60 protein-coding genes, 4 tRNA genes and 1 other annotated feature (2 of these 65 cut by a window edge) are annotated in these 56907 nt (G+C 55.4%); of the genes, 15 read left to right on the forward strand and 49 right to left on the reverse strand.

What is annotated here, in order from left to right:
- The 44 genes from BB497_02805 to BB497_03020 form a co-directional block, all read right to left on the reverse strand.
- Positions 1–100, reverse strand: partial view of a 30S ribosomal protein S4 gene (locus BB497_02805; protein AVI61705.1) — the beginning only. 521 nt of this gene lie to the left of the window's left edge; only the first 100 of its 621 coding nucleotides appear in the window; the start codon lies at positions 98–100; its stop codon lies beyond the left edge, outside the window.
- Between the two features lie 12 nt (positions 101–112).
- The gene (locus BB497_02810; GenBank protein ID AVI61706.1) at positions 113–499 is read right to left on the reverse strand and encodes a 30S ribosomal protein S11; all 387 of its coding nucleotides are present in this window, start codon (positions 497–499) and stop codon (positions 113–115) included.
- A 52-nt stretch (positions 500–551) separates the two neighbouring features.
- On the reverse strand, positions 552–908 hold the full coding sequence (locus BB497_02815; protein AVI61707.1) for a 30S ribosomal protein S13: 357 nt from the start codon (positions 906–908) through the stop codon (positions 552–554).
- Between the two features lie 286 nt (positions 909–1194).
- A complete protein-coding gene (locus tag BB497_02820; protein ID AVI61708.1) occupies positions 1195–2526 on the reverse strand; it encodes a preprotein translocase subunit SecY in 1332 nt (443 codons plus the stop codon).
- A complete protein-coding gene (locus BB497_02825; protein ID AVI61709.1) occupies positions 2527–2961 on the reverse strand; it encodes a 50S ribosomal protein L15 in 435 nt (144 codons plus the stop codon).
- Between the two features lie 3 nt (positions 2962–2964).
- Entirely contained in the window at positions 2965–3147 is a 183-nt protein-coding gene (locus BB497_02830; GenBank protein AVI61710.1) for a 50S ribosomal protein L30, read from the reverse strand.
- A gap of 6 nt (positions 3148–3153) precedes the next feature.
- Positions 3154–3654, reverse strand: coding sequence for a 30S ribosomal protein S5 (locus BB497_02835; GenBank protein ID AVI61711.1), 501 nt, complete (start codon positions 3652–3654; stop codon positions 3154–3156).
- Positions 3655–3665: 11 nt separating this feature from the next.
- Positions 3666–4016: a 50S ribosomal protein L18 gene (locus tag BB497_02840; GenBank protein ID AVI61712.1), complete on the reverse strand. Its 351-nt coding sequence runs from the start codon at positions 4014–4016 to the stop codon at positions 3666–3668.
- Between the two features lie 9 nt (positions 4017–4025).
- Positions 4026–4556 (reverse strand): 50S ribosomal protein L6, encoded by a 531-nt coding sequence (locus tag BB497_02845; GenBank protein AVI61713.1) that lies wholly within the window; start codon positions 4554–4556, stop codon positions 4026–4028.
- Between the two features lie 9 nt (positions 4557–4565).
- Positions 4566–4958: a 30S ribosomal protein S8 gene (locus BB497_02850; protein AVI61714.1), complete on the reverse strand. Its 393-nt coding sequence runs from the start codon at positions 4956–4958 to the stop codon at positions 4566–4568.
- Positions 4959–4990: 32 nt separating this feature from the next.
- Positions 4991–5296 carry a 30S ribosomal protein S14 gene (locus tag BB497_02855; protein AVI61715.1) on the reverse strand — a complete coding sequence of 102 codons (306 nt, stop codon included), beginning with the start codon at positions 5294–5296 and terminating at the stop codon, positions 4991–4993.
- A gap of 10 nt (positions 5297–5306) precedes the next feature.
- The gene (locus BB497_02860) at positions 5307–5846 is read right to left on the reverse strand and encodes a 50S ribosomal protein L5 (GenBank protein AVI61716.1); all 540 of its coding nucleotides are present in this window, start codon (positions 5844–5846) and stop codon (positions 5307–5309) included.
- Positions 5847–5864: 18 nt separating this feature from the next.
- Positions 5865–6179: a 50S ribosomal protein L24 gene (locus BB497_02865; GenBank protein ID AVI61717.1), complete on the reverse strand. Its 315-nt coding sequence runs from the start codon at positions 6177–6179 to the stop codon at positions 5865–5867.
- Positions 6180–6193: 14 nt separating this feature from the next.
- The gene (locus BB497_02870) at positions 6194–6565 is read right to left on the reverse strand and encodes a 50S ribosomal protein L14 (protein AVI61718.1); all 372 of its coding nucleotides are present in this window, start codon (positions 6563–6565) and stop codon (positions 6194–6196) included.
- Positions 6566–6615: 50 nt separating this feature from the next.
- Entirely contained in the window at positions 6616–6876 is a 261-nt protein-coding gene (locus tag BB497_02875) for a 30S ribosomal protein S17 (GenBank protein ID AVI61719.1), read from the reverse strand.
- 1 nt (position 6877) lies between these two features.
- Entirely contained in the window at positions 6878–7069 is a 192-nt protein-coding gene (locus BB497_02880) for a 50S ribosomal protein L29 (protein AVI61720.1), read from the reverse strand.
- Positions 7069–7482: a 50S ribosomal protein L16 gene (locus tag BB497_02885; protein AVI61721.1), complete on the reverse strand. Its 414-nt coding sequence runs from the start codon at positions 7480–7482 to the stop codon at positions 7069–7071. The genes BB497_02880 and BB497_02885 overlap by 1 nt, the downstream gene beginning before the upstream one ends.
- A 15-nt stretch (positions 7483–7497) precedes the next feature.
- Entirely contained in the window at positions 7498–8202 is a 705-nt protein-coding gene (locus BB497_02890) for a 30S ribosomal protein S3 (protein ID AVI61722.1), read from the reverse strand.
- 11 nt (positions 8203–8213) lie between these two features.
- Positions 8214–8546, reverse strand: coding sequence for a 50S ribosomal protein L22 (locus BB497_02895; protein AVI61723.1), 333 nt, complete (start codon positions 8544–8546; stop codon positions 8214–8216).
- A gap of 18 nt (positions 8547–8564) precedes the next feature.
- Complete coding sequence (locus BB497_02900) at positions 8565–8840, reverse strand: 30S ribosomal protein S19 (GenBank protein AVI61724.1); 276 nt, start codon at positions 8838–8840, stop codon at positions 8565–8567.
- 33 nt (positions 8841–8873) lie between these two features.
- On the reverse strand, positions 8874–9704 hold the full coding sequence (locus tag BB497_02905) for a 50S ribosomal protein L2 (protein AVI61725.1): 831 nt from the start codon (positions 9702–9704) through the stop codon (positions 8874–8876).
- A gap of 17 nt (positions 9705–9721) precedes the next feature.
- A complete protein-coding gene (locus tag BB497_02910) occupies positions 9722–10018 on the reverse strand; it encodes a 50S ribosomal protein L23 (protein ID AVI61726.1) in 297 nt (98 codons plus the stop codon).
- Positions 10015–10620: a 50S ribosomal protein L4 gene (locus tag BB497_02915; GenBank protein AVI61727.1), complete on the reverse strand. Its 606-nt coding sequence runs from the start codon at positions 10618–10620 to the stop codon at positions 10015–10017. The genes BB497_02910 and BB497_02915 overlap by 4 nt, the downstream gene beginning before the upstream one ends.
- Positions 10621–10635: 15 nt before the next feature.
- Entirely contained in the window at positions 10636–11274 is a 639-nt protein-coding gene (locus tag BB497_02920; GenBank protein ID AVI61728.1) for a 50S ribosomal protein L3, read from the reverse strand.
- A gap of 4 nt (positions 11275–11278) precedes the next feature.
- Positions 11279–11347 (reverse strand) — a sequence feature (possible 23S ribosomal RNA but 16S or 23S rRNA prediction is too short).
- A gap of 77 nt (positions 11348–11424) precedes the next feature.
- Positions 11425–11736, reverse strand: a complete 312-nt coding sequence (locus tag BB497_02925) for a 30S ribosomal protein S10 (protein AVI61729.1) — start codon at positions 11734–11736, stop codon at positions 11425–11427.
- A gap of 159 nt (positions 11737–11895) precedes the next feature.
- Positions 11896–13089, reverse strand: a complete 1194-nt coding sequence (locus BB497_02930; GenBank protein ID AVI61730.1) for a translation elongation factor Tu — start codon at positions 13087–13089, stop codon at positions 11896–11898.
- A 29-nt stretch (positions 13090–13118) separates the two neighbouring features.
- Positions 13119–15242: a translation elongation factor G gene (locus BB497_02935; protein AVI61731.1), complete on the reverse strand. Its 2124-nt coding sequence runs from the start codon at positions 15240–15242 to the stop codon at positions 13119–13121.
- A 167-nt stretch (positions 15243–15409) separates the two neighbouring features.
- Entirely contained in the window at positions 15410–15880 is a 471-nt protein-coding gene (locus BB497_02940; GenBank protein AVI61732.1) for a 30S ribosomal protein S7, read from the reverse strand.
- A 144-nt stretch (positions 15881–16024) separates the two neighbouring features.
- Positions 16025–16399, reverse strand: coding sequence for a 30S ribosomal protein S12 (locus BB497_02945; protein AVI64241.1), 375 nt, complete (start codon positions 16397–16399; stop codon positions 16025–16027).
- A gap of 214 nt (positions 16400–16613) precedes the next feature.
- On the reverse strand, positions 16614–20828 hold the full coding sequence (locus BB497_02950; GenBank protein AVI61733.1) for a DNA-directed RNA polymerase subunit beta': 4215 nt from the start codon (positions 20826–20828) through the stop codon (positions 16614–16616).
- Between the two features lie 10 nt (positions 20829–20838).
- The gene (locus BB497_02955; GenBank protein AVI61734.1) at positions 20839–24915 is read right to left on the reverse strand and encodes a DNA-directed RNA polymerase subunit beta; all 4077 of its coding nucleotides are present in this window, start codon (positions 24913–24915) and stop codon (positions 20839–20841) included.
- Between the two features lie 355 nt (positions 24916–25270).
- A complete protein-coding gene (locus BB497_02960) occupies positions 25271–25639 on the reverse strand; it encodes a 50S ribosomal protein L7/L12 (GenBank protein AVI61735.1) in 369 nt (122 codons plus the stop codon).
- Positions 25640–25739: 100 nt separating this feature from the next.
- Entirely contained in the window at positions 25740–26243 is a 504-nt protein-coding gene (locus tag BB497_02965) for a 50S ribosomal protein L10 (GenBank protein ID AVI61736.1), read from the reverse strand.
- Positions 26244–26542: 299 nt separating this feature from the next.
- On the reverse strand, positions 26543–27235 hold the full coding sequence (locus tag BB497_02970) for a 50S ribosomal protein L1 (protein ID AVI61737.1): 693 nt from the start codon (positions 27233–27235) through the stop codon (positions 26543–26545).
- Between the two features lie 2 nt (positions 27236–27237).
- On the reverse strand, positions 27238–27669 hold the full coding sequence (locus tag BB497_02975) for a 50S ribosomal protein L11 (GenBank protein AVI61738.1): 432 nt from the start codon (positions 27667–27669) through the stop codon (positions 27238–27240).
- Positions 27670–27792: 123 nt separating this feature from the next.
- A complete protein-coding gene (locus BB497_02980) occupies positions 27793–28326 on the reverse strand; it encodes a transcription termination/antitermination protein NusG (protein AVI61739.1) in 534 nt (177 codons plus the stop codon).
- 8 nt (positions 28327–28334) lie between these two features.
- Positions 28335–28718 carry a preprotein translocase subunit SecE gene (locus BB497_02985; GenBank protein ID AVI61740.1) on the reverse strand — a complete coding sequence of 128 codons (384 nt, stop codon included), beginning with the start codon at positions 28716–28718 and terminating at the stop codon, positions 28335–28337.
- Positions 28719–28790: 72 nt separating this feature from the next.
- Positions 28791–28866: transfer RNA gene (locus BB497_02990), tRNA-Trp, on the reverse strand.
- A 152-nt stretch (positions 28867–29018) separates the two neighbouring features.
- Positions 29019–29093, reverse strand: a tRNA-Thr gene (locus BB497_02995).
- Between the two features lie 20 nt (positions 29094–29113).
- A tRNA-Gly gene (locus tag BB497_03000) sits at positions 29114–29187 on the reverse strand.
- 108 nt (positions 29188–29295) lie between these two features.
- Positions 29296–29379: transfer RNA gene (locus BB497_03005), tRNA-Tyr, on the reverse strand.
- A gap of 143 nt (positions 29380–29522) precedes the next feature.
- Positions 29523–30362 (reverse strand): type III pantothenate kinase, encoded by an 840-nt coding sequence (locus BB497_03010; GenBank protein ID AVI61741.1) that lies wholly within the window; start codon positions 30360–30362, stop codon positions 29523–29525.
- Positions 30359–31342, reverse strand: a complete 984-nt coding sequence (locus BB497_03015) for a biotin--[acetyl-CoA-carboxylase] ligase (protein AVI61742.1) — start codon at positions 31340–31342, stop codon at positions 30359–30361. Before BB497_03015 ends, BB497_03010 begins: the two co-directional genes overlap by 4 nt.
- Positions 31329–31520, reverse strand: coding sequence for a hypothetical protein (locus BB497_03020; protein AVI61743.1), 192 nt, complete (start codon positions 31518–31520; stop codon positions 31329–31331). Before BB497_03020 ends, BB497_03015 begins: the two co-directional genes overlap by 14 nt.
- A gap of 49 nt (positions 31521–31569) precedes the next feature.
- Here BB497_03020 and BB497_03025 point away from each other — a divergent pair, with 49 nt between their 5' ends.
- The 7 genes from BB497_03025 to BB497_03055 all read left to right on the forward strand — a co-directional run bounded on the left by BB497_03025 (position 31570) and on the right by BB497_03055 (position 40322).
- On the forward strand, positions 31570–32535 hold the full coding sequence (locus tag BB497_03025) for a recombinase RecA (protein ID AVI61744.1): 966 nt from the start codon (positions 31570–31572) through the stop codon (positions 32533–32535).
- A gap of 238 nt (positions 32536–32773) precedes the next feature.
- Positions 32774–34615, forward strand: coding sequence for a GTP-binding protein TypA (locus BB497_03030; protein AVI61745.1), 1842 nt, complete (start codon positions 32774–32776; stop codon positions 34613–34615).
- A 274-nt stretch (positions 34616–34889) separates the two neighbouring features.
- Positions 34890–36326, forward strand: coding sequence for a transporter (locus tag BB497_03035; protein ID AVI61746.1), 1437 nt, complete (start codon positions 34890–34892; stop codon positions 36324–36326).
- Positions 36327–36379: 53 nt separating this feature from the next.
- Positions 36380–37150: an ABC transporter ATP-binding protein gene (locus tag BB497_03040; GenBank protein ID AVI61747.1), complete on the forward strand. Its 771-nt coding sequence runs from the start codon at positions 36380–36382 to the stop codon at positions 37148–37150.
- A gap of 103 nt (positions 37151–37253) precedes the next feature.
- The gene (locus tag BB497_03045; protein AVI61748.1) at positions 37254–37976 is read left to right on the forward strand and encodes an ABC transporter ATP-binding protein; all 723 of its coding nucleotides are present in this window, start codon (positions 37254–37256) and stop codon (positions 37974–37976) included.
- A 16-nt stretch (positions 37977–37992) separates the two neighbouring features.
- On the forward strand, positions 37993–38997 hold the full coding sequence (locus tag BB497_03050) for a branched-chain amino acid ABC transporter permease (GenBank protein ID AVI64242.1): 1005 nt from the start codon (positions 37993–37995) through the stop codon (positions 38995–38997).
- The gene (locus BB497_03055) at positions 38997–40322 is read left to right on the forward strand and encodes a branched-chain amino acid ABC transporter permease (GenBank protein ID AVI61749.1); all 1326 of its coding nucleotides are present in this window, start codon (positions 38997–38999) and stop codon (positions 40320–40322) included. Before BB497_03050 ends, BB497_03055 begins: the two co-directional genes overlap by 1 nt.
- An 87-nt stretch (positions 40323–40409) precedes the next feature.
- On the opposite strand, the gene BB497_03060 is transcribed toward BB497_03055, so the two are convergent.
- The 4 genes from BB497_03060 to BB497_03075 form a co-directional block, all read right to left on the reverse strand.
- Complete coding sequence (locus BB497_03060; GenBank protein ID AVI61750.1) at positions 40410–42167, reverse strand: chemotaxis protein; 1758 nt, start codon at positions 42165–42167, stop codon at positions 40410–40412.
- 235 nt (positions 42168–42402) lie between these two features.
- A complete protein-coding gene (locus BB497_03065; protein AVI61751.1) occupies positions 42403–43611 on the reverse strand; it encodes an amino acid ABC transporter substrate-binding protein in 1209 nt (402 codons plus the stop codon).
- 270 nt (positions 43612–43881) lie between these two features.
- Complete coding sequence (locus tag BB497_03070; GenBank protein AVI61752.1) at positions 43882–44118, reverse strand: hypothetical protein; 237 nt, start codon at positions 44116–44118, stop codon at positions 43882–43884.
- An 83-nt stretch (positions 44119–44201) separates the two neighbouring features.
- Complete coding sequence (locus tag BB497_03075) at positions 44202–45677, reverse strand: anion transporter (protein ID AVI61753.1); 1476 nt, start codon at positions 45675–45677, stop codon at positions 44202–44204.
- Between the two features lie 292 nt (positions 45678–45969).
- Between BB497_03075 and BB497_03080 the strand changes: the two genes are divergently transcribed.
- Together BB497_03080 and BB497_03085 are read left to right on the forward strand one after the other, a co-directional pair.
- Positions 45970–46773 carry a redoxin gene (locus tag BB497_03080; GenBank protein AVI61754.1) on the forward strand — a complete coding sequence of 268 codons (804 nt, stop codon included), beginning with the start codon at positions 45970–45972 and terminating at the stop codon, positions 46771–46773.
- A gap of 116 nt (positions 46774–46889) precedes the next feature.
- Positions 46890–49835 carry an RNA polymerase-binding ATPase gene (locus BB497_03085; GenBank protein ID AVI61755.1) on the forward strand — a complete coding sequence of 982 codons (2946 nt, stop codon included), beginning with the start codon at positions 46890–46892 and terminating at the stop codon, positions 49833–49835.
- Positions 49836–49857: 22 nt separating this feature from the next.
- On the opposite strand, the gene BB497_03090 is transcribed toward BB497_03085, so the two are convergent.
- Positions 49858–50760 carry a TIGR01777 family protein gene (locus tag BB497_03090; protein AVI61756.1) on the reverse strand — a complete coding sequence of 301 codons (903 nt, stop codon included), beginning with the start codon at positions 50758–50760 and terminating at the stop codon, positions 49858–49860.
- Between the two features lie 186 nt (positions 50761–50946).
- Between BB497_03090 and BB497_03095 the strand changes: the two genes are divergently transcribed.
- The 6 genes from BB497_03095 to BB497_03120 form a co-directional block, all read left to right on the forward strand.
- Complete coding sequence (locus tag BB497_03095) at positions 50947–52011, forward strand: amine oxidase (GenBank protein AVI61757.1); 1065 nt, start codon at positions 50947–50949, stop codon at positions 52009–52011.
- A gap of 207 nt (positions 52012–52218) precedes the next feature.
- Entirely contained in the window at positions 52219–53148 is a 930-nt protein-coding gene (locus tag BB497_03100; protein AVI61758.1) for a helix-turn-helix-type transcriptional regulator, read from the forward strand.
- Positions 53149–53264: 116 nt separating this feature from the next.
- Positions 53265–54677 (forward strand): deoxyribodipyrimidine photolyase, encoded by a 1413-nt coding sequence (locus BB497_03105; protein AVI61759.1) that lies wholly within the window; start codon positions 53265–53267, stop codon positions 54675–54677.
- Between the two features lie 36 nt (positions 54678–54713).
- The gene (locus BB497_03110; GenBank protein AVI61760.1) at positions 54714–55145 is read left to right on the forward strand and encodes a transcriptional regulator; all 432 of its coding nucleotides are present in this window, start codon (positions 54714–54716) and stop codon (positions 55143–55145) included.
- A gap of 59 nt (positions 55146–55204) precedes the next feature.
- Entirely contained in the window at positions 55205–55990 is a 786-nt protein-coding gene (locus tag BB497_03115; protein ID AVI61761.1) for a short-chain dehydrogenase, read from the forward strand.
- A protein-coding gene (locus BB497_03120; GenBank protein ID AVI61762.1) for an FAD-dependent oxidoreductase crosses the window boundary here: on the forward strand, positions 55987–56907 show its 5' portion. Its footprint extends 432 nt past the window's final position; the window shows 921 of its 1353 coding nt (coding positions 1–921); its start codon is at positions 55987–55989; the stop codon falls past the right edge of the window. The genes BB497_03115 and BB497_03120 overlap by 4 nt, the downstream gene beginning before the upstream one ends.

Here is a 56907-nt window from a genome sequence, read left to right on the forward strand (position 1 = left end):
ATTTACACTTTTTCTCGAAGGGAGTCACACCACTCTTTAAAAAGAGGTCTGTACCTTCACGACGAGAAAGTTTGCACTTCGGTCCAATATAACGAGCCATGAATCTGTCTCCTTAAACGCGGCGTTTCTTAGGCGGACGGCAGCCATTATGGGGAATGGGCGTCGCGTCTACGATGCTTTGCACGCGGAAGCCGGCGGCATTCAGTGCGCGCACGGCGGATTCACGACCGGGACCTGGGCCTTTAACCAGTACGTCTACGTTTTTCACACCATACTCGGCTGCAGCAGTTGCTGCACGTTCGCTTGCCACTTGAGCAGCGAACGGGGTGCTCTTGCGAGAACCACGAAAACCCGAACCACCGGCTGTCGCCCACGAAAGAGCGTTGCCCTGGCGGTCTGTGATCGTCACGATCGTGTTGTTAAAAGAGGCATGGATGTGCGCTACGGCGTCCACTACCTGCTTTTTAACCTTTTTACGGTTACTACGCGGGTTAGCCATGTTGATGTCTATTCCTGTCTTAACGTCAGCTCTCTACTAAAGAGCCTGCGTGTTATTTGCGGATCGGCTTACGCGGGCCCTTACGGGTACGCGCGTTAGTCTTAGTCCGCTGACCACGCAGCGGAAGACTACGACGATGACGCAGACCACGGTAGCAGCCTAAGTCCATGAGACGCTTAATGTTAAGCGTAACATCACGACGAAGGTCGCCTTCTACGGTGTACTTACCAACTTCAGAACGCAGGGTATCCAGCTCTTCGCTAGACAGCTCCTGGATCTTGGTAGTCGGCGCAATACCGGCAGCAGCACAAAGGTGCTGTGCACGAGTACGGCCAATCCCGAAGATATAGGTCAGCGAGATCGCCGCATGCTTGTTGTCCGGGATATTGACGCCTGCAATACGGGCCATCAGCTTACTCCGAAATTTGAGCGGCTTGCTCGTTTATTCATCTACAAAAGGCGCAACAGCATACCCCTTTAAGAGCCCTAAGGCAAGGGGTATGCCGGCACCCGCTTAAAACAACTCAGGATTAGCCCTGACGCTGTTTGTGCCGCGGTTCGATGCAAATAACGCGGACAGCGCCATTGCGACGAATGATCTTACAGTTACGGCACATCTTCTTTACGGAAGCTCGAACTTTCATCGTTCTTTCTCCAAAAACGGCTCGCGACACGCCAATAAGTAAGGCGGCGCCTCAGCGCATGATGCCGCCGCTACCGTAGCCTTTCAGGTTGGACTTCTTCATCACTGAGTCATATTGATGCGACATGAGATGCGACTGCACCTGGGCCATGAAGTCCATGATGACCACAACTACGATCAGTAGCGACGTCCCGCCGAAGAAGAACGGTACGTTCCACGCTACGATCAAGAACTGGGGCATCAAGGAAACCGCAGTGATATACAAGGCACCGAACAAAGTAAGACGTGTCATCACTTTGTCGATATAGCGAGCGGTCTGCTCGCCGGGGCGAATGCCCGGCAGGAAAGCGCCTGACTTTTTAAGATTGTCAGCCACATCCTTGGGGTTGAAGACCAGCGCTGTGTAAAAGAAGCAGAAGAATACCACCGCCGCGCCAAAAAGCAAGATGTAAAGCGGTTGGCCAGGGCCCAACGCTTGTGATGCACGCTGCAACCACTCCATCCCTTCACCAGCGCCTACCCACTGACCAATTGAGGCCGGGAAAAGTAGAATACTGGAAGCAAAAATTGCTGGTATAACGCCAGCCATATTCACTTTCAAGGGCAGGTAGCTGCTTTGGCCTGCATACATCTTATTGCCCACCTGACGTCGCGGGTAATTCACCTTGAGTCGGCGTTGACCGCGCTCAATGAACACCACGAAGGCAACAGTGGCAATACCTAGCACTGACAGCGCTAACAGCGGAAGAACATTCCAGGCCCCTTCGTTACGAGCAAGCTCAAACGCTTGCCCCACGGCACTGGGCAGCCCGGCGACAATACCCGCGAAGATCAGCAACGAAATACCGTTGCCAATGCCCTTCTCGGTGATCTGCTCACCTAGCCACATCATAAACACCGCACCCGACACAAACGTGATGATGGCAGTGAAATAGAAGCTGAAGTCAGCGCTGTACGCGATGCCTTGGCTAGCCAGACCGACGGACATACCGGTGGCCTGGACAAATGCCAGCAACACCGTGCCGTAGCGGGTGTACTGGCTAATCTTGCGGCGGCCGGCCTCACCCTCTTTCTTGAGCTGTTCAAGATGAGGGGAGACCGCAGTCATGAGCTGCATGATAATCGACGCCGAGATGTAAGGCATAATGCCCAAGGCGAGGACACTCATACGCTCCAGGGCGCCACCCGAGAACATGTTAAACATGCCCAGGATGGTGCCCTGTTGCTCCCTAAACAAGGCAGCAAGCTGGTCAGGATTGATACCGGGAACGGGAATGTGGGCACCGATACGGTACACCACGATGGCGAGGAGCACGAAGCGCAAACGCGCCCACAGTTCACTCAGACCGCTGCCCATCGCCGGCATATTTCCTGACTTGGCCATTTAGTCCTCTACCTTGCCGCCAGCGGCTTCGATCGCTTCACGGGCACCTTTGGTGACCTTGATTCCACGAACGGTAACCGCTGTTTTCAGTTCGCCAGAAAGGATGATCTTCGCGTGTAGCGTAGCATCCTTCAGCACGTTGGCTTCTTTCAAAGATGCCATGGTGACTTCGCCACCGGCAACTTTAGCAAGCTCAGCCAGGCGCACTTCTTCAGATACCAGTGACTTAGCGGACGTAAAGCCAAACTTCGGCAAACGGCGCTGCAACGGCATCTGACCGCCTTCGAAACCAGGCTTGACGCTACCGCCACTGCGTGATTTCTGACCTTTGTGACCACGGCCACCGGTCTTACCAAGACCGGAGCCGATACCACGGCCAACGCGCTTTTCAGCGTGTTTGGAGCCCGGTGCCGGACTCAGGGTATTGAGTTTCATGGATTACTCTCCCTCAACGCGCACAAGGTAATTAACCTTGTGAATCATGCCGCGTACGGCAGGGGTGTCTTCCAGTTCAACCGAGTGACCGATGCGACGTAGACCCAGGCCCTTCATAGTAGCCTTGTGCTTGGGCAAAACGCCGATGGTGCTGCGGATCTGGGTAACCTTGATCGTTGCTGCCATGGTGTCTTACCCCGTGATCGCGTCGACAGACAGACCGCGTTTAGCGGCGATGTCTTCCGGTGCTTGCATGGCGGAGAGACCTTTAACAGTCGCTCGAACCACGTTAACCGGGTTGGTGGAACCGTAGCACTTGGCCAGTACATCGTGGACACCAGCAAGCTCTAGTACAGAGCGCATAGCACCACCAGCGATGATTCCGGTACCTTCAGAAGCCGGCTGCATGTAGACCTTAGAAGCACCGTGACGGGCTTTCACCGGATACTGCAGCGTATGGCCAGCAAGGTTAACCTTGACCATGTTGCGACGAGCTTGGTCCATCGCTTTCTGGATCGCGACCGGCACTTCACGCGCCTTGCCACGACCAAAACCGACACGACCTTTACCATCACCAACGACGGTCAGCGCGGTGAAGCCGAAAATACGACCACCTTTGACCACCTTGGCGACGCGGTTGACCTGCACTAACTTCTCTTGCAGATCACCGCTTTGCTGTTCGTTCTTCGCCATCGTAAAACCCTTTAGAATTCCAGGCCGCCTTCACGAGCGGCGTCGGCCAGAGCCTTAACGCGACCGTGATACTTAAAGCCAGCACGGTCGAAGGCCACCTGGGTGATGCCTGCTTCTTTAGCGCGTTCAGCAATCAGGGCGCCGACCTTAGAGGCCGCGTCTGAATTACCGGTCGCACCCTCGCGCAGTGCCTTGTCCAGCGTAGATGCACTGGCCAACACTTTGCCACCATCCGGCGAGATAATCTGCGCGTAGATGTGTCGCGGGGTACGGTTGACGCACAGGCGATACACGCCCAGCTCGCGGATCTTGGCGCGAGCGCGGCGGGCACGACGGAGACGAGATTCTTTCTTCGCGTTCATAACCCTGCCTTACTTCTTCTTGGCTTCTTTGCGACGCACCTGCTCGTCGGCGTACCGTACACCTTTGCCTTTATACGGCTCTGGCGGACGGAAGGCGCGGATTTCCGCGGCGCACTGGCCGAGCATCTGCTTGTCCGCGCTTTTCAGCACGATCACGGTGTTTTTCGGCGTTTCCGCTGATACACCCTTAGGCAGTTCATAGTCGACCGGGTGCGAGAAGCCCAGTGAAAGATTGAGCGTCTGGCCCTTTGCTTGGGCACGATAACCGACGCCAACAATTTCGAGAGTTCTTGTAAAACCCTCGGATACGCCCGTGACCAGGTTCTGAACCAAGGCGCGGGTTGTACCGGCCATTGCCCAGCTCTTGGCAGACTCACTCGGGGCGAAGGTCAGCTGGCCATCTTCTTGGCCAATCACCACGTCTTGGTGAATGGCGAGAGACAGCGTGCCTTGGCCGCCTTTGGCGGTCAGCTGACCAGCGTCGATTTTGATCTCGACACCGGCAGGCACTTTAACCGGATATTTCGCTATGCGGGACATTCCAGCCTCCTAGAATACGGTGCAGATGACTTCGCCACCGACGCCTGCTTGGCGCGCGGCACGATCGGTCATGACACCATTAGAGGTGGTGACAATCGCGATACCCAGACCATCGGCGACCTTAGGCAGGTTGTCCTTGCCCATGTAGCGGCGCAGAGACGGCTTGGAAACCCGCTGAATGTGCTCAATGACCGGCTTACCCTCAAAGTACTTGAGAGTGATGGTTAGCTCGGGCTTAACGCCTTCAGCCACCGTAAAGTCGGCAATGTAGCCTTCTTGCTTTAGCACTCGGGCCACTTCAACTTTCAGCTTGGAGGACGGCATGGTAGCCGTCTCCTTGGTGGCCATCTGCGCATTGCGGATACGGGTAAACATATCCGCCAGAGTGTCTTGCATGCTCATTTAATGTGCGCTCCTGATGATTCTACGTGGCGTTACCAGCTGGACTTTTTCAGGCCAGGAACGTCGCCACGCATGGCGGCTTCACGCAGCTTGTTACGGCCGAGGCCGAACTTGTTGTAAAAACCGTGCGGACGGCCAGTGACGCGGCAGCGGTTACGCTGACGCACCGGGCTTGAGTCGCGCGGCAGTTGCTGCAGCTTCAGCGTCGCCTCGAAACGATCTTCTTCAGAAGCGTTCACGTCCGAGATGATTTTCTTGAGCTCTGCGCGCTTAGCCGCATACTTCTCGACTAGCTGAGTACGCTTGAGCTCACGCTCTATCATACTTTTCTTAGCCATGATCCAACCCTTATTTCTTGAACGGGAAGTTCAGCGCTGCAAGCAGTGCACGACCTTCCTCGTCGGTGTTGGCGGTAGTAGTGATAGTGACGTCCAGCCCCCGAACGCGATCGATCTTATCATACTCGATCTCCGGGAAGATGATCTGCTCACGCACACCCATAGAATAATTGCCGCGACCGTCAAAGGACTTCGGGTTGAGACCACGGAAGTCACGCACGCGGGGAATTGCGATGTAAACCAAGCGGTCTAGGAAGTCCCACATACGCTCTGCGCGCAGTGTTACTTTAATACCGATCGGCCAACCTTCGCGCACCTTGAAGCCCGCGATGGACTTACGTGCCTTGGTCACCAACGGCTTTTGACCGGAGAGCTTCTCCATGTCGCCGATGGCATTGTCGATCAGTTTTTTATCGCTGACCGCTTCGCCGATACCCATGTTCAGCGTCACTTTCGTGATCCGGGGTACCTGCATTACGTTGGCGTAGCTAAACTGCTCTTTGAGCTGAGCCACGACCTCGTTTTGATAACGTTCTTTCAAGTTCGCCATTGTGCTACCCGACTCGCGTTAGGCGTCGATCTGCGTCTGCGTCGACTTGTAGATACGTACCTTGGTACCGTCTTCCTTAACTTGGAAGCCGACGCGATCCGCCTTACCGGTCTCCGAATTGAAGATCGCTACGTTGGACGCGTGAATCGGAGCCTCACGCTCGACGATACCGCCCTGATTACCCGCCATGGGATTTGGCTTGGTGTGACGTTTAATCATATTCACACCGGACACCAAGAAACGGTTTTCTAATACCCGCTTAACGGTGCCGCGCTTGCCTTTATCCTTCCCGGCGATGACGATGACTTCATCGTCACGTTTGATCTTTTGCATATCCGCCTCGCTCCTTACAGCACTTCAGGCGCTAGGGAAATGATCTTCATAAACTTCTCGTTACGAAGTTCACGAGTGACCGGCCCGAAGATACGCGTGCCGATCGGCTGTTCGTTGGTGTTATTCAACAAAACCGCCGCATTTCCATCGAAACGGATCAGCGAACCGTCACCACGACGGACGCCACTACGGGTCCGAACGACTACCGCTTTCAGCACTTGGCCTTTTTTGACCTTGCCGCGCGGAATCGCCTCTTTCACCGTTACCTTAATGACATCACCAATACGAGCGTAGCGACGGTGTGAACCACCTAACACCTTGATGCATTGCACCCGGCGCGCTCCGCTGTTGTCGGCGACATCCAGCATTGTCTGAGTCTGAATCATCGGTTTTCTCCAAACCTAATCTGACTGCACTGGTTGGACAGACCTGGGAATTAACCCTTGGCCTGCTCGACCACCTCGACCAGCGTCCAGGCTTTCTTCTTGGAAAGCGGACGGCACTCCTGAATGGAAACCGTGTCGCCTGCCTTAGCCTGGTTCGCCTCATCATGGGCGTGCAGCTTGGTGGAGCGCTTAACGTATTTTCCGTAGATCGGGTGACGCTCACGGCGCTCGATCATAACGACGATGGATTTATCCATCTTGTCGCTCACCACCTTGCCGGTGAGCGTACGTGCTTTCTTTTCTTCGGCCATCTCAATCACCTGCCTTCTCGTTGAGCATAGTCTTCACGCGGGCGATATCCCGACGGACCTGCTTGAGCAGATGAGTCTGGCTCAGTTGGCCAGTGGCCTTCTGCATGCGCAGGTTGAACTGCTCGCGGAGGAGCTCGAGGAGTTGCTCTTGGAGCTCTCCTACGGACTTTTCACGAATTTCCTGGGCTTTCATCACATCACCGTCCGTTTTGCAAAGGTGGTGGACAGGGGCATCTTCTGTGCGGCCAGCTCAAATGCTTCACGGGCCAGCTCTTCGGATACACCTTCAATTTCATACAGGACCCGACCCGGTTGGATCTGGGCTACCCAGTACTCAACAGAACCTTTACCTTTACCCATACGAACTTCGAGCGGTTTTTTGGAAATCGGCTTATCAGGGAAGACGCGGATCCAAATCTTACCGCCACGTTTTACGTGACGTGTGATCGCACGACGGCCAGCTTCGATCTGACGCGCAGTGATGCGGCCACGACCGGTTGCTTTGAGACCGTACTCCCCGAAGCTGATCTTGCTTCCGCGATGCGCAAGGCCACGGTTGCGGCCTTTCATCATCTTGCGGAATTTCATACGCTTGGGCTGTAACATCGACTCGCTCTCCCCTTACCTGGAACCTTTCTTCTTGGGCGCGTTGCCGGCAGGCTGCTGTTGCTTAGCCTTGGCACGTACTTCCTCGATACCACCGAGGATTTCGCCCTTGAAGATCCACACTTTGACGCCGATAACGCCGTAGGTGGTGTGAGCTTCGTAAGTGGCGTAGTCGATATCCGCACGCAGCGTGTGCAACGGAACGCGACCTTCGCGGTACCATTCGGTACGTGCGATTTCAGCGCCACCAAGACGACCTGACAGCTGAATCTTGATGCCGCCAGCGCCAAGACGCATTGCGTTCTGTACCGCGCGCTTCATAGCACGACGGAACATGACGCGACGCTCAAGCTGACCCGCTACGTTAGCAGCGACTAGCTTGGCATCCAGCTCCGGCTTGCGAACTTCTTCGATGTTCACATGAACCGGAACACCCATCATCTCGGTGAGATCGCGACGTAAACGGTCGACATCTTCACCTTTTTTGCCAATCACGATACCCGGACGGGCAGTGTGAATGGTGATGCGGGCATTGTTAGCCGGACGCTCGATGTGAATGCGGCTTAAGGAAGCGTTTTTTAAACGCTCTTCCAGGAAGCTGCGCACTTCGAGATCATTATTGAGCTTATCGGCATATGCGCCGCGCTCGGCATACCAGACAGAAGCATGGTCTTTGACGATGCCCAGTCGAATGCCTGTTGGATTGACTTTCTGACCCATCTGGTCGACTCCTACTTCTCGGCTACCTTGACGGTGATGTGGCAGGTGCGCTTCAAGATACGATCCGCACGCCCTTTGGCACGCGGCTTGATACGCTTAAGCGTCATGCCCTCATCGACGCAGATGGTCGAGACACGCAGCTCGTCGATATCCATGCCGTTATTTTCTTCCGCGTTTGCAATGGCGGACTGCAGCACTTTCTTGACCAATTGAGCAGCCTTCTTCGGTGAGAAGGTCAGCAGGTCGAGCGCCTCGGCTACCGGTTTACCGCGCACCTGGTCAGCCACCAAACGGGCCTTCTGGGCGGATAAACGAGCGCCACGCAGCTTAGCTGTGACTTCCATCTCTCAATCCTCTCTGGCTTACCGTTTGGCTTTTTTGTCCGCCGCATGCCCGCGATAAGTGCGAGTAGCAGCGAATTCGCCCAGCTTGTGACCAACCATTTCCTCGGAGACATGCACCGGGACGTGTTGGCGACCGTTATGGACAGCGATTGTGAGGCCTACCATGTTTGGCAGGATCATCGAACGACGCGACCAAGTCTTGATCGGTTTGCGATCGTTCTTCTCCACTGCAGCCTCTACCTTCTTCAAAAGATGAAGGTCAATGAAGGGACCTTTCTTTAGTGAACGTGGCACAGCCGTTACCTCTTAATGTCTTGGCAATTTAGATCAACGCGTCTTATTACGACGACGGATGATCAGCTTGTCGGTGCGCTTGTTCTTACGCGTCTTGTGACCCTTAGTCGGCACGCCCCATGGGGATACCGGGTGACGACCACCACTGGTGCGGCCTTCGCCACCACCGTGCGGGTGATCGACTGGGTTCATCGCGACACCGCGAACAGTCGGACGCACGCCTCTCCAGCGCTTCGCACCGGCCTTGCCAAGTTGACGCAGGCTGTGCTCAGAGTTGCTCACCTCACCCAGAGTCGCGCGGCATTCCGCTAACACTTTACGCATTTCGCCAGAGCGAAGACGCAAGGTAGCGTAATTACCTTCACGAGCGACCAACTGGGCGCTAGTACCGGCACTGCGAGCAATCTGCGCGCCTTTACCCGGCTTCAGTTCGATGCCGTGAACGGTAGAACCAAGCGGGATGTTGCGCAGTGGCAAAGCATTGCCTTTCTTGATGGGCGCATTAACACCAGATTCCAGCACGTCACCCGCGCTGACACCTTTCGGTGCAATGATGTAACGACGCTCGCCATCAGCGTACTTAAGCAGTGCAATGTGCGCACTGCGGTTCGGGTCGTGCTCCAGACGCTCAACAGTGGCCGGAATGCCATCTTTGGTGCGTTTGAAGTCGATCAACCGATAGTGATGACGGTGACCACCGCCCACGTGGCGGGTAGTGATGCGACCGTTATTATTACGGCCACCGGACTTGGACTGTTTTTCCAAAAGCGGTGCATACGCACGGCCTTTGAACAGTTCCTCACCAACGATCTTAACGACGTGGCGACGACCGGCGGATGTGGGTTTGGTCTTGACGATTGCCATTATCCGTACTCCTGCCCTTATTCGGCGCCAGAGAAGTCTTCGAGCGTTTCACCCGCAGCCAGGGTCACATACGCTTTGCGGTAACCCTTACGCAGGCCAACGCCGTGAGCAGTACGCTTAGTTTTACCCTTGACGTTCAATACTTGAACGCCACCGACCTTCTTGCCGAAAAGTGCTTCAACGGCCTTCTTGATCTCGGGCTTGGTAGCATCGCTTGCCACCTTGAAAACGTACTGGTTGCGCTCTGCTGCCATCGCGGCCTTTTCGGTCACGTGCGGTCCGAGCAGAACCTTGAATACGCGTTCCTGGTTCATGCCAGCTTCTCCTCGAATTTACGCAGGGCGGAGACGGTAACCAGGACCTTATCAAAGGCAACCAGGCTCACCGGATCAGCTGCAGCGACATCCACCACGTCAACATGGGGAAGGTTGCGTGCGGCCAGATAGAGCTTTTCGTCCATGTCTTCAGTGACGATCAACACTTTCTCAAGGTTGAGCTCTTTCAGCTTGGCAGCTACCTGCTTGGTCTTCGGCGCTTCTACGCTGAACTCTTCAATCGCGATAAGACGCTCTTGACGTACCAGTTCAGACAGGATCGAACGCATCGCCGCGCGGTACATTTTGCGGTTAACCTTCTGCGAGTGATCCTGAGGACGCGCCGCGAAAGTTACGCCGCCGCTGCGCCATAGCGGAGAGCGGATGGTACCGGCACGTGCACGGCCGGTGCCCTTCTGACGCCATGGCTTCTTACCACCACCACGCACGTCGGAACGGTTCTTTTGAGCGCGAGTACCTTGACGGCCACCAGCCAAATAGGCGGTTACCACCTGGTGAACCAGCGCTTCGTTGAATTCTTTGCCAAAAGTGGCGTCGGCTACTTCAACGGTACCCGTGCCTGCAGCAAGATTCAGATTCATTGGTAATTATCCCCTTCAGCCAGCTTTCACGGCGCTGCGAACGATAACATCGCTACCGGTCGCGCCCGGAACAGCACCTTTGATCAGCAGCAGGTTACGCTCGGCGTCGACACGGACGATCTCAAGGCTCTGCACGGTGCAACGGGCATTACCCATTTGACCGGCCATTTTTTTGCCTTTAAAAACACGACCCGGGGTCTGACACATGCCGATAGAACCCGGCGCGCGGTGCGACAGGGAGTTACCATGCGTGTTGTCTTGGGTACGGAAGTTCCAGCGCTTAACAGCACCCTGGAAGCCTTTACCCTTAGAGGTGCCAGTCACGTCGATCATTTGACCAGCTTCGAAGAGGGATACGGTGAGAGAGCCACCCACCTCTGGAGCTTCTTCGCCTTCTGCAAGACGAAATTCCATCAGTGAACGACCAGCCTCAACACCCGCCTTGGCAAACTGTCCAGCTTGCGCTTTGGTGAGGTGCTTGGCTTTACGAGAACCTGTAGTCACCTGAACCGCTGCATAACCGTCAGACTCAAGGGTCTTAACGCGCGTTACACGGTTAGGGTCAACTTCAATAACGGTCACGGGCACGGAAGCGCCATCTTCGGTAAAGACACGGGTCATCCCGGCCTTTTTACCGACTAAACCGATAGTCATACTCAGTCTCCTATAGTGTACGGGGCTATCACCCGCTATGGCTGCCCTTTCCAGAGCATTCCACTAGCACATTGTGTGGCGCCTCACGGCGCGGCGGCTGCTGCTTACCCTAAAAATTAGTAAGCGCTGGGCCGCAAGTGACTAGTGTAATTAGTCGAGCTTGATTTGCACGTCTACGCCAGCGGCGAGATCGAGCTTCATCAGCGCATCAACAGTTTTCTCAGTCGGCTCAACAATGTCGAGCACACGCTTGTGAGTACGAATCTCATACTGATCACGCGCATCTTTGTTAACGTGCGGTGAAATCAGGATGGTATAGCGCTCGCGGTTGGTCGGCAGCGGGATCGGCCCACGAACCTGAGCACCAGTACGCTTAGCGGTTTCAACGATCTCCGCTGTGGACTGATCGATCAGGCGATGGTCGAACGCTTTCAACCGAATGCGAATCTTTTGGTTCTGCATTTGCCCTAAACTCCAATGGATGTCGACGGCGCGAGCCGTCTACCCACGCATTCAAAGGATGCGCATTATAGGCACGCCAACAGCCCATGTCAAACATTTGCTATTGGTGCGCAGAAAAGGGGGCTCACAAGAGCCCCCTTGATCAGTCAAGTAAGCAGCTTACTTAACGATCTTAGCCACAACGCCAGCACCAACGGTACGACCACCTTCGCGAATTGCGAAGCGCAGACCGTCGTCCATAGCGATCGGAGCAATCAGGGTAACAACCATCTTAACGTTGTCGCCCGGCATAACCATTTCAACGCCTTCCGGCAGTTCACAGGTACCGGTTACGTCTGTGGTACGGAAGTAGAACTGGGGACGGTAGCCCTTGAAGAAAGGCGTGTGACGACCACCTTCTTCTTTGGACAGTACGTAAACTTCTGCTTCGAACGTGGTGTGCGGGTTGATGGTGCCCGGCTTAGCCAGTACCTGACCACGCTCGACGTCATCACGCTTAGTACCACGCAGCAGGGCGCCAACGTTCTCACCTGCACGACCTTCGTCGAGCAGCTTACGGAACATTTCAACACCGGTAACGATGGTCTTAGTGGTGTCGCGGATACCCACGATTTCCACTTCTTCGCCCGCTTTTACGATACCGCGCTCTACACGACCGGTAACAACAGTACCGCGGCCAGAGATAGAGAACACGTCTTCGATCGGCATCAGGAACGGCTGGTCGATAGCACGCTCCGGCTCAGGAATGTACTCATCCAGAGCTTTGATCAGATTCGCAACAGCAGTAGTACCCATGCCGTTCTCATCTTCACCGTTCAGAGCCATCAGCGCAGAACCAGTGATGATCGGCGTGTCATCGCCCGGGAAGTCGTACTCGTCGAGGAGTTCGCGAACTTCCATCTCAACCAGCTCAAGCAGCTCTTCGTCATCGACCATGTCCGCTTTATTCAGGAACACAACGATATACGGAACGCCAACCTGACGAGACAGCAGGATGTGCTCACGCGTCTGCGGCATCGGGCCGTCAGCAGCAGAACATACCAGGATTGCGCCATCCATCTGCGCAGCACCGGTGATCATGTTCTTGACGTAGTCAGCGTGTCCTGGGCAGTCAACGTGCGCGTAGTGGCGCTCTTCAGACTGATACTCAACGTGAGACGTAGCGATGGTGATACCGCGCTCGCGCTCTTCAGGAGCGTTATCGATGGTATCAAACTCACGCCAGTCGCCGCCGAAAACCTCAGCAGACACACGAGTCAGAGCCGCTGTCAGAGTCGTTTTACCGTGGTCGACGTGACCGATGGTGCCGACGTTGACGTGCGGTTTGGAACGTTCAAATTTTTCCTTAGCCACTGCTATAACCTCTTTACGTTAGCTAACGGTTAACCGTTTTGGTTGATGACGGCTTCTACGACGCTGGAGGGCGCCTCGTCGTACTTCGCGAACTCCATAGAGTAGCTCGCACGGCCCTGGGTCTGAGAGCGCAGATCGGTTGCGTAACCGAACATCTCACCCAGCGGCACCGTTGCGCGGATGACTTTTCCGGAGCTGGAGTCATCCATGCCCTGCACCAGACCGCGACGACGGTTCAGGTCACCCATGACGTCACCCATGAAATCTTCGGGGGTCACGACCTCGACCTTCATCACCGGTTCCAGCAGCACGGCCTTGGCCTTCCTGGCACCTTCTTTAACCGCCATGGAAGAAGCAATCTTAAACGCAGTCTCGTTAGAGTCCACGTCATGGTAAGAGCCATCGTACAGCGTGACTTTAACGTCGATCATCGGGTAACCGGCGATGACACCGTTCTTCAGCTGTTCGTAGGCACCTTTTTCTACTGCTGGGATGTATTCCTTGGGAACCACACCACCAACAATTTCGTTGACGAACTTGAAGAAGATTTCTTCATCGCCTTCGCCCTTCTCTTCAGCAGCAAGCGGCTCAATGCGCAGATGCACGTGACCGTACTGCCCACGACCACCTGACTGGCGCACAAACTTGCCTTCTTGCTCAATACTGCCACGGATGGTTTCGCGGTAAGCAACCTGCGGCTTACCGATATTGGCCTCAACCTTAAACTCGCGACGCATACGGTCGACAAGAATATCCAGGTGCAGCTCACCCATACCAGAAATAATCGTCTGGCCGGTCTCTTCGTCAGTCTTCACCTGGAAGGAAGGATCTTCCTGGGCGAGCTTGCCCAGTGCAACACCCATCTTTTCCTGATCCGCCTTGGACTTCGGCTCAACGGCAACCGAGATTACCGGATCCGGGAACTCCATACGCTCAAGGACGATTTTGTCGTCAATATCGCACAGAGTGTCACCGGTGGTGACGTCCTTCAGACCGATACAGGCCGCAATGTCGCCCGCCAGTACTTCTTTGATCTCTTCACGAGAGTTGGCGTGCATCTGAACGATACGGCCAACGCGCTCTTTCTTCTGCTTAACGGAGTTATATACACCGTCACCAGATTTCAGAACACCCGAGTAAACGCGGATGAACGTCAGGGTACCAACAAAGGGATCGGTGGCGATTTTAAACGCCAGCGCCGCAAACGGAGCACTGTCGTCTGCCTCACGCGTTGCAACCGTACCGTCTTTGTCGTCCAGCTCACCCTCAATCGCTTTAACTTCCGTCGGCGAAGGCAGGTATTCAACCACTGCATCCAGAACCGCCTGAACACCCTTGTTCTTAAAGGCAGAACCACAGGTCACCAGCACGATCTCGCTAGCTAATGTGCGCGCACGAAGTCCCGCCTTAATTTCCTCAATGGTCAGTTCCCCACCTTCGAGGTACTTATCCATCAATTCATCAGAGCCTTCAGCTGCGGCTTCGACCATTTGCTCGCGATATTTTTCAGCAGTTTCTTGTAGCTCAGCAGGAATATCGACAAGCTCATACGAGGTGCCTAAGTCTTCCTCACTCCAGAGGATAGCCTTCATCTCGATCAGATCGATAACACCTTTAAAGTCTTCCTCTGTACCCCAGTTAATCTGGATTGGCACAGCGTTAGCACCTAAGCGCTCCTTCAACTGGTCAACAACCATGAAGAAGTCTGCACCGGTACGGTCCATCTTATTGACGAAAACCATACGCGGGACTTCATACTTATTGGCCTGGCGCCATACTGTTTCGGTCTGCGGCTGAACGCCGGAAGAGCCGCACAGTACAACAACAGCACCATCAAGAACACGCAAAGAACGCTCAACTTCGATAGTGAAGTCAACGTGCCCCGGAGTGTCGATGATATTAATGCGGTGCTCATCAAACTGGTGATTCATACCTTTCCAGAAGGTAGTAACAGCAGCCGAGGTGATAGTAATACCACGCTCCTGCTCTTGCTCCATCCAGTCAGTAGTCGAAGCACCTTCATGGGTTTCGCCCAGCTTGTGGTTTACGCCAGTGTAAAACAAAACACGTTCTGTCGTGGTTGTCTTACCTGCATCAACGTGGGCAACAATACCCAAGTTGCGATAGCGATTAAGCGGTGTTTTGCGTGCCACGGTGAAGCTCCCGTTAGTTGGCAATGCTCGTTAATTCAGCAGTGTTCATTTTGCGTATCCCACCGCCGCCACCTATAAAGATAGCGGCAGTGTGTTGCAGCATGGCGAAAAAACTCTTTAGCGCAGCACAACCAGCAAAATCAAACACAAACTCAGAAACGCCGAGTTTAGAAACGATAGTGAGAGAAGGCCTTGTTGGCTTCTGCCATACGGTGCACATCTTCACGCTTCTTAACAGCCGAGCCTTTGCCTTCAGCGGCATCCAGCATTTCACCTGCCAGGCGCTGAACCATCGTTTTCTCACCGCGGCGACGCGCAGCGTCCACCAACCAGCGCATTGCTAGGGCTTGGCGACGCGAAGGACGAACTTCGACCGGCACCTGATAGGTCGCACCACCAACACGGCGCGACTTTACTTCGACCATCGGCTGGATAGTTTCCAGCGCCTTGTCGAAGATTTCCAGCGGCTCTTCATTACTACGCTCGGCAACCTTGTCCAACGCACCATAAACGATGCGCTCAGCTATGGACTTCTTGCCGCTGACCATCAGGTGGTTCATGAACTTCGCCAGACGCTCACTTCCGAACTTGGGATCCGGCAGGATTTCGCGTTTAGCTACAACTCTTCTTCTAGGCATGATAAGCCCTCAATTAAGGATCCTTCAGGTAAACCCGGAACTCAAACGTTTAAAAGCGCTGCCCGACCTTACTCTTATCAGACCGTCATATTCGTATAAAAGGTAACAACACAAACGCACAGGTGCGCTACGAACTAAGACGCCTTAGGACTTCGGACGCTTGGTACCGTACTTAGAACGACCCTGCTTACGGTTCTGAACACCGGAGGTGTCAAGGGCGCCACGAACGGTGTGATAACGCACACCTGGCAAATCCTTTACACGGCCGCCGCGAATCAGAACAACAGAGTGCTCCTGAAGGTTGTGACCTTCACCACCAATATAAGACGAAACTTCAAAACCGTTGGTAAGGCGCACACGGCAAACCTTACGCAGGGCCGAGTTCGGCTTCTTCGGGGTGGTGGTGTAAACGCGCGTACAAACGCCGCGCTTTTGCGGGCACGCTTGAAGCGCAGGCACGTCACTCTTAGTGACGGGGCGCTTGCGCGGCTTGCGCACTAGCTGATTAATCGTTGCCATGGTGTTTAGCTGACTCCAATGGTTGCCCTGCTTTTCAACAAGTAGCCTTTTAACAAGTACTGGCAGCGGATGCGGGCGCACCCACCCCACTGTTAAAGGCTGCGCATTCTAATAGCTGACCCTAGGTGACGTCAAGTCTTGCCGGCGGTTTAACCGACAAGATGGCGTCATTAAGGGCCAGAGTCTCGTTTTTGCTCGTTGTTACTACCGCTACTTACAGCTCGTCGTCTGAATCAAGAGCGGTCAACTGAGCACCAAGCTCTTGCTCTACCTCGGTCGCCGAGGGGTTGAACAAACGCTCAACGTCTTCGCGCTTGCGACGACGCTCGGCGTGGTGAGTCAGACCGGTACCTGCCGGAATCAGACGTCCAACTACCACGTTTTCTTTCAGGCCACGCAAGTAATCGCGCTTGCCGGTTACCGCTGCCTCGGTCAGTACGCGGGTCGTTTCCTGGAACGATGCCGCGGAAATGAACGATTCAGTGGCCAAGCTGGCCTTGGTAATACCCAGCAGCATACGTTGATACTTGGCTGGGAATTTCTTCTCTTTTTCAAGACGTTCGTTCTGCTCCAGCACACGAACCAGCTCTGCCTGATCGCCCGTGATGAAGTCAGAGTCGCCGGAGTCGGTGATCTCTACCTTACGCAGCATCTGACGCACAATCACTTCGATGTGCTTATCGTTGATGCCTACACCTTGCAGACGGTAGACGTCCTGTACTTCGGCCGTAATGTACTTCGCAAGCTCCGCGACGCCGAGTAGACGCAGAATGTCGTGAGGGTTACTTGGACCATCAGAGATGACCTCACCCTTCTCAACAGCCTCGCCCTCGAAGACGGCAATTTGGCGCCACTTCGGAATTAGCGCTTCAAACGGGTCGCCAGACTCCGGGGTAATCGTCAAACGACGCTTGCCCTTGGTCTCTTTACCAAAGCTTACTACACCGCTGATTTCGGCCAGGATCGAGGACTCTTTCGGCTTACGCGCCTCAAACAAGTCAGCAACCCGTGGCAGACCACCGGTAATATCTTTGTTCGCCGACGCCTCTACCGGAATACGCGCGACCACTTCACCAACGCCGATGGTCGCACCATCGTCGACAGAGATAATCGAGTTACCCGGCAACAGGTACTGTACTGGCGTATTGGACCCGGACACGGCTACATACTCGCCCGACGCGTCCTGCAGCATTACCATTGGGCGCTTATCGCGACCCGCCATCGGACGTGCTGCCGACTCGATAACTTCGATAGACGAAAGACCGGTCATCTCATCGACGGTACGGTGCATGGTGACACCTTCGTCAAGATCAATGAACTGCGCTTTACCCTCTACTTCGGCGATAACCGGGTGAGTATGCGGGTCCCATTTTGCGACGACAGCGCCGGCATCAACGACTTCACCATCACGTACGGAAAGCTCAGCGCCGTAGGGCAGTTTGTAATACTCACGCTCACGACCGTGGTCGTCGGCAACGGCCAGGGCGCTGGAGCGAGAAACCACCACCAGCTTACCGTCGGCACGCTCAACGTGCTTGATGTTGTGCAGACGCACCTTACCGCCGTGCTTAACTTGAACGCTGTCAACAGCTGAAGAGCGCGACGCCGCACCACCAATGTGGAACGTACGCATGGTCAGCTGGGTACCTGGCTCACCGATGGACTGGGCAGCGATAACACCGACCGACTCACCGATATTCACCTGATGACCACGGGCCAGATCACGTCCATAACAGGAGGAGCACACGCCATGGGCGGTTTCACAGGTGATGGTCGAGCGAACGATAATCTCGTCGACACCCATGGTGTCAAGTTCAGCGCACCACTTCTCATCCAGCAGTGTGCCGCGCGGAATCAAAATATCATCATTGCGGGGGTCCACAACGTCGATAGCTACCACACGGCCCAGTACGCGCTGAGACAGCGGCACGATGATATCGCCACCCTCGATAATCGGGTGCAGCGTCAAGCCTCTTTCGGTACCACAGTCGGTCTCGGTGATGACCAGATCCTGGGCTACGTCCACCAGACGACGGGTCAAGTAACCGGAGTTGGCCGTTTTCAGGGCCGTATCCGCAAGACCCTTACGTGCACCGTGAGTTGAGATAAAGTACTGAAGTACGTTCAGACCTTCACGGAAGTTAGCGACGATCGGCGTTTCGATGATCGAACCATCCGGCTTAGCCATCAGACCACGCATACCTGCCAACTGGCGGATCTGGGCAGCAGAGCCACGAGCACCTGAGTCAGCCATGATAAAGACGCTGTTGAACGAGTCTTGCTCAACTTCGTTGCCTTCACGATCGATGACGGTCTCTTTAGAGATACCCACCATCATCGCTTTGGCGACTTTATCGTTAGCCTTGGACCAGATATCGATAACCTTGTTGTACTTCTCACCCGCCGTTACTAGGCCAGAAGAGAACTGGTCTTCGATCTCTTTAACTTCCGCTTCTGCAGCATCAACAATCTCAGTTTTCGCCTCGGGAATAACGAAATCGTTAACACCGATAGAGGCACCCGACCACGTTGCTAAACGGAAGCCGGTATACATCAACTGATCAGCGAAGATAACGGTCGGCTTCAGGCCGGCGCGACGATAAACCTCGTTGATCAGGCTGGAGATCGCCTTCTTCTTCATCGGCTGATCGATCAGCGCAAACGGCACACCTTCCGGCAAAATGCGGAACAGCAGCGCACGACCTACCGTGGTGTCGTAAATACGGCGATGGAAGCTGCGCGCACCGGTTTCTTCTTCGATATCAATTTCGTCCAGACGCACTTTGACGCGAGCGTGCAGCGATACAGATTGCGTACCAAACGCGCGCTCTACCTCATTGAGGTCAGAGAACACCATGCCTTCGCCTTTGGCGTTGATCTTTTCGCGGGTCATGTAGTAAAGACCCAGAACAACGTCTTGAGACGGCACAATGATCGGCTCGCCGTTAGCAGGCGACAGCACGTTGTTGGTGGCCATCATCAGCGCACGCGCTTCAAGCTGGGCTTCCAGGGTCAGCGGTACGTGTACCGCCATCTGGTCACCGTCGAAGTCGGCGTTGTAAGCGGCACATACCAGCGGGTGCAGCTGGATCGCCTTACCTTCGATCAACAGCGGCTCAAACGCCTGGATGCCCAAACGGTGCAGCGTCGGCGCACGGTTAAGCAGTACCGGGTGTTCGCGGATAACGTCAGCGAGGATGTCCCACACCTCCGGCAGTTCGCGCTCGACCATCTTCTTCGCGGCTTTAATCGTGGACGCATGGCCCAGCGACTGCAGCTTGGAGTAGATAAACGGCTTGAACAGCTCCAGAGCCATTTTCTTCGGCAGACCACACTGGTGCAGACGCAGCGTCGGGCCTACGGTAATAACCGAACGGCCTGAGTAGTCTACGCGCTTACCCAACAAGTTCTGACGGAAACGACCCTGCTTACCTTTGATCATGTCGGCGAGCGATTTCAGCGGGCGCTTGTTAGAGCCCGTGATCGCACGGCCGCGACGACCGTTGTCCAGCAGCGCATCCACCGCTTCTTGAAGCATGCGCTTCTCGTTGCGCACGATAATATCCGGCGCATTCAGATCAAGCAGACGCTTCAGACGGTTGTTACGGTTGATCACACGACGGTAAAGGTCGTTCAGATCAGAGGTCGCGAAGCGGCCGCCGTCCAGCGGTACCAGCGGACGAAGATCCGGCGGCAGCACAGGCAGCACTTCCATGACCATCCACGCTGGCGCATTGCCGGAGTGGTAGAACGCTTCAAGCAGCTTCAAACGCTTAGAGAGCTTCTTGATTTTGGTTTCGGAGTTAGTCTGCGGAATCTCTTCACGCAGATGATTAATCTCTTCTTCCAGATCAATGTCTTTGAGCAGTTCTTGAACGGCTTCAGCACCCATGCGGGCGTCGAAGTCATCGCCGAACTCTTCCAGCGCCTCGAAGTACTGCTCATCGTTCAGCAGCTGACCACGCTCCAGCGTGGTCATGCCTGGATCAATAACCACAAAGCTTTCGAAGTAGAGCACGCGCTCGATATCACGCAGGGTCATATCGAGGAACATGCCGATACGCGACGGCAGTGACTTCAGAAACCAGATGTGAGCGACCGGCGATGCCAGCTCAATGTGCCCCATGCGCTCACGGCGCACGGCGGCTTTAGTGACTTCAACGCCACACTTCTCACAGATAATACCGCGGTGCTTCATGCGCTTATATTTGCCGCACAAACACTCATAGTCTTTCACTGGGCCAAAGATCTTGGCGCAGAAAAGGCCATCCCGTTCCGGTTTAAAGGTACGGTAGTTGATGGTCTCGGGCTTCTTCACCTCGCCGAAAGACCAGGAGCGAATCATGTCCGGCGACGCCAGGGTAATCTTGATCGCGTCAAACTCTTCGGACTGAGATTGCGATTTGAGTACTTTCACCAAATCTTTCATGGAACGGCTCCTAGCTCTCTAACTCGATATCGATGCCCAGCGAGCGGATTTCCTTCACGAGTACGTTGAAGGATTCCGGCATGCCTGCCTGCATGGTGTGGTCGCCATCCACGATGTTTTTATACATCTTGGTGCGACCTTCGACGTCATCCGACTTGACGGTGAGCATCTCTTGCAGCGTATACGCGGCACCGTAAGCTTCCAGCGCCCACACTTCCATCTCACCAAAGCGCTGACCACCGAACTGCGCCTTACCACCCAAGGGTTGCTGGGTAACCAGCGAGTAAGAGCCGGTAGAACGGGCGTGCATTTTGTCGTCTACCAAGTGGTTAAGCTTCAGCATGTACATGTAGCCAACGGTGACTGGGCGATCAAACGCATCGCCGGTACGCCCATCATACAGCGCCATTTGGCCTGACTCAGGAATGTCCGCAAGCTTCAGCAGGTGTTTGATTTCATGTTCTTTAGCACCATCAAACACCGGCGTTGCCATCGGCACACCGCCCTTAAGGTTCTTCGCCAGCGCGATCACTTCTTCATCGCTCAGCGAATCAAGATCTTCGGAGCGGCTACCAGGCGTATTGTAGATCTGGCCCAGGAAGTCGCGAATTTCAGCTACTTGCTGGCCACGGGCATCGCGCAGCATCGCTTCAATTTTCATGCCCAGACCGCGGGCTGCCATACCTAGGTGGGTTTCCAGGATCTGACCCACGTTCATCCGCGATGGTACACCCAGCGGGTTTAGTACCACATCGACCGGCTCGCCCTTCTCGTCGAACGGCATATCTTCAATGGGCATAATCGCCGAGATAACACCTTTGTTACCGTGACGACCTGCCATTTTATCGCCGGGCTGGATGCGACGCTTAACCGCCATGTAAACCTTAACGATTTTCAGCACGCCCGGCGCAAGATCGTCGCCCTGGGTTAGCTTGCGCTTCTTATCTTCAAAGCGCTCGTCCATTTCTTTACGGCGATTTTCTAGCTGCTCGTCGGCCTGAGCCAACAGCTCGTTATAGGCTTCATCCTGCATACGCAGCTTGAACCACTGCTGACGCGGCAGCTCGTCGAGGTAAGCCTCGTCAAGTACGTCACCTTTCTTAAGGTTCGGGCCGCCGTTAACGGCTTGGCCTTCCAGGGTACGCTTTAGACGCTCAAAGGTAGCTTCTTCGGCAATACGGTAGGTCTCCTGGAGATCCTTACGCACTTCGTCCAGCTGCATCTGTTCGATAGCAAGCGCACGAGAGTCTTTCTCAACGCCGTCACGGGTAAACACCTGAACGTCGATGACCGTGCCTTTCATGCCTGTCGGGGCACGCAGCGAGGTGTCTTTAACGTCAGACGCCTTCTCACCGAAGATAGCGCGTAGCAGCTTCTCTTCCGGCGTTAGCTGGGTTTCACCCTTAGGCGTTACTTTACCGACCAGAATGTCGCCGGGGCCAACTTCAGCACCAATATAGACAACGCCTGCCTCATCCAGCTTGCCCAGCGCCGATTCACCTACGTTGGGAATATCCGCAGTGATCTCTTCTGGCCCTAACTTGGTGTCACGCGACACACAGGTCAGTTCCTGGATGTGAATCGTGGTGAAACGGTCTTCCTGTACCACCCGCTCAGACAGCAGGATGGAGTCCTCGAAGTTGTAGCCGTTCCAGGGCATAAAGGCGATGCGCATGTTCTGACCAAGCGCCAGATCGCCCATATCCACAGACGGACCATCGGCAAGAATATCGCCACGGGCCACGCTATCACCAGGGCGCACGATGGGGCGCTGGTTCATACAGGTGTTCTGGTTTGAACGGGTGTATTTGGTCAGGTTGTAGATATCAACACCGGCTTCACCGCCAATGATTTCATCTTCGTGAACCCGTACAACAACACGACGCGCATCAACCGAGTCGATTACACCGCCACGGGTGGCTACGGCACAAACGCCGGAGTCGCGGGCGACGAAACGCTCCATCCCGGTACCTACTAGCGGCTTATCAGCACGCAAGGTGGGAACCGCCTGACGCTGCATGTTCGCACCCATCAAGGCGCGGTTAGCATCATCGTGCTCAAGGAACGGAATCAATGCGGCCGCTACTGAGACAACCTGGCGCGGAGACACGTCCATCAAGGTGACCTGCTCAGGCCGCATAAACGTGGTTTCACCACGGTGACGCACCTGAACCAAGTCATCGCTCAGCTTGTTAGATTCATCAACAGCTGCCGACGCCTGGGCAATAACGAAGTCACCTTCCTCGATCGCCGACAGGTGGACGATATCGTCGGTCACCTGGCCAGCGTTCACCTTACGGTAAGGCGTTTCGAGGAAGCCGTAGCTGTTGGTATGGCTGTACGTCGCCAAAGAGTTGATCAGGCCGATGTTTGGGCCTTCCGGCGTTTCGATCGGACACAGACGGCCGTAGTGCGTAGCGTGTACGTCGCGCACCTCGAAACCAGCACGCTCGCGGGTCAAACCACCCGGGCCGAGTGCAGAGACACGGCGCTTGTGGGTAACCTCAGAGAGCGGGTTGTTTTGATCCATAAACTGAGAGAGCTGGCTTGAACCAAAGAACTCTTTCACCGCCGCCGCTACGGGCTTGGCGTTGATCAAGTCTTGAGGCATCAGGCCTTCGCTTTCCGCCATGGAAAGACGCTCTTTCACCGCACGCTCAACGCGCACTAGACCGACGCGGAACTGGTTCTCAGCCATTTCGCCAACACAGCGAATACGGCGGTTACCCAGGTGGTCGATATCGTCAACATCGCCGAAGCCATTACGGATATTGATCAGCTCGCGCAACACATCCAGGATGTCTTTGCGATCCAGTACACCAGAGCCTGTATCAGTATCACGACGCAGACGACGGTTGAACTTCATACGGCCAACGCCCGACAAGTCGTAGCGGTCTTCGCTGAAGAACAGGTTGTTAAACAGCGTCTCAGCAGCCTCTTTGGTAGGCGGCTCGCCGGGTCGCATCATGCGGTAAATTTCCACCAAAGCTTCAAGCGCGGAGTTCGTAGAATCCAGCTTCAAGGTGTCGGAAATAAATGAACCGCAGTCAAGGTCATTGGTGTAGAGCGTTTCAATATCCGTGATGCCGCCCTGAGCCATGCGCTCAAGGACTTCAGGCGTAATTTCCGTATTGCAGGGGCAGATCAGCTCGCCAGTTTTGGTATCGATCTGATCTTTTGCCAGCGTCTTACCGAACAGATACTCCATCGGCACTTCCAGACGCTCAAGACCGGCTTTTTCAAGCTGGCGAATGTGCTTCTGGGTAATCCGACGCCCCTCTTCAACAATCGTCTCGCCGCTGCCATCTTTGATATCAAAGGTGGCGGTTTCACCGCGCAGGCGCGAGGGCACCAGCTCTACAAAAAAGCCGGTTTTCTCGATATGGAAGACGCTTGTTTCAAAGAATTCGTTAAGAATCTCTTCGGTGCTCATTCCCAGGGCACGCATGAGTACCGACGCCGGCAGTTTGCGGCGACGGTCAATACGTACAAAGACGTTGTCCTTGGGGTCGAACTCGAAGTCTAGCCAGGAACCACGGTAAGGAATTACCCGGGCTGAATAGAGTAACTTGCCCGACGAGTGGCTCTTACCTTTATCGTGATCGAAGAACACACCGGGCGAACGGTGGAGCTGGGAAACGATAACCCGCTCAGTACCATTGATGACAAAGGTACCGTTCTCGGTCATCAGGGGGATTTCCCCCATGTAGACTTCCTGCTCTTTAATATCCTTGATTGCCTTGTTCGACGAGTCGCGATCATAGATGATCAAGCGAACCTTGACGCGCAGCGGGGCGGAATACGTCACGCCACGCAGCTGACACTCCTTCACATCGAACGCCGGCGTGCCAAAGCGGTAGCTGACATATTCCAGCGCCGCATTGCCGGAGAAACTTTCAATCGGGAACACGGACTTAAACGCCGCGTGCAGGCCGATTTCGTGACGCTCGTCAGGAGAACGATCCTGCTGGAGAAAGTCGTAGTAGGAATCAAGCTGGATGGCCAGCAAGTAAGGCACATCCATCACTTGGGGCAGTTTGCCGAAATCCTTGCGGATGCGTTTTTTCTCAGTATATGAGTAAGCCATCTGTATTCCCCAGCTTGTTCACCATGGGTGACCGATGCGTGGTCATCTGCCCCGCGGGCGTTTCAGACGCAGACAGCAAGCTCCTAAATCGGTAGCTCGCCGTCAAAAATCTTGATAGATAACAGTGTTACAGTAGTGCTGTTCACGCTTCGCTATCGCTTACGTTTACCATCACTCGCGCTTCACAACTTACGCTTCACAACAACGGTCTTACTGTGTTTACTGCTATTTCGCAGCTTTCCTGCTCGTCCTGCACTGCGTGAACAATACATTACAACAGAAAAAGGCCGACAGCGGGATATCCCGCCGCCAGCCGTGGAAGCTTACGCAGCGCGTAAAGCCATCAGCACAAGAATTACTTGAGCTCGACGCTTGCGCCTGCTTCTTCCAGCTTGGTTTTAGCTGCTTCAGCATCTTCTTTAGACATTGCTTCTTTGATCGTCGCTGGTGCGCCGTCAACGGCACCCTTGGCTTCTTTCAGGCCAAGACCAGTGATTTCACGAACCGCTTTGATGACGTTAACTTTCTTGTCACCAGCAGAGGTCAGAACCAGGTCAAACTCGGTTTGCTCCTCAGCAGCTTCGCCAGCAGCAGCCGGGCCAGCCATAACAGCGGCCGCAGCAGATACGCCGAACTTCTCTTCCATCGCTTCGATCAGCTCGACAACTTCCATTACGGACATGTCGGCTACAGCATTGATGATATCGTCTTTGGTCAGTGCCATTGTCTCATTCCTAACTTTGCGGGAGGCTCGGTATAACGAGCACTCAGGGTTCATTGCATGATTCGAGCAGCATTATTACGCTGCGGACAAAAAGGCCTGCTTATGCGGCTTCTTCTTGCTTCTGGTCGCGCAGGGCGGCCAGGGTACGAACCAGCTTGCCAGCGGAAGCTTCTTTCATTACCGACATCAACTTGGCAATTGCTTCGTCGTAAGTCGGTAGGGTTGCCAGACGGTCGATGTCAGCAGCCGGAATCAGCTCACCTTCGTAGGCCAACGCCTTCACTTCGAAGTTCTGATCTTGCTTTGCGAACTCTTTGAACAGACGAGCGGCAGCGCCCGGGTGCTCAGTAGAGAAAGCCAGCAGAGTAGGACCAACAAAGCTCTCATTCAGGCACTCCCACTGAGTACCTTCGAGGGCGCGGCGTGCCAGCGTGTTACGAACAACACGAATCTGGACGCCATTCTCACGCGCTTGCTTACGCAGATCGGTCATTTTACCGACCGTTACGCCGCGAGAATCGGCAACTACGACGGAGAGTGCGCCTTTGGCCGCTTCACTGACCTCGGCAACAATCGCTTTCTTGCCTTCAAGTGCTAGTGGCACAGTGATCACTCCTTCGTGCCGGAACCCACAACAGGCTCCGGTGGTTACCATCTCTTCCAAGCCATTAACCACCTAGCCTGAAAGCCTTAGGGGATGGTGCTCACCAGAAAGCGGTTAGCTAAAAAGCGTTAACCAACTGGCGGCCACACCATCTGCGCAGGCGCTGTTAAGGCAATTAAGCCGCGCTCAAATACTGCGCGGCACCTGCGGTCTTTGACGGCGCCCCGTTGGGCCTAAACCTAAACGGGGGACCGCAAAGTTCTTGCTCGGCTCTTACTAAAAACCTACCGACAACCCGCTTATACAAGCGCAGAGTGGTCGATGGTTAAACCCGGGCCCATCGTAGTGGACAGGGTAACTTTCTTTACGTAAATACCTTTAGAGGAGCTCGGCTTGAGCTTCTTCAGGTCAGCAACCAGCGCTTCCAGGTTGCCCTGTACCGCGGTTACGTCGAAATCAGCTTTACCCAACGTCGTGTGGATAATGCCGTTTTTATCGGTACGGAAGCGAACCTGACCGGCTTTGGCGTTCTTGACCGCAGTCGCCACATCAGGCGTTACGGTGCCAACCTTGGGGTTCGGCATTAGGCCGCGCGGACCAAGAATCTGACCCAACTGACCCACAACGCGCATCGCATCAGGAGAAGCAATGACCACGTCAAAGTCCATCACGCCTTTCTTAACTTGCTCAGCCAGATCTTCCATACCTACGATGTCAGCGCCTGCTTCTTTTGCAGCATCAGCGTTAGCACCTTGCGTAAAGACCGCTACGCGTACGTCTTTGCCAGTACCGTTAGGCATAACGGTAGCGCCACGTACTACCTGGTCAGATTTACGCGGATCAACACCCAGGTTGATCGCAACATCCAGGGACTCCTTGAATTTAACGGTAGACAGCTCGGCGAGCAGCGTAACCGCTTCTTCAAGAGAGTAAGCTTTGTTCGGGTCTACTTTCTCGCGAATGACCTTCGCGCGCTTAGATAGTTTAGCCATGATCAAAGACCCTCCACGTTTAGGCCCATGCTACGAGCGCTGCCAGCGATGGTGCGCACCGCGGCATCGAGATCAGAAGCCGTCATATCAGGCTCTTTGGTTTTGGCGATCTCTTCAAGCTGCTCACGAGTCACTGTGCCTACTTTCTTCTTGTTCGGCTCACCAGAACCCGATTTGATGCCGGCCGCTTTTTTCAGCAGAACGGCAGCAGGCGGTGTTTTGGTAACGAACGTGAAGCTACGGTCAGAGTAGACAGTGATCACGACAGGCGTCGGCAGGCCAGGCTCAATTTCTTGAGTGGCAGCGTTGAACGCCTTACAGAATTCCATGATGTTCACGCCGTGCTGACCCAGTGCTGGGCCTACGGGCGGACTAGGATTGGCTTTACCTGCAGCAACCTGCAGCTTGATGTAAGCCTGTACTTTCTTGGCCATGGTAAACACTCCAGTTGGGTAATAGCGCCTTCCGGCTCCCCGGTACGCGCGAAGCAGCGCTTGGCTGCTTCACATAAATCCAGGGTGGCACACTATGTGCACCACCCTGTTACTTTATAAGCTTTACTCTTTTTCCACCTGGGAGAACTCAAGCTCCACTGGTGTCGCACGCCCGAAGATTAATACACTAACCTGCAAGCGGCTCTTGTCGTAATTCACTTCTTCAACAACGCCGTTGAAGTCGGCAAACGGACCATCAACAACGCGGACGGACTGACCCGGCTCAAACATTGTTTTGGGCCGCGGCTTATCGGTACCGTCTTTCACCCGGCGCAGAATAGCATCTGCTTCACGGGTAGTAATGGCAGCTGGCTTCTCTTTGGTTCCGCCAATAAAGCCCATTACACGCGGCGTTTCATTGACAAGGTGCCAAGTTTCGTCAGCCATTTCCATCTCGACCAAAACATAGCCGGGATAAAACTTGCGCTCACTCTTACGGCGCTTACCGTCGCGAACCTCAACCACTTCTTCCGTCGGCACTAAGATTTCACCAAAGCGATCTTCCATGCCATACATTTTCACCCGCTCGATAAGCGAGCGCATGACATGCTTCTCGAAGCCGGAATAGGCGTGGACGACGTACCAACGTTTGGACATGAAAACTCCTAACCAATGACGCCGGACATTGCCCAGCTAAGAAGAGTATCGATCAACCACAGCATCAACCCAACCACTAGCACCGCGACCAACACAATTGCCGTGGTCTGAACAGTTTCGGGGCGGGTCGGCCACACAACGCGCTGAATCTCTTTCTTAGCGCTTACGGCAAGCTCTACCAGATCGCGACCTTTGGCTGTGGTCAGCGCGATCAAGCCTGCAATCGCACACAGAACCACCACGCCCAGCACGCGGTAGAGAAGGCCAACATCAGCGAAATAGGTGTTTCCAACGACTGCAACGACAAGCAGCGCTACAACCGCCGCCCATTTGAGCCCGTCATGGCGCGACTGTTGCACCTCTTCGCCATGTTTTAAAGAACTAGGCTTCATAAAAACGAGACTCCCAAGGGTGCAGCGAGCGACAAAGGAATTCTTGAAAAGACATACCAACCTGGGGAAGGCTGGCAGGCCAGGAGGGAATCGAACCCCCAACCTGCGGTTTTGGAGACCGCTGCTCTGCCAATTGAGCTACTGGCCTGTATCGTCATTTGCGCAGACAAATGCCTACGCAACAGCGGGCGCCATAATAGCGGAGAACACTCCACCTGACAACCCTTACACCTAACCTTTGGCGCAAAACACCAGAGGCGAAGACAAAAAAAGCGAGCTCTGCTCGCTTTTTCTGCAATATGGAGCTCATGGACGGAATTGAACCGTCGACCTCACCCTTACCAAGGGTGTGCTCTACCCCTGAGCTACATGAGCTAAATACAAAACAAAAAACTTGGAGCGGGCGGCGGGAATCGAACCCGCACCATCAGCTTGGAAGGCTGAGGTTCTACCATTGAACTACGCCCGCCGAACTCGCCTTTAGAATGACAGCCCGTTACACGAGAAACAGTAGCTAATGCCCGCTTACCGGCTTTTCATTCTCAAGCAGCGCACTATCATTGCTGCTCGACAAAATTGGTGGAGAGGGAAGGATTCGAACCTTCGAAGCTTTCGCGGCAGATTTACAGTCTGCTCCCTTTGGCCACTCGGGAACCTCTCCAGCTGTGGCGGCACATTATGCCAGCCTCCAACGCGATGTCAAGCCTGCAAACCCGTTATTTATCATAGCTTGCCGATAACTTAACGTGCTGGCTATTGCGCTATCTAGGACGCGCCTTCCGCCTTGGAACGCGCTGCATTCTGTCAAAGCAACATGGAGAATGCAAGGCCCGCGCGAATTTTTTCTAGCGACACTGGCTCAGGTACCCGCGGGGCACCCGACATTTTACCGGCTCGCTCAGCAAAGGTCAGCGGGAAACTGGCCTCCAAACCACCGTACACCATATCTGGCCATACCGCATGGGGCACCTGCACGCCTCGCGAGATTACTCGCGCATCACCACCAGTGAGCATCATTGGCAGCGCAACCCCCTGCTGATCACACACTTCGCTGTAAATGCGATTGATTGCACTCACCGCCGCCATATAGATACCGTGGTTAACCGCATCGACGGTGCGGCGCCCAGGCTCTAGCAGCGCATCGGCTTCGCTTTCAGGGTCGATCGCCACATTTTGGGTGCCAAGCTTTAAGCTCTCTTTCATGAGACGTAGGCCAGGAACGATAAACCCGCCGAGGTGCGCCCCACCAGGCAGCACAAAATCGATGGTAATAGCGCTACCGCAATCCACCGCGCAGCAGCCGCCTGCCAACTGGTAGCCCGCTAGCGCTCCCATCCAGCGATCAACCCCTAGACGGCCGGGTTCATCATAGCCATTAATTACGCCTAAGGCTTCAGCCGTAGAGTGCGCCACATGCACATGGCGCACCTGACGACGCAGCAGCGTGACGGTATCCTCTAATACTGCTGTTCGGGCAACGCTTGAAATGCGCACGGCCTCTACAACGTCTAAATCAGGAATGTCTGCCCCAGGGCGCCACTCGTCTCGCGTCCAGACCGCCCCCCGCGAGCGTATTTCGCTGCTCTCGGCATCTTTTAGCCGCCATTTTGACAGCGTGTTGCCGATATCCAGATCCAAAATCATAGGCGCCTGCGTACACTGATCTCACCGCCCGATAGGCGACGCGAGTGGTCATTTTCGGTAACCCATAGGTTACCACTCTCATCCACATCCCCGGCGATTGCATCGCTGACACGCTCACCCTGGATGACGCGAATAGGCTCTCCTGCATAGGCATGGCGTTTGTTCCACTCATCACGCCACGGACCAAAGCCTACTCCCTCAAACGCCGCCAACATGCTAAGCATGCCCGCGACCACATCTGCAGCGAGCAGGTTGCGTGAAATACCCGCCTTAGCGTCAAAGAGAGCAGCAACAGGCTGGTCGATAGTCGCGCGCAGGCTATCCGGCAGAGACAGGTTCATACCGATGCCGATAACAACTTCGCAGGGCCCCACAGCATCCCCCGTCACATCAATTAGAATCCCTGCCAGCTTACCAAGCTCATCGCCTTGCTCGGCGAGCAGAATATCATTTGGCCACTTCAGCTTTGGCGAAACGCCATACTGTTCAAGCACCTGGGTAATTACCACGCCTACTGCGAGGCTAAGACCTTCCAGCGCGTGGACGCCGGACTCAAAGCGCCACCCAATTGAGAGCATTAAACTTTGCCCCCAAGGCGTTGACCAAGCGCGCCCTCGGCGACCACGACCTGCGGTTTGCAGTTCCACCAAGCACACCTCTCGGTGACCAGCTCCTTGCAGAAAACGCTCACGCAGATACTCATTACTAGAAGCAAGCTGATCTTCCACAAACAGACGCGCCAATAAATGGCGTGCTTGGGAAGGCAGATGCTCTACGATCCTCGCGCCCACAAGGGGCTCTAAAGGATGGGCCAGCCGATAGCCTCGACCTTTGACGGCAACCAACTCTACGCCGAGCGCTTCTAGTTTCTTAAGCTGCTTCCACACGGCGGCTCGTGAAACGCCTAACGTCTCACCTAGCTGTTCACCGGAATGAACCTCGCCATCGCTTAACAAACGCATCAAGTTACCGATGGTCATGTGCCTGCCCTACCAAAAAAAACAATCTTACCGGATATATAAAAGTGTCGGAAAGCGTTGAGATTTCGATTTTATTTTTAGCGTCGAAGTCAACCCCTGCTGAAAGGGTCGTCTTTTTAGGCTTTATGTCTATCATAAGAACCAGGGTACCAAGCTCCATTTTATCGTTATGAAGCACTTGGTTACGCCACCATTTTTGTATCTATTAACAATCAGGGGAAAGCGGAATGTTTAATAAGAAAACACTTGCTACTGCAACACTTGCACTCACGATGAGCTTCACCGCCCAGGCTGACAACCAATTCCCTTCCGGCCCTCTTACGCTGGTGATCGGATTTGCCCCAGGGGGCAGTACCGACATACAGGCTCGCGTCTTGGCTAATGTGCTATCCGAAGAGCTTGGCCAACCGGTTAACGTGGTTAACCAACCAGGCGCTGGCGGTGCGATTTCGCTGACGCGTTTAATGCACAACCAGGATGAAGGCCATACCTTTGTCTACGCTGGCACAAATGGCACGCTCACGTTTGCCCCGCATGCCCATGACACTGACTTTACGCTCGACGACTTTCGCTACGTTGCCAGTATAACGACAGTGCAACATGCATTAGTGACGGGCAAAGATCGTCCGTTTGGTGACAGCTGGGAAGACTTGATCGAATACGCGCGGGAAAATCCAGGCACCAGCTACGCCACTCAGCACGCGCTGGACAGGCTGGTGATTGAGTACATCATGGAACAGGAAGGACTCGATCTACGCATTGTACCCACCGCTGGCGGCGGCGGCATGGCGCCGCTGATTCTGTCTGGCGACGTTGACTTTGCGTACAGTGGCGGCACCCACTCGGGCTACGCTGATAGCGGAGAAATGCCTGTTCTCTTGAGCATGGACGGTGAGCGCTTATTCGCTTACCCCGACGCCCCCACCGTTATGGAAGCTGGCTACGATATCGACACATCTGATTTTCGTGTTGTGGTCGTTCCTAAAAACACACCCGACAGCCATGTTGAACGACTAGCAGAAGCCCTTGAAGCGGCAACACAAGACGAACGCTTTATCGAAATCACCGAAGAACGGATATTGATGCCCGTGCATTTCCGCGGCGAAGAAGAAGCCACCGAGATGCTTTTCTCGCAGTCAGAAAACTACCGCGAATTGCTAGAGCGCATGGGTGGCGTACCGTCTGACGATTAACCCAACTCACTGAATATACGTTGATACAGCGCCCTCGGATATCACTATCCAGAGGGCGCTATGCCCTTGTTATGCTTATATTATGCTTATATAAAACGCTAACTACGTCTCGAACATGCAAAGAAACTATCCCGCCAGCAGGTTAGTAGGTACAATGCTCGCCCATTTTCCCTAACCGCGCCTAGGGACTCTTAAAAAATGTATCCATAGGTGCCAATCTAATCGATAGAGCTTCCCTATGAGCATTACCCCGTCAATTGATAATCTTCGCAACATTGCCATCATCGCTCACGTTGACCACGGTAAAACTACCCTGGTAGACAAACTGTTAAGCCAGTCTGGCACGCTCGACCGCAAGGCCGAAGGCCAAGAGCGCGTTATGGATTCCAATGACCAGGAAAAAGAGCGCGGCATTACCATCCTAGCCAAAAACACGGCTATTCAGTGGCAAGATGGCAACGGAAAGGATTACCACATCAATATCGTAGACACCCCTGGGCACGCCGACTTCGGTGGCGAAGTCGAGCGGGTTATGTCCATGGTGGATTCCGTTCTGCTGCTGGTCGATGCGGTTGATGGCCCCATGCCGCAAACGCGTTTTGTTACTCAAAAAGCGTTCTCCCAGGGTCTTCGTCCTATCGTGGTCGTTAATAAAATTGACCGCCCAGGCGCACGCCCTGATTGGGTTATTGACCAGATTTTCGATCTATTCGACAACCTAGGCGCAACCGACGAGCAGCTCGACTTCCCTATCATCTATTGCTCGGCACTAAACGGTATCGCCGGCATGGACCCGGAAGAGCTGGCCGACAACATGGACCCCATGTTCCAAGCAATTGTTGATATTGTTGAGCCGCCCGCAGTTGAGATCGACGGTCCCTTCCAGATGCAAATTTCCGCCCTGGATTACAACAGCTACGTAGGCGTTATCGGCCTTGGCCGCATCAAGCGTGGCTCGGTGAAGCCTAACCAGCAGATTTCAGTCATCAGCGTTGACGGCACTACGCGTAAGGGCAAAATCGGTCAGGTTATGACCCACATGGGCCTTGAGCGTGTACAAACCACCGAAGCCACCGCGGGTGATATCGTCTGCGTTACCGGCATCGAAGATCTATCAATCTCTGACACGCTGTGCGACCCGAGTGCGATTGAAGCACTGCCGCCGCTGTCCGTTGACGAACCGACCGTTTCGATGACATTCCAGGTCAACGATTCACCGTTCGCCGGTAAAGAAGGCAAGTTCGTCACCAGTCGTAATATTAAAGATCGTCTGGAACAAGAGCTTATTCACAACGTGGCGCTTCGCGTTGAGCAGGGCGAAACCCCGGAGAAATTTAAAGTTTCCGGCCGTGGTGAGCTACACCTGTCGGTACTGATTGAAACCATGCGCCGTGAAGGCTTTGAGCTAGCCGTTGGCCGCCCAGAAGTCATCATCAAAGAGATCGACGGCGTTAAGCAAGAGCCTTACGAAGAAGTCATCATCGACTGTGAAGAGCAGCACCAGGGCTCAATCATGGAAGAGCTTGGCTACCGCAAAGGCGAGATGACCAATATGAACCCGGATGGTAAAGGCCGCGTTCGTTTGGACTTCATCATTCCTGCTCGTGGCTTGATTGGCTTCCGTGGCCAGTTCCTGACGCTAACCTCAGGTACCGGCATTCTGACCAGCCGCTTTGATCATTACGGCCCGCTGAAGCCCGATGCGTCTATCGAGCGTCGCAATGGCGTCTTGGTCTCAATGGTAGGCGGCAAAGCCCTGGCGTATGCGCTTTACGCTCTGCAAGAACGCGGTAAGCTGATTATCGATCATGCCACCGAAGTGTACGAAGGCATGCTTATCGGTATTAACAACCGTGCCAACGACATGGTGGTTAACCCGACCAAGGGTAAAAAGCTCGATAACATGCGCTCAACGGGTAACGATGAAAACATCGTGCTGACGCCGCCGATCAAGTTCACCCTTGAGCAGGCCATTGAATTCCTGGATTCCGATGAGCTGGTAGAAGTCACACCGACCCACATTCGTCTGCGTAAGAAGCACTTGACGGAAAACGAGCGCAAGCGTTCTAGCAAGAAATAATCTTTAGCAAATAAGCGTTAAGAAAGCCCCCAGAAACCCGCCTTAGTGCGGGTTTCTCTTTTATAGACTATTTACCTGCCCACCTAGCTTTTCCATACCACGCCAAGTAGTTCAATTAACGCAGCCTAAACGCTAGTGGGCTGGAAAGCTTATCCGTTCTATCGCAAAGTAGCGCTAACTTCAGCACGGCCCCGGCCCGCTGGCATCTTGCAATTCATACAGGTGTTTGGTTTAAGACATCTATCCAACCACCAGCACATGGGCACACCTTCACATGAGCGGTCACAACGTCTGGACTCACAAAGGCACCTTTTTATTGGCAGCAGTTGGCTCTGCCGTCGGCCTTGGCAATCTCTGGCGGTTTCCTTACCTCACCGGTGAAAACGGCGGCGGGGCGTTTATTTTAGTTTATGCCTTAACGATTTTTGCTGTGGGCATACCCATTTTGATTGCCGAAACCATGCTCGGCCGTACCAGCCGCCAAAGCCCGATTATGGGCATGCGACACTTAACCAAAACCCATAAAACCTCACGCGCATGGGAATCCATTGGCTGGCTGGGGGCAGCATCGGCCTTTCTGATTCTAAGTTTTTATTCGGTTATTGCAGGCTGGGCACTGCACTACACTTGGCTGATGCTGACAGGCGAGCTAGTGGGGGCGGATGCACAGACCATTGGCGACGGCTTTAATGCGCTGCTGGCGTCACCCGGGTTAATGACGCTCTACCACACGCTATTTATTGCCGCCTCGGCCCTGATTGTTGCCATGGGCATCCACAAAGGCATTGAAGCGGGCCTGCGGATTATGATGCCAGCCCTGTTTGCCATTTTAATTCTGGTGCTTATCTACGGGATTATTAACGGTGATGTCGGCGCAGCAGCCAGCTTCCTGTTTACCTTCAACATCAGCGACCTAAGCCTTGAGGGCTGGCTACAGGCCATGGGCCAATCGTTCTTTACACTCAGTCTTGGTATGGGTGCCATCATGGCTTATGGCGCATACATGTCCAGCGAGGCCTCGCTAACCCGCACCGCCATTGCCGTCGCATTTGTGGATACTGCCGTGGCGATGGTGGCGGGTCTGGCGATTTTCTCGCTGGTATTTGGTGCAGGTCTTGAGACTAGCCAGGGCCCGGGGCTAATGTTTGTCACGCTACCGCTGGCCTTTGCCGATATGCCGTTTGGTGCGTTGGTGGGCGGCGTCTTCTTTATCTTGGTGCTGGGCGCTGCGATCAGCTCGTCTATCTCGCTGATTGAGCCGGTGGCAGCCTTTTTAGTCGAGCGCTTTGATATGACTCGCCCCCAAGCGGTCACGATCATGGTTATCGCGGCCTGGGCGATGGGGCTACTCACCGTGGTGAGCTTCAACGTATGGGCTGAGGGCACTATCTTCCACACCCTGTTTGGACGCAGCGCGTTTGACTTCATTGAGCTATTAACCAATATCTTTATGCCGCTGGGCGGGCTGATGATTGCGCTCTTTGCAGGCTGGGCGCTTACCCAAAGCGAAGTCATGAAAGAGCTGGGCACCAATAAAACCTGGTTCATGGTGTGGCGGTTTTTGGTGCGTTTTGTTGGCCCGGCAGCCGTCTCGTTTGTTTTTTTACGCACCATTCCTTACGTGGAAGGCTACGTCATCCCCACACTTGGGGCGCTCATCATTGTCGGTGCATTTGCGCTTAGCCAACGGCTGCGCAACTCGGCTTCCTAATACAATACGAATAACGCAGGCGGCGGCACAGTCGCCTGCAGCGCGAGGACACCATGAAACCGCTTATCGAAGTACAACATGTTAATAAAGCGTTCGGTGGGCTACAGGTCATCAACGACTGCTCAATTCGCGTCGAAAAAGGCTCAATCACTGGCATGATCGGCCCCAACGGTGCCGGGAAATCTACCCTGTTTAACTTAATTGCGGGCGCCCTCACTCCCGACAGTGGCCGTATTTTGTTAGACGGCGAGGATATAACGGCGCTAAGTGCTGACCAGCGTTTTCACAAGGGCTTACTACGCACCTTCCAGATTGCCCACGAGTTCAGCCAGATGAGTGCGCTGGAAAATCTCATGATGGTGCCGCCTAACCAGGCAGGTGAGCGCTTATTCAACACTTGGTTTAAACCTGGGCTAGTGCGCCAGCAGGAAGCTGACGTGCGCCAACGCGCCCTGGAGGTGATTGAGTTCGTCGGGTTACACCATGTGCGAAACGAGCTGGCCGGCAACCTTTCCGGCGGCCAGAAAAAGTTATTAGAGCTTGGCCGCACCATGATGACCGACGCCAAAGTGGTGCTGCTAGATGAAATTGCGGCGGGTGTGAACCGTACGCTGCTAGGCGACTTGATGGGCAACATTGAGCGGCTTAATCGCGAAATGGGCTACACCTTCCTGGTCATTGAACACGATATGGACATGATTTCCCGGCTGTGCGACCCCGTCATTGTGCTGGCCCAGGGCAGCGTCATGGTAGAAGGTCATATTGAAGAGATACAGAATAACCCTGCGGTCATCGAGGCTTATTTCGGCACCGATGCTGCTTAAATAACACGGCTAAACAGCGCGTTAAACGATAAACAAAACAACACGGTCGCCTTGGTTATCCCGTAGGCGGCACTGCTGAGACACTCTCACAGAGACGCTTTCTATGTCTTCAACGCAATCACAGCCACTGCTAGAAGCACGCGATGTGCACGGCGGCTATGGCAGTATGAATATTTTAAACGGGGTTAATATGACCCTGTACGCCGATGAAGTGGGCGTGATTGTTGGCCCTAACGGCGCTGGCAAATCGACCATGCTTAAAGCCGTATTTGGGCTGTTAAACGTTAATCAAGGCGAGATACTGCTCGACGGCCAGCCGATCCATAACCTTCCCCCTAACCAGCTGGTTGAACGCGGGATGGGCTTTGTACCCCAGGAAAAAAACGTCTTCCCCAGCCTTTCCGTTAAAGAGAACCTGGAGATGGGCGCCTACCTCAAGCCGCAAAACGTGAAGCGTATGCTAGAGCAGGTGTACGACTTCTTTCCACCACTGGTGGAAAAGCGCCACCAGCCTGCAGGCGAGCTTTCTGGTGGCCAACGCCAGATGGTGGCCATGGGCCGCGCGCTAATGGCCGAGCCCAGCCTGCTGCTGCTGGATGAGCCGACTGCCGGGCTTTCGCCGCTCTACATGAACGAAATTTTCGACCGGGTGAAAAAAATCAACGCCGCAGGCGTGGGTATTTTAATGGTCGAACAGAACGCAAAGCAGGCGTTAGCCATTGCCGACAAAGGCTTTGTGCTGGCGGCAGGCCAGAACCGCTTTACGGATACCGGGGCTGCATTGCTTGCCAACCCTGATGTTGCTAAAAGCTTTTTGGGCGGCTAGCCCGGGGGATAAACGCGTGAACGAACTGGTCTTTTTTATTAATAACGTGGTGATTGCAGGCAGTGTCACCGGCTCTATTTATGCCATTGGTGCGATTGGCGTGACGCTGATTTTCAGCATTATGCGCTTTGCCCATTTTGCTCATGCCGACATGATGACCTTTGGCGCTTTTATGGTGCTCCTGCTCACCACGGCCTTTCCTGCCGCAGGCGCCAGTATCGGCGTGCCTACGGCGCTAGTTATGTTGCCACTGGCCATGGTATTAACCGCAGCGCTGGCGGTGGGTATTGATAAGGCGTTTTACAAGCCACTGCGCGCTCACGGCGTTAAGCCCATCGTCATGGTGATTGGCTCCTTGGGCGTGACGCTGATGCTCCAGGGGCTTATTCGCCTATTTGCAGGCACCAGCGGGCAAAGCCTTTACGTGGATGATCGCAAGGAAATTTTCCGCATTGCGCTGCCCTTTGAAGGCGTACGAGCGCCGATCGTGATCACCGAACCGCAAATTTATCTGTTTGTGATTACACTGGTAGCCGTCATCGCCCTGCACCTGTTTCTTAACCGCTCGCGGCTGGGCAAAGCAATGCGCGCTATGTCTGACAACCCCGAGCTCGCCCAGGCATCAGGTATTAACACCAACACCATTGTGGCCGTCACCTGGGTAATTGCAGGGGGGCTCGCGGCCATTGCTGGCACCCTACTCTCACTGGATGTGACCTTCAAACCTGACCTTAGCTTCTTCTTGCTACTACCGATTTTCGCAGCGGCCATTGTAGGCGGCGTTGGTCACCCCTATGGCGCCATTGCCGGCGGCTTTGTGGTGGGCTTTGCTGAAACCCTGGCGGTATTTAACTGGAATGTACTGCTGCGCCCTTTCCGCGACAGCTTCCCGGCTTGGCTTGAGCTGCCTAACAATCTCGCCTTCGTGGGCACCGAGTATAAGATAGTGGTGCCATTCTTTATTCTGGTGGCCATCCTGGTGTGGCGTCCTACCGGACTGTTTAAGGGCAAGGTGATCTAATGAGCCATTCCACACAAACGCGTAACCCTGATTACACGCCCAAAGACTCCACCACTGGGCGCCGTTTTCCGCTGCGGGAGCTAATGCTGTTTGGTGCGCTATTGGTCGCTGTGCTGGCGGTATACGCCATAATGGGCGCCGCCTACAGCACGCGCATGCTGGTAGAGGCTGCCTGCTATGCCATTTTAGCTTTGGGGTTAACCATTCAATGGGGCTACGCCGGGCAGTTCAACGCAGGGGTAATGGGCTTTGTAGCGTTAGGCGGCTTCTGCGCCATGCTGTTCAGCGTGCCGGTGAATGACGCTTTCTGGGGCACCGAGCTACCCGGCGAACTGGGCCGCGTACTGCTTTACGGCATCGCGGCGACGCTGGTGGTAGTCGGCGCTACCAAGCTACACCGATTGGGCGTTCCCAAAACCTTGCGTACCATCATCGCCGTATTACTGGCAGTGGTGCTCTATTTAGTGGTCATCAGCTTACTGCGCGATGTGACCAGTCAAATTCAGTCACAAGCCGGGTTCGTGGGTGGGTTTGGCTTACCTGCCTGGACGGGCTGGATAGTCGGCGGCGCGTTAGCCGGTGGGGTTGGCTACTTTATTGGCCATGTGTGTCTTGGCCTGCGTAGCGACTACCTCGCCATCGCCACCTTGGGTATTGCCGAGATCATCAAAGCCTTTTTGAAAAACTCCGACTGGCTAACCCGCGGTACCGCCACCGTTTCCCCACTCCCCTGGCCCACCCCCGGCCCGGCTGAGCTAGGCTTCACCCTGTCGCGAGCAATCTACCTATCGGTTACGGCGGTGGTGATCGCGGTGATTTTCTTTCTGCTCCACCGCGCCTATAACGCTCCTTGGGGTCGGATGATCCGCGCTATCCGCGATAACGAAGTCTCATCAGCGGCCATGGGTAAAGATATCAATAAGCGCCGTCTGGAAATTTTCGTATTAGGCTGCATTTTGATGGGACTTGGCGGCGGCATGCTGGCTACGTTTAATAGCCTGTTCGACCCTCAAGGCTATCTGCCGCTTAACCACACCTTTTTGGTACTGGTAATGGTGATCCTGGGCGGCCCTGGCAACAATTTAGGCACCATTTTCGGCGCAGTGGCGGTCTACATTATCTGGATCATGTCGGAGCCGCTGGCATTAGCTCTAATGCAGATGGCGGTCTTTATTGGCGAAGGCTGGTTTGGCTGGGAGCCGCCGCGCGGCTTAGAAAGCCGAGCACTCCAAGCACGGGTATTTGTGATCGGCCTGCTCATTACCCTGGTGCTGCGCTTCGCCCCCAAAGGGCTGCTGCCTGAGAAAATATCGCAGCACGGTTAACGATCGCACTTACCTCTAACCAAAAAACGCCCTTAAGCTAGTGGCTTAAGGGCGTTTTGCTATTAGGGGGCAAAAAGCGCTCAGTGGCTAGAAGTCATCGCCCGCGAGCAGCAAATCGTTTTTAGGCGAATTGCCAGCAAGAGCACTACGCGAAGGCTGACCATTGTTGGGAAGCTGCCCCACTGTCGGAGTGGCATCGCCCAATACAAAGCCGCTTATCAAGGTATTAAGCTGCTCTGCCTGCTGACGCATGCGGTTGGCGGTGGCGGTACTCTCCTCAACTAACGCTGCGTTTTGCTGAGTCATGCCATCGAGCTGTACAACAGCCGTGTTTACTTCGCTCACCCCGACACTCTGCTCTTTAGAGCCAGCGCTAATATCAGCGATGACGGTAGCCACTTGATGCACGCTGCCTAAAATCTCTCGCATTGTGTTACCCGCCCGCTGCACGATTTGGCTGCCCTTTTGTGAGTGCTCAACCGAGGTGGCGATCAGCGTTTTAATTTCTTGAGCCGCCTCTGCAGAGCGCTGAGCCAGCTTTCTTACCTCTTGGGCAACAACCGCAAACCCTCGCCCATGCTCGCCCGCTCGGGCGGCCTCTACCGATGCGTTGAGCGCCAAGATATTGGTCTGAAAAGCGATCGAATCAATGAGCGTGACAATTTCACTGATTTGACCAGAGGAGGCTTTGATATCGGCCATCGTTCGCTCGACATCTTCCATCGCTGTTTGCCCCTGGGTGACAACACTAGCGCTGTCTTGCACCATTCGGTCAGCTGTTTGAGCATGCTCGGCATTATGCTCAACGGTTGACGTAATCTCTTCCATGGCCGAAGAGGTCTGCTGCAAGCTGGCTGCTGCTTGGTCGGTGCGCGTCGCTAACTCCTCACTACCCTGCGCGATATTATCTGCCGCTTGATAAACCGTTAAGGCGCTGTGCCTAACATCGCTAAGCATGGACTGTATGTGCGCTAAAAAACGGTTGAAATCCTCTGCCAGCACACCTACTTCATCACGGCTGGTGACCTGTAGGCGCTGGGTAAGATCGCCACGACCAGAAGCCACCTCAGCAGCGACTGCCTGGATGTGATGAGAAGTGTGGCGGATCCGTTTAACCGTGCGCCGCGCTAACCAGATCGCCAATGCCGTTATGGCAAGATTAATGACCGTGGCAATAATCCAAAGGCGAATAAAGGCCATTTTCAGATCAGCCATCGCCGCAGCTTCAACCGCCGCCATCGTCGTATCAATATCCGTCACATAAACACCAGCACCGACCACCCAACCCCATCCATCGATGGCCTCGGCATAGGAGTATTTTGGCTCGGCATTGCCTGTCACCGGGTGCGGCCAATCGTACTGGTAGAAACCACCCCCTTGCTGCGCCAGCACCGCCATATCACGAATCATTTCGCGCCCGCTTGCATCCCGCGCATCCAGCATATTCGTGCCGACGCTTTCAGGCAGTGCCGGCTGCACCAGCATCGTGCCATCCATCTCATAGGCAAACACATAGTTGTCATTTTCAAAGCGCATGCTGCTAAGAAGCTGGACAGCCTGCGCTTGAGCGCGCTGGGTATTGCTTACCGTTGCCTGAATCTCTCGGATCATTGAGCTTGCCAACTCAACGCTACTGCGAACGCCCTGCTCCCTAGCTTCAACTAGCAAGGTACGCTGCTGCTCAACCTGCACCTGATTGTTGCGGTAACGATCAACCCCCTCTAATACCAACAGGCAGCCAGAAGAGAGCACCAGCGGCATGAGTACGAGCAGCATGATTTTGAACTGTAGGCTACCTTCCATACAGTGAAATAGGCGGGTCAGTGGGCCCCGTGTTGTCTTCATTTTTATTTTTCCCCGATCAAGATCGTCCGTGTTGTTGGGACAACGCTCTGTTTGAAGCGCGAGAGTAGCGCGCCTGACAAGAGCAACAGGTGATCTTCATCAAGTCTGTGCGACATAAGCACACACCCAGTAAACGGGCTGACATTGGCAGTAAAAGACAGACAGTAAAAGATAGGCAATAAAAAGCCCTTAACGCCTTACGGCGTTAAGGGCTCAGAAAACAACTCGTTAGTAGTTAGAGCTCAACCAAGCCCTTGCTGGTAAATGAGCCGTTCTCTACGACCATTTCAACCACAACGCCGGGCACATCACCGTTCTCGTCAAACTCGTGGGAGCCAGAGGCGCCTTCGTAATTGATTTCGGTACCTGCGGCAATCAGCTCCACCGCTTTTTCCCACTCTCCCGGTAAAATAATTTCACCCGGTGCGCTGGAGACGCTGCGCAACGCTTCGCTTAACCCTTCGCGCTCTGCGCTACCGTTTTGCTCAATGGCCAGCGCCACCAGGAAGGCAGCATCATATGCCTGGGCGGCAAACACTGCGCTGGGGTCGATACCGGCGGCTTCAGCCGCTTCATTGAAAATCTCGGTACCTGGCAAGTCGGGGCTGCCGGGGCGGGTAGCGATCATGCCGTCCAGCACGTCAGCGCCAATGGCGTTGATAAGGCTATCACCCACCATGCCGTCGGCACCCACGTACTGGGTAAACATACCGCTTTCATAGGCCTGACGCAGCACGGTTTGGCCAGAAGTATCCGCGTAAGCCAGCACGACGAGAGTATCAGCACCGCTAACGGAGAGTGACCCTAGTTCAGAGCGGTAGTCCGCACGGTTATCTTCGTGGGCGAGATTGTCAGCGATCTCACCGCCGCCCTCTTCAAACGCAGCGCTAAACGCATCCGACAGGCCGCGGCCATAGTCGTTGTTAACGTAGGTGACGGCGACGAAGTCGATGCCTTTATCAAGCAGCAGCTTGGCCAGCATTTCGCCCTGGAAAGCGTCTGAAGGTACGGTACGGAAAACCAGGTCATTGTCATCCAGCTCAGAGACCGCTGGCGCAGTAGACGCCGGTGATACCATCAACACGCCGCCAGGAATTGCCGCGTTATTAGCCGCTGCAATAGTGGCGCCAGTGCAAAGTGCACCTACAATCGCCGTGACCTGCTCGGAGTTCACCATGCGATCGGCGGCGTTAGAGGCCGCCGAAGCATCGGAGCAGGTGGTATCTCCTGATGGCATCACCAGCGTTTGGCCGCCTAAAATACCGCCCTGCTCGTTCACCTGCGCCACCGCAAGCTGAGCACCTTCAAAAATCGGTGGCGTCAGGCTCTCAATACCGCCAGTAAAGCCGCCCAAGAAGCCAACTTTGACTTCCGCCTGGGCCATGCCCGTTAAGGCCAGTGATGAGGCCGCCACGGCGGTGGCTAATGCGCGCTTATTAATCATATTATTGGTCGCTCCCAGTATGTTAAGTGCCCCAACCGTCCAGCGTGGGACTCCTCTTAATCTGGAACCGCAACGCAAAAAACACAAGCAACGGTTTCTAACGCTAATTTACAATTTACTTAAAGCTGACGCCTGGGAAGCGCGTTTGCCTTGCCACGTATCCCGTGCCTCCACTGATCAAGACGAACCCACGCATAGGAGCACCCCGCCATCAAGACAGCCCCCATCGCCACCAGTAGCTAACAGCAGCAGGGGTAACAGCGCCCAGTGTTAGTCATCGTCATGGTCAGCAAGCCGCTGCGCCTGCTGCTTACGCAGGCGATTTCGGCGGTAAAGCCTTACCAGCGCAATAGCCAGCGCGGCGGCCACCATAATGGCAAGCACAACACCCTGCCAGGGGCGGGCGGCATCGCCCATCACCGTTTCCAAGGTAATAATCAGCATTAATCCCAGCGCTTGCGACCCAATGGCCAGCGCCCGCAGCATGTCAAAGGCGGGTTGCGACATAGACATCTCCGTCATGTTTAACGTACGTAATGTGGTTGACCAGTGTACCTGTTTAACGGGATAACCCTGAACGCGACAGGTCGCTACTGCCACCAGCCAAACCCTAATACCGGCATTGCAAGCGCAAATACCGCTACACAGATAACCCCAACGGCAACCAAGCTCATCACTACCCCGGCACGCAGCATATCAATCACTTGCACTTTACCACTGCCGAACACAACGGCATTGGGCGGCGTAGCGACCGGCAACATAAAGGCACAAGAGGCGGCCATGGCAACCGGTACGGTAAGGAGGAGTGGGCTTTGCTCCATACTCACCGTCAGCGCGGCTGCTAGCGGTATAATAGCAGCCGCGGTGGCGGTATTACTGGTCACGTGGCTCATCAGCATAACGGTGACGACCACCATGAAAATCATCGCCCAAATAGGCCAGCCTGCAAACATGGCCATCATGTTAGCCACCTCCTCGGCTAACCCTGAGCTTTCGATGGCGCTGCCTAGACTAAGCCCACCGCCCACCAGCAGTAACACGCTCCAGGGGAGGTTCTGCGCGCTTTTCCAGTCGAGTAAAAATTGGCGCTGTCTCCAGCGGGCCGGAATCACAAACAGCAGTAACGCGCCCATCACGGCAATACCGCCATCGCTGAGCGGCAAGCCGGTCAAGTTTTCCAGCACCGGACGCCCCATCCACGCCAACGCTACCAATGCAAATACGGCGGCAACGCGTTGCTCAGGACGGGTCATCCGGCCTAGGTCTTCTGACTGCTGCGACAGCACTGTAGCGATCCCCTCTAGCGGTGAACGCGGCACAGGATAAACCCAGCGTGTGAGCAGCCACCAGCCAGCCAGCAATAGCAGCGCCGCAGGCGGCACTCCGACGAGCATCCACTGGGCAAAGCCGATCTCGATGTCGTAGTTATCTGCCATAAAGCCCGCTAGTAACGCGTTAGGCGGCGTACCAATCAGTGTCCCCATTCCACCAATATTGGCTGCCAAGGCAATACCCAACAGCAAACAAAGCTCCATGGGGCGCTGATCCAAAGCGCTGCCTTTGCGTTCAAGCAGCGTAAGAACCGACAATCCAATCGGCACCATCAGCGCCGCTGTCGCGGTATTGCTTACCCACATGCTAAGGAGCGCTGTTGCCCCCATAAATCCGGCGACTAGATGGTCCGGGCGCTTGCCTGCCACGGTCAACACGCCCAAGGCAATCCGTCGATGAAGGTTCCAGCGCTGTATCGCCTCCGCCAGCATAAAGCCGCCCAAAAAGAGAAATATCAGCGGGTTTGCGTAGGGGGCAGCCGCTGCATTCACATCGACCACGCCCAGCAGCGGTAATAGCGCTATGGGCAACAACGCGGTCACCGGCATCGGCACTGGCTCCAGAATCCACCATACCGCCATCCACGCCGTAAGGGCGACGACACGCCATGCAGCGACTGGCATGCCGTCGGGCGCGCCCAACACCAGCAATATCACCGCTAACAGGGGGCCGCCCAGCAACCCTACGGTGATTTTGCGTCGCTGCCAGCGTAGGGCGTTAGTCGGCGCGTCCATGGTCGTTACCTCCTTAATAAAACGGCTCGCGTGAGCGTTTTTAACTCATCTCTATCGGCAAACCAAACCTCGGCAAACCACTGTACCTGCTGTTGTCGCAAGCGATTACGCCAGCCAAGTCTTGCTAGCGAAATGCCATGGTCTCAAATGGAATAATCAGCATTAAATATGGCGCTTACGGCCCGCTGGCCAACGCCCGAAGCATGTTAAAGGCGGATTGCGGCATAGACATCTCCGTAATGTTTAACGTGCATGGTATGGTTCACCAGTCTACCTGCTTAATGGGAAAACCATGAACGCGATTGCCCTCGGCCCACTCCTCATCTCACTGCCGCGGCTATATGCCATTGGCTGCGCGCTGCTGCTGCTGTTGGCCAGCCGCTATTTACTGGGCGTATCGGCGCGCCAGCACGGCCGCTGGTTCAATGGGCTGATGCTAGTGTGGCTAGTGGGCGCGCGGGCGGCCTACGTCGCGCTTAACTGGGAAAGTTTCAGCGCCGTGCCGCTAGACGCCTTAAAGCTGTGGCAACCCGGCTATCACGGTTTGGGCGGGTTACTCGCGGGATTACTCTGGACGGCCTGGTCGCTGCGCGCACACCTGCTGTCAATGATAGGCGCCCTAGCGATGCTCGTCGGCGCTTCTAGCCTGTGGCTTGTGGTGGTAACACTCGCCCCCCTTGGCAATCAGTTTGCCGTTGAGGCGCTGCCGGATGTCACCCTAGAAGATGTCGACGGCAATCCGGTGCATTTGCCATCGCTGACTGAAAGCGGCGACCTGATTATCGTCAACCTATGGGCCACCTGGTGCCCACCCTGCCTGCGGGAAATGCCGCTTTTGGAAGAAGCCGCCCAACGTGACGACGTCAGCGTTGTTATTGCGAACCAGGGCGAAGATTTGCTACCGATCGTGCGCTACCTGGATGAGCAGGGGCTAATATTTCGCTACGCGCTGCGCGACCCAAGCCAAACCTTAATGGCGCAGTTCCAGGCGCCTGGCTTACCCACCACGGTGTTGTTTGATCGACAGGGCAACACGCTGGATGTCCATGTGGGCGAACTCACGCGTACGCAATTAGCCCGCTGGTTGGAAGATTGACGCCAATAGACCTTAATCCCCCCGCTGCTTTGCGTTAGAATCCCCCGCCCTGTGTTGCCACCGGTGAATCTTCCCGGTGGCATGCGCCCCCGTTTTGAAGACTTCCCTGAGGCATCATGAGCGATTTTTCTCCCGGCCAGCGCTGGATTAGTGACGGCGAGGCTGAGCTTGGACTCGGCACCGTGCTTAACTGCGACGCCCGTAGCGTTACCATTTTGTTCAGTGCCAGCCAGGAAACCCGTACCTACAACACACGTCAAGCACCGTTAACCCGCGTGATGTTCGGCAGCGGCGACCGCGTGCTCTCCGCCGATGGCTGGCAGATGCTGGTGGATGACAGCAAAGAGTCTGGCGGTTTAATCACTTATATTGGCGAAGACAGCGAAGGTAACCCGCGTGAACTGCCGGAAGCTAAGCTGGCCGATACCATGCAGTTCGATCAAGCCCGGGACCGTTTATTGACCGGCCAAGTAGACCGCAACGACTGGTTCGATCTGCGCTTTCGTACCTTGCACCACTACCAGCGCATCGAACAGCACAGCGCCCTTGGCTTTGCCGGGCCACGTATCGACTTGATTCCTCACCAGCTCTATATCGCTGATGAAGTCGCTGGCCGCCACGCGCCTCGGGTACTGTTGGCCGATGAAGTCGGGCTGGGTAAAACCATCGAAGCTGGCCTGATTCTGCACCGCCTGCTGCTCACTGGCCGCATAGAACGGGCGCTGATTCTGGTGCCAGATAGCCTCACTCACCAATGGCTGGTCGAGCTTTTACGCCGCTTTTCGCTCAACGTCAGCCTGCTGGACGAGCATCAAAGCCAAGCCCACGGTAGCGCTAATCCGTTTGAGAGCGCCCAGATCGTGCTGGCTAGCCAAGGCTGGCTGTTTGCCAACATTCACCGCCAGGACCAGGCGCTGGCCAGCCGCTTTGACCTGCTGATTGTGGATGAAGCGCACCATCTGGACTGGAGCAGCGAGGGAAGCGGCCCGGGTTATCAGTGCGTTGAACAGCTCGCCGCCGAGATTCCCGGCCTGCTACTGCTCACCGCCACGCCAGAACAGATGGGCGTTGAGAGCCACTTTGCCCGCCTGCGTTTGCTGGATGCCGAGCGCTACCACGATATCGAGCGCTTCAAAGACGAAGAGCGTCACTACATTGGCGTGGCCAGCGCCATTGATGCTCTGGATGAGTTGCCCAGCGCCACGCAAGCGCGCAGCCGCGTAGAAGCCGTCGCGGATGACCGCGACAGCCAAGCCCTGCTAGCGACCCTATGTAACCCAGAAGCCAGTGCCGAGCAGCAGGATGCCGCCCGCGCCCAGCTGCGCGACGCGCTGCTTGACCGCCACGGCACGGGCCGGGTGATGTTCCGCAACAGCCGTCGTCATGTGGGAGGCTTCCCCGAACGCCGCATGCACCTTGAAGCGCTTGAGCTGCCCTCCGCCTATCGACGGGTAGTGCGCCGCCTTGAGCGCGATGAGGATTATCTGGATGAACTGCTGATCGAAACCGGCATGGATCATCCCGATGTGCTGATCTACCCAGACGCCATGTACCGGGAATTAAGCAACGACCCGCTAAACAGCGAGCCCTGGTGGCACATTGATCCACGCGTCAATTGGCTGCTTGAGAAGCTCAGCGACGATAGCGAAACGGGCTTTGCCAACGACAAAGTACTGGTGATTGCCCACCACCGCGAAACGGCAGAAGGGCTTGCCGAGGCGCTGCGCGTACTCGGTGGCTACCAGGCCCCCGTCTTCCACGAAGGCTTATCGCTGGTGGAGCGCGACCGTGCCGCAGCAGCATTTGCCGATGAAGAGGAGGGCTGCCAAGTGCTGGTGTGCTCGGAGATTGGCTCCGAAGGGCGCAATTTCCAGTTCTGCCGCCACTTGGTAATGTTTGATATGCCCCAGCACCCCGACCAGCTGGAGCAGCGCATTGGCCGTCTCGACCGTATTGGCCAGCGCCACGCTATCGAACTTCACGCGCCGACCTTTACTGGCAGCCCCGGCGAGCGGCTGCTGCGCTGGTATCACGAAGGTATGGACGCGTTCAGCGCGCCCCACGGTATCGGTAGCGAGCTCTTCGATGCGTTTGGCGATGCCCTTGCCGACGCCCTGCTTGACGATGAAATGCTCGATGAAATCATCGAAGAGACGCGGCAAATGTTCACCGCCAAACTGGCCGAACGTGACGCCGGTCGCAACCGTCTGCTGGAGCTAAATGCCTGTCGCCCTGCTCGCGCCAAGCAGGTGAGTGACGCAGTGCGCGAGCTTGATGAAGACCCTGCACTGCCCAAGTTTGTGGAACGGGCGCTGGATATTTTTGGCGTCGACAGCCAAGAGATTGGCAACGGTCTGCTCTACCTCCAGCCAAGCCAACACATGCTCGATGGCCTGCCCGGGCTAGTGAAAGGCGAAGAGGGCTTCTCGGCGACCTACAGCCGCGCCCTGGCACTGGCCCGAGACGACGTACAGCGGCTCTCCTGGGAGCACCCACTACTGCGCGAAATGATGGAGCGCATATTAGATGGCACCATGGGCAATACCGCGCTGGCGCTGCTGCGCCATCCGGCGATCCCCAGCGGTCGACTAATGGCCGAGCTGGTGTTCCGCACCCACTGTCCGGCGCCAAAATCGCTGCACCTTAACCGCTTCTTACCGCCGACGGCGATTCGCGTGCTGCTGGATGAGTCAGGCGCCAATCTAACCAGCAAAATTTCCTTCACGGGCCTTGGCAAGAACCTGCAGAAGGTTAATAAATCGCTGGCGCGGGACCTGATCAAGAGCCGCCATGATCAGCTGCGCGACCTGTTGATTCAGGGTGAGGGCGAAGCCGAACGTGAGCTGCCTAGCATTATAGAAGCGGCCGAAATCCGCATGCGCGCCCAGCTGGACAGTGAGCTTGCCCGCTTGACCGCCTTGGCGGAGCACAACCCAGCGGTGCGCACCGAGGAGCTTGAGGCGTTGAAACAGGAGCGCCAGGCATTGAGCGATGCGATTGAGAACACTCGCTTACGGCTGGACTCCGTGCGGGTTGTCATCACCGTTGACCCCAATGCCTAACGTCTCCTAAAACAGCCTGCGATTAGAAGATGGCGGCTAACGCTTTGTCGAGAGTCGGATACTGGAAGGTAAAACCGGCCTCGACAAGGCGCGAGGGACGCATATCTGCACCGGTGAGCAGCAGCTGCGACATCTCACCAAAACCTGCTTTAAGCACAAAGGCAGGCACCGGAAAAATGGCGGGGCGATGCAGCTGCTTAGCCAGCGTTTGGGTAAACGCCGCATTCGTCACCGGGTGCGGTGCGCTACCGTTGAAGGCCCCAGAGAGCGCCGACTCATTCAGCAGGAAGATAATCGCCGCGACCAAGTCATCGCGGTGAATCCACGGCATAAACTGCTTGCCATCACCAAAGCGGCCCCCCAACCCCAGCTTAAACGGGGGCACCATTTTCTGAAGCGTGCCGCCGCCAGCATCCAGCACCAGGCCAATGCGCAGTAGCGCTAAGCGAACGCCAAGCGCCTCCACGGGCTTCGCCGCCGCTTCCCACTGCTCGCAAAGCCGATGGGCAAACTCGTCATTTGGCGGCGTTGCTTCATCCACCACCTTACTACCCTGGTCACCGTAATAGCCCATCGCCGAGCCGCTCACCATCACCTTGGGCAGTGGCTGGCCGTTGGCTTGCAACTGCTCGCAGAGCATCACCAATTGCGCTGTACTCTCCACCCGCGAACGAATCAACTCGTTTTTTTGACTGTCGCTCCAACGTTTGGCAGCAATCGACTCACCCGCTAGGTTGACCAGCGCATCCGGTGGCGTATCCACAAACGCCTGAGCGCTATCGCGGATATCGCAGGTCGCCGGCAGCCGGTCCCGCACGTTATGAGGCGCGCGGGATACCACTTGAACGTCGTGGCCTACCGCTACAAGCTGCTCGGATAGTCGTTGACCAACAAAGCCGCTGCCTCCAGTTATTAGTACCCGCATCGTGTCGCTCCTGTGGATGAAAGGAAGTAGGCGCCGCCTGGCGTAACACTGGTTAAGCGCACAAACTTATTGTACGATATTTATACACAAGTGCTACAATCAAATACTTAAAAGATTTTCAGCGTTCAGCAGGCGTTAGCTTCTTACTCTTTATCGCTTTATTCATTTTTAGCGCTGCGAGGTTTTATGGCTGCATCACCGTCGCTTCTTACTCTTTCGGCGCCTTGCGCTGTGGCCGTTATTGGCGCAGGCGTATCGGGACTTGTCTGCGCCCATGAACTGGCAAAAAAGGGCCTTAGCGTCTCACTATTTGATAAGGCGCGCGGCCCCGGCGGCCGTATGTCTAGCAAGCGACGGCCTCAGGCAACGCTCGATTTGGGTGCCCAAGCTTTTACCGTTCGTGACCCGCGTTTTGCGCAAGCGGTAAAAGAGTGGCAGCTTGCTGGCTGCGCAGCGCTTTGGCCTGCCAACCGTTATCAGGCTAGCTCAAGCGGTTGGCAAACGCATAACGATGATCAGCTGCGCTACGCCGGGGCTCCTCGGATGAGTGCCATTACCCGCCATATGGCGGAAGCACTCTCTTCACTGCCCAACACCACGCTGGCCTTTGAAACCCCAATTGCAGCCTTTGAAAAAACATCGGACGGCTGGCAGCTCATCGATCAGCACGGCGCCACCTACGGCCCGTTCGCGGCAGTGATCATCAGCGCACCACCGCCCCAGGCTTATGCGCTCGTCGCCGACTGGGACGACGCCCTGGCAGCGGCCTGCAAAGACAAACCACAGCGCGGCTGCTGGGCAGGCTGGGCCATTTTCGCCTCTCCCCTCCCGCCTATTGAAGGTGTCGTACCTAATTGGCACACCGTAGAGACAGGCCATGAAGCGCTGCGCTTGGCGACACGCAATAGCAGCAAACCTGGCCGTGAACAGCAGCCAGAGAGCATAAGCCTGCTGGCGCAAGTGGCGTGGAGCGATACAAATATTGAATTGGCAAGTGATGTCGCGGCCCAGCAACTGCTCTCGGCTTTTACGGCGCTCTTTCCAAATGGCACGGCGTTGCCTGAACTGATTGACTTAGGCGCCCACCGCTGGCGGTATGCCCAGCCCGCAGAGGCTGGCCAGCAATCATACCTATACAGCGAGCAGGGCTTAGCGCTCTGCGGCGACAGCTTTCGCGGCAGCCGTGTAGAGGGTGCTTGGCTTTCTGGTTTTGAGTTAGCCCACGCACTATTAGCCCGGTCGGTTCAATAGTGCAAGGCCAGCATACTCATCAGTAAGCACAGCAAAGGTTGTACCTACTAGCTACAAGTTGTACAAAGGGGCCTATAATAGCGTGCAACTATTTAATCGATTACTCGCTATCCGATTTTGTGACAAGACGCTCTATCCGCGTTATGACCTTGTTACGGCAATTATAGACAGACCCCTGCGGCACCGGCTGCAGGCAACCAAGAGGCAATGGCGCCCATGAGCAACAAGGCGACCCACCCACCCGATACCCCTCTCTATCCGATACGGGAAGTTTCCCGTTTAACGGGTGTGAACTCGGTCACCCTTCGTGCCTGGGAGCGACGCTATGGTTTAATTCGACCGCAACGCACCCCCAAAGGCCATCGGCTTTATGCCCAAGACGATATAACCCGTATCGAGCGCATTCTGCAGTGGCTCAACCGTGGGGTACCCGTCAGCCAGGTCGTGGATTTGCTTGACCAGCCGGAAGCGGTGGAAACGCCCGCCCCAGCAGCAGGCGACTGGACCAGCCAGCGTCAACAGCTCCAGTCAGTCATTGAAGCGGTTGACTTGCCCAAGCTAGAAGCGCTGTATTACCAAAGCTTGGCACTCTACCCGCTTAGCGTGGCCATTAATGAGCTATGGCAGCCGGTTATTCTGTCCTTGGAAGCAAAATGGGCATCACAACCCGATGATCTTGTGCGCCGCACCTTTGAAGCCTTTTTACGCAGCCAGGTCGGTATTCGGCTCCACTATGCCAACCAGGCTACTCGCGGGCCGCTGATTCTGCTCAGTGCTATGCCTGACGATCCAGGCCCGCTGTGGGTATTAATGTGCGCGCTGATGGCCAGCGAACAGGGCTACCGCGTACAGCTGCTCGATCACTCTCTGGCGCTGGCCGACCTTCCCCAAGCGGTGGCTCGGCTTCACTCCTCCGTGGTGCTGCTCTCCAGCGGCCAGCGGGAAAGCGATGACTATATTCGCCAGGCGCTGCCACAGGCGGCTCAATCATTGAATGTGCCCATTGGCGTATGCGGTGAAGTAGCGAGGTTAAGGGAGGGTGAATTAAACGACGGCCCTGTTCACATGCTAGGGGATGATCTACCCCAAGCGATCGCACGGCTGCGCCCGCTGCTGCGTGAATCTGGCATTCTTTAAGTGGCGGTGTTAAGTCGCTGAAGTATTTGTAACGTCGCATTAATAATATGGCCGCTTACCCGATAGGGCAGCGGCCAATTTTTTAGCGCAATTTTGAGCCCTTTGCAGGAGCCGCTATGAACGTACAGCTAGTATGGTTGCGCAGCGATCTGCGTATTCACGACAACTCAGCGCTCGCGGCTGCCGCGGCCAAGGGGCCGGTTGTCGCCATTTTTTTGCGCAGCGTTAAGCAGTGGCAATCCCACGGCCATGGCGCTAATAAAATCGACTTCTGGGCGCGCGGCGTGGCGGCTATCAAAGAGTCGCTTAACGGGCTTAATATTCCCTTACTGCACCGCGATATTGACGCGTACGAAGAGGCACCACAGGTATTGCTGGATATTGCTCGCGAGCATAACGTAGAGCAGCTCCACTTCAACATTGAGTACCCGTTGAACGAGCAGCATCGCGATCGGGCCGTTAGAGAGGCCTTCAAGCAGCACGGAATTAACGTTCAAGCGCACCACGACGGGATTGCCTTCGCCCCCGGCAGCCTATTAACCGGCAAAGGCGATTATTACGGCGTTTTCACCCCATTTTCCAAAGCTTGGCACAAGCAGATTACCGCCGAGCAGCTAGCGCTCCGCGACACCCCTAACGTGCAGACGCCATTAGCCATCGAAAGCGACCCGCTACCCGAGCGACCAACGCTTGATGACGAACCAGTGGATGCGCGCTTGTGGCCAGCTGGCGAAAGCGCCGCCAGCGATAACCTAGAGCGCTTTTTACGTTTTCGTGGCCGTCACTATAAGGCCCAGCGCGACCTGCCCAAGGTACACGGCACCAGCGAGCTTTCACCCTACCTAGCGCTGGGAATGCTCTCCTATCGTCAATGCTTACAAGCGGTAATGAGCGAAAACGGCGGCCATTTAGCCGATGGCGATGCGGGCCTAACCACCTGGGTGAGTGAACTTATTTGGCGGGAGTTCTATCAGCACGTGGCGGTGGGGTTTCCTCAAGTGTGCCGCTATCAGCCGTTCCAAGCGCATACCCAGCAGCTACAGTGGCGTGATGACGACGAGGACTTTAAGGCGTGGTGCGAAGGGCGTACCGGCTACCCGCTGGTAGATGCCGCTATGCGCCAGCTAGTGGCAACCGGCTGGATGCATAATCGGCTAAGGATGGTCACCGCAATGTTCTTGAGCAAGCATTTGCTGATCGACTGGCGCCGTGGTGAAGCATTTTTTATGCGCCATTTAGTCGATGGTGAGTTCTGCGCCAATAACGGCGGCTGGCAGTGGGCGGCCTCTACTGGTACCGATGCAGCGCCTTATTTCCGCATTTTTAACCCCACTACACAGTCAACCCGCTTTGACGCAGAGGGGGAGTTTATCGCCCACTGGCTACCAGCGCTGGAAAGCTTGCCAGCGAAAGCGCGCCACGCTCCACCACGCGATATGCTTACTCAGCTGGACTACCCAGCGCCTATCGTTGACCACAAAGCCGCCCGTCAGCGTGCGCTGGACGCTTTTAAAGCGCTCTCTAAATAGCGGCTGAACCTCTGTGCCACAGGAAAGGAGAACCCCATGCCTAACGAGCAAGCCGTGGCACGTTTCTGTGCCTTTTTTAACAAACTAGACAAAACGTGTACAGAAAAGCTATACGAGGTATATACTGAGGAAGTTGTCTTCAACGATCCGCTGCATCACATTCAGGGGCGTGAGGCGCTATCGCGCTACTTCGCCACGATGTACGAGAACGTCGAGCGCTGCCAATTTACTTATCACACGCAGCAACAACAGGGTAAGCAGGCGTTTGTAACGTGGACCATGGAGTTCGTGCACCCACGTTTAGCCCGTGGCAAACCGGTTCGTGTAGCGGGGTGTAGCGCCTTAACGTTTGCTGATGACGGGCGAGTCACCCAGCACCGCGACTACTTTGACGCCGGGGCAATGCTCTATGAGCACTTGCCACTCATGGGACAGGTCATACGCTGGCTGAAACATCGCCTTAATTAACATCCCTTTTGCTTAAGCACACACTTTTCGTGCCAGCAGGGAGCACCAGGAGAGGCACGATGAGCACATGGAAAACGCCCCAGCGTATCTGGCTGACCGGCGCCACCTCCGGCATCGGCGAGGCATTGGCCAAAAAGCTCATCGCTCAGGGTCACCAGGTCGTTCTCAGCGCGCGTAATCAAGAAGCGCTTAATGCGCTATGTGACGGCCATAGCAATGCTTACTCGCTACCGCTTGATATAAGTGATCGGCAGGCTGTCCTTGACGCTGGCGAACAGATTCGACAATGGCTAGGTGCACTGGATATCGCACTATTTAACGCCGGCACCTGTGAATATCTCAATGCGCAGCATTTTGATATGGCGCTCGTAGAGCGTGTGTTCGCGCCAAATGTGTTTGGCACGCTATATGGCGTGGAAGCTGCACTGCCGCTATTACGGGCAGCGCGGAAAGAGGGCAAGCCTGCACGGCTAGCCGCCACCTCAAGCGCGTCAGCGTATTTACCGCTGCCCCGAGCAGAGGCGTACGGCGCCTCTAAAGCGGCGGTTAGTTATTTTTTAGAATCTTTGCGCTTGGATCTCGACCAAGAAGGCATTGATGTCAGCTTGATACATCCAGGTTTCGTTAAAACGCCGCTTACCGATCGCAACGACTTTCCGATGCCCATGCAAGTCTCCGCCGATGAAGCGGCCGATGCGATCATTGCAGGCCTTGTTAAGGGGCGGCTGGATATTCATTTTCCCCGGCGCTTTACCTACATCGTCAAATTTTTGGGCATTTTACCCCCCGCAATACGGCGCTATATCGGCCTTCGCATGACGCGCCGCCAAGAGGAACAGCAATGAGCGGCACAGCATCCCAGCGCATCGCCATTATTGGCAGCGGCATCAGCGGTATGGCGGCAGGCTGGTATTTATCCGCCCAACACGAAGTAACCCTGTTTGAAGCCGATAGTCGTTTAGGCGGCCATACGGCCACTATGGACGTTGAAGTCGACGGCAAGCCTTACGCCATCGACACCGGCTTTATCGTCTTTAACGACTGGACCTACCCTCACTTTCAGCGCCTGCTGGAAACGCTCGGCGTGCCAAGCCAGGCCACCGAGATGAGTTTCTCAGTGCATGAGACTGATGTCGACTTTGAGTACAACGGTCACACGCTGGGCTCGCTGTTTGCCCAGCGCCGTAACCTGCTGCGCCCGGCGTTTTATCGCCTGCTCAGGGATATTTTACGCTTTAACAAACAGGCCACCGCTGATTTAGAGAGCCAGCGCCTGCCTAGCGAAATGACGCTAGGCGAGTACCTGGATAAAAACGGCTACGGTTACGCCTTTCAGCGACGTTACCTGCTCCCTATGGGTGCCGCGATTTGGTCGGCAAGCATTGGTGACCTGCGCGCGTTCCCGCTGGCCTTTTTTGTACGCTTTTTCCGCAATCACGGACTATTGTCGGTCAACCATCGCCCACAGTGGTACACCTTGGTCGGCGGCTCTAAGCGCTATATACCGAACCTCACGGCCCCCTATGCCTCGCGTATTCACCTAAACACCCCGGTAACGCGTATTATCCGTTCCGATACGGGCGTTATGATTACCACCGCTCAAGGTACCCAGCACTTTGACCAAGTGGTGCTGGCCTGCCACGCCGACCAAGCGCTGGCCATGCTGGGCGACCCGACGCCCGCAGAGCGCGACATTCTCGGCGCCATGCCCTACCAGGATAATGAAGTGGTACTGCACACCGACACGGCACTGCTCCCCCGT

The organism is Halomonas sp. GFAJ-1 (assembly GCA_002966495.1).
Taxonomy (GTDB): Bacteria; Pseudomonadota; Gammaproteobacteria; order Pseudomonadales; family Halomonadaceae; genus Vreelandella.

What these genes read in the sequence shown, in the direction of transcription:
- BB497_02810 (AVI61706.1), bottom strand. Translation starts at nt 499, where the DNA reads ATGGCTAACCCGCGTAGTAACCGTAAAAAGGTTAAAAAGCAGGTAGTG.
- BB497_02815 (AVI61707.1), bottom strand. Translation starts at nt 908, where the DNA reads ATGGCCCGTATTGCAGGCGTCAATATCCCGGACAACAAGCATGCGGCG.
- BB497_02820 (AVI61708.1), bottom strand. Translation starts at nt 2,526, where the DNA reads ATGGCCAAGTCAGGAAATATGCCGGCGATGGGCAGCGGTCTGAGTGAA.
- BB497_02825 (AVI61709.1), bottom strand. Translation starts at nt 2,961, where the DNA reads ATGAAACTCAATACCCTGAGTCCGGCACCGGGCTCCAAACACGCTGAA.
- BB497_02830 (AVI61710.1), bottom strand. Translation starts at nt 3,147, where the DNA reads ATGGCAGCAACGATCAAGGTTACCCAGATCCGCAGCACCATCGGCGTT.
- BB497_02835 (AVI61711.1), bottom strand. Translation starts at nt 3,654, where the DNA reads ATGGCGAAGAACGAACAGCAAAGCGGTGATCTGCAAGAGAAGTTAGTG.
- BB497_02840 (AVI61712.1), bottom strand. Translation starts at nt 4,016, where the DNA reads ATGAACGCGAAGAAAGAATCTCGTCTCCGTCGTGCCCGCCGCGCTCGC.
- BB497_02845 (AVI61713.1), bottom strand. Translation starts at nt 4,556, where the DNA reads ATGTCCCGCATAGCGAAATATCCGGTTAAAGTGCCTGCCGGTGTCGAG.
- BB497_02850 (AVI61714.1), bottom strand. Translation starts at nt 4,958, where the DNA reads ATGAGCATGCAAGACACTCTGGCGGATATGTTTACCCGTATCCGCAAT.
- BB497_02855 (AVI61715.1), bottom strand. Translation starts at nt 5,296, where the DNA reads ATGGCTAAGAAAAGTATGATAGAGCGTGAGCTCAAGCGTACTCAGCTA.
- BB497_02860 (AVI61716.1), bottom strand. Translation starts at nt 5,846, where the DNA reads ATGGCGAACTTGAAAGAACGTTATCAAAACGAGGTCGTGGCTCAGCTC.
- BB497_02865 (AVI61717.1), bottom strand. Translation starts at nt 6,179, where the DNA reads ATGCAAAAGATCAAACGTGACGATGAAGTCATCGTCATCGCCGGGAAG.
- BB497_02870 (AVI61718.1), bottom strand. Translation starts at nt 6,565, where the DNA reads ATGATTCAGACTCAGACAATGCTGGATGTCGCCGACAACAGCGGAGCG.
- BB497_02875 (AVI61719.1), bottom strand. Translation starts at nt 6,876, where the DNA reads ATGGCCGAAGAAAAGAAAGCACGTACGCTCACCGGCAAGGTGGTGAGC.
- BB497_02880 (AVI61720.1), bottom strand. Translation starts at nt 7,069, where the DNA reads ATGAAAGCCCAGGAAATTCGTGAAAAGTCCGTAGGAGAGCTCCAAGAG.
- BB497_02885 (AVI61721.1), bottom strand. Translation starts at nt 7,482, where the DNA reads ATGTTACAGCCCAAGCGTATGAAATTCCGCAAGATGATGAAAGGCCGC.
- BB497_02890 (AVI61722.1), bottom strand. Translation starts at nt 8,202, where the DNA reads ATGGGTCAGAAAGTCAATCCAACAGGCATTCGACTGGGCATCGTCAAA.
- BB497_02895 (AVI61723.1), bottom strand. Translation starts at nt 8,546, where the DNA reads ATGGAAGTCACAGCTAAGCTGCGTGGCGCTCGTTTATCCGCCCAGAAG.
- BB497_02905 (AVI61725.1), bottom strand. Translation starts at nt 9,704, where the DNA reads ATGGCAATCGTCAAGACCAAACCCACATCCGCCGGTCGTCGCCACGTC.
- BB497_02910 (AVI61726.1), bottom strand. Translation starts at nt 10,018, where the DNA reads ATGAACCAGGAACGCGTATTCAAGGTTCTGCTCGGACCGCACGTGACC.
- BB497_02915 (AVI61727.1), bottom strand. Translation starts at nt 10,620, where the DNA reads ATGAATCTGAATCTTGCTGCAGGCACGGGTACCGTTGAAGTAGCCGAC.
- BB497_02920 (AVI61728.1), bottom strand. Translation starts at nt 11,274, where the DNA reads ATGACTATCGGTTTAGTCGGTAAAAAGGCCGGGATGACCCGTGTCTTT.
- BB497_02925 (AVI61729.1), bottom strand. Translation starts at nt 11,736, where the DNA reads ATGCAGAACCAAAAGATTCGCATTCGGTTGAAAGCGTTCGACCATCGC.
- BB497_02940 (AVI61732.1), bottom strand. Translation starts at nt 15,880, where the DNA reads ATGCCTAGAAGAAGAGTTGTAGCTAAACGCGAAATCCTGCCGGATCCC.
- BB497_02945 (AVI64241.1), bottom strand. Translation starts at nt 16,399, where the DNA reads ATGGCAACGATTAATCAGCTAGTGCGCAAGCCGCGCAAGCGCCCCGTC.
- BB497_02950 (AVI61733.1), bottom strand. Translation starts at nt 20,828, where the DNA reads ATGAAAGATTTGGTGAAAGTACTCAAATCGCAATCTCAGTCCGAAGAG.
- BB497_02955 (AVI61734.1), bottom strand. Translation starts at nt 24,915, where the DNA reads ATGGCTTACTCATATACTGAGAAAAAACGCATCCGCAAGGATTTCGGC.
- BB497_02960 (AVI61735.1), bottom strand. Translation starts at nt 25,639, where the DNA reads ATGGCACTGACCAAAGACGATATCATCAATGCTGTAGCCGACATGTCC.
- BB497_02970 (AVI61737.1), bottom strand. Translation starts at nt 27,235, where the DNA reads ATGGCTAAACTATCTAAGCGCGCGAAGGTCATTCGCGAGAAAGTAGAC.
- BB497_02975 (AVI61738.1), bottom strand. Translation starts at nt 27,669, where the DNA reads ATGGCCAAGAAAGTACAGGCTTACATCAAGCTGCAGGTTGCTGCAGGT.
- BB497_02980 (AVI61739.1), bottom strand. Translation starts at nt 28,326, where the DNA reads ATGTCCAAACGTTGGTACGTCGTCCACGCCTATTCCGGCTTCGAGAAG.
- BB497_02985 (AVI61740.1), bottom strand. Translation starts at nt 28,718, where the DNA reads ATGAAGCCTAGTTCTTTAAAACATGGCGAAGAGGTGCAACAGTCGCGC.
- BB497_03010 (AVI61741.1), bottom strand. Translation starts at nt 30,362, where the DNA reads ATGATTTTGGATCTGGATATCGGCAACACGCTGTCAAAATGGCGGCTA.
- BB497_03015 (AVI61742.1), bottom strand. Translation starts at nt 31,342, where the DNA reads ATGACCATCGGTAACTTGATGCGTTTGTTAAGCGATGGCGAGGTTCAT.
- BB497_03025 (AVI61744.1), top strand. Translation starts at nt 31,570, where the DNA reads ATGTTTAATAAGAAAACACTTGCTACTGCAACACTTGCACTCACGATG.
- BB497_03030 (AVI61745.1), top strand. Translation starts at nt 32,774, where the DNA reads ATGAGCATTACCCCGTCAATTGATAATCTTCGCAACATTGCCATCATC.
- BB497_03035 (AVI61746.1), top strand. Translation starts at nt 34,890, where the DNA reads ATGAGCGGTCACAACGTCTGGACTCACAAAGGCACCTTTTTATTGGCA.
- BB497_03040 (AVI61747.1), top strand. Translation starts at nt 36,380, where the DNA reads ATGAAACCGCTTATCGAAGTACAACATGTTAATAAAGCGTTCGGTGGG.
- BB497_03045 (AVI61748.1), top strand. Translation starts at nt 37,254, where the DNA reads ATGTCTTCAACGCAATCACAGCCACTGCTAGAAGCACGCGATGTGCAC.
- BB497_03055 (AVI61749.1), top strand. Translation starts at nt 38,997, where the DNA reads ATGAGCCATTCCACACAAACGCGTAACCCTGATTACACGCCCAAAGAC.
- BB497_03060 (AVI61750.1), bottom strand. Translation starts at nt 42,167, where the DNA reads ATGAAGACAACACGGGGCCCACTGACCCGCCTATTTCACTGTATGGAA.
- BB497_03065 (AVI61751.1), bottom strand. Translation starts at nt 43,611, where the DNA reads ATGATTAATAAGCGCGCATTAGCCACCGCCGTGGCGGCCTCATCACTG.
- BB497_03070 (AVI61752.1), bottom strand. Translation starts at nt 44,118, where the DNA reads ATGTCGCAACCCGCCTTTGACATGCTGCGGGCGCTGGCCATTGGGTCG.
- BB497_03075 (AVI61753.1), bottom strand. Translation starts at nt 45,677, where the DNA reads ATGGACGCGCCGACTAACGCCCTACGCTGGCAGCGACGCAAAATCACC.
- BB497_03080 (AVI61754.1), top strand. Translation starts at nt 45,970, where the DNA reads ATGAACGCGATTGCCCTCGGCCCACTCCTCATCTCACTGCCGCGGCTA.
- BB497_03085 (AVI61755.1), top strand. Translation starts at nt 46,890, where the DNA reads ATGAGCGATTTTTCTCCCGGCCAGCGCTGGATTAGTGACGGCGAGGCT.
- BB497_03090 (AVI61756.1), bottom strand. Translation starts at nt 50,760, where the DNA reads ATGCGGGTACTAATAACTGGAGGCAGCGGCTTTGTTGGTCAACGACTA.
- BB497_03095 (AVI61757.1), top strand. Translation starts at nt 50,947, where the DNA reads ATGGCTGCATCACCGTCGCTTCTTACTCTTTCGGCGCCTTGCGCTGTG.
- BB497_03100 (AVI61758.1), top strand. Translation starts at nt 52,219, where the DNA reads ATGGCGCCCATGAGCAACAAGGCGACCCACCCACCCGATACCCCTCTC.
- BB497_03105 (AVI61759.1), top strand. Translation starts at nt 53,265, where the DNA reads ATGAACGTACAGCTAGTATGGTTGCGCAGCGATCTGCGTATTCACGAC.
- BB497_03110 (AVI61760.1), top strand. Translation starts at nt 54,714, where the DNA reads ATGCCTAACGAGCAAGCCGTGGCACGTTTCTGTGCCTTTTTTAACAAA.
- BB497_03115 (AVI61761.1), top strand. Translation starts at nt 55,205, where the DNA reads ATGAGCACATGGAAAACGCCCCAGCGTATCTGGCTGACCGGCGCCACC.